54 protein-coding genes, 7 tRNA genes, 1 pseudogene and 1 riboswitch (2 of these 63 cut by a window edge) are annotated in these 56,951 nt (G+C 65.1%); of the genes and pseudogenes, 35 read left to right on the top strand and 27 right to left on the bottom strand.

Annotated features, from left to right (window positions below; genetic code table 11):
* From QE394_RS00800 to QE394_RS00790, 3 genes are all read right to left on the bottom strand, one after another.
* Positions 1-135, bottom strand: the 5' end (the start) of a protein-coding gene (locus tag QE394_RS00800) for a DUF6421 family protein (protein ID WP_349033515.1). 1,230 nt of this gene lie to the left of the window's left edge; 135 of the gene's 1,365 nt are visible here — the first part of the coding sequence; its start codon is at positions 133-135; its stop codon lies off the left edge, out of view.
* Positions 136-370: 235 nt separating this feature from the next.
* Positions 371-907: a peptide-methionine (R)-S-oxide reductase MsrB gene (gene msrB, locus QE394_RS00795; protein ID WP_200937930.1), complete on the bottom strand. Its 537-nt coding sequence runs from the start codon at positions 905-907 to the stop codon at positions 371-373.
* A 14-nt stretch (positions 908-921) separates the two neighbouring features.
* Entirely contained in the window at positions 922-1,413 is a 492-nt protein-coding gene (locus QE394_RS00790; protein ID WP_261620537.1) for a hypothetical protein, read from the bottom strand.
* 137 nt (positions 1,414-1,550) lie between these two features.
* On the opposite strand from QE394_RS00790, the gene QE394_RS00785 reads away from it, so the two are divergent.
* Positions 1,551-2,828 (top strand): alpha/beta fold hydrolase, encoded by a 1,278-nt coding sequence (locus QE394_RS00785; RefSeq protein WP_349033514.1) that lies wholly within the window; start codon positions 1,551-1,553, stop codon positions 2,826-2,828.
* Here the strand turns inward: QE394_RS00785 and ybaK are convergent, their stop codons facing one another.
* From ybaK to QE394_RS00770, 3 genes are read right to left on the bottom strand one after another with little or no spacing between them, the layout of a single operon-like run.
* Entirely contained in the window at positions 2,829-3,353 is a 525-nt protein-coding gene (gene ybaK, locus QE394_RS00780; RefSeq protein WP_268158018.1) for a Cys-tRNA(Pro) deacylase, read from the bottom strand.
* A 12-nt stretch (positions 3,354-3,365) separates the two neighbouring features.
* Positions 3,366-3,830 carry a SufE family protein gene (locus QE394_RS00775; protein ID WP_056084635.1) on the bottom strand — a complete coding sequence of 155 codons (465 nt, stop codon included), beginning with the start codon at positions 3,828-3,830 and terminating at the stop codon, positions 3,366-3,368.
* Positions 3,831-3,857: 27 nt separating this feature from the next.
* Positions 3,858-4,781, bottom strand: coding sequence for a sulfurtransferase (locus QE394_RS00770; protein ID WP_056084633.1), 924 nt, complete (start codon positions 4,779-4,781; stop codon positions 3,858-3,860).
* A gap of 229 nt (positions 4,782-5,010) precedes the next feature.
* Between QE394_RS00770 and zapE the strand changes: the two genes are divergently transcribed.
* Positions 5,011-6,048, top strand: coding sequence for a cell division protein ZapE (zapE, locus tag QE394_RS00765; protein ID WP_261620543.1), 1,038 nt, complete (start codon positions 5,011-5,013; stop codon positions 6,046-6,048).
* Positions 6,049-6,099: 51 nt separating this feature from the next.
* On the opposite strand, the gene QE394_RS00760 is transcribed toward zapE, so the two are convergent.
* From QE394_RS00760 to QE394_RS00730, 7 genes are all read right to left on the bottom strand, one after another.
* Positions 6,100-7,356 (bottom strand): benzoate/H(+) symporter BenE family transporter, encoded by a 1,257-nt coding sequence (locus QE394_RS00760; protein WP_349033513.1) that lies wholly within the window; start codon positions 7,354-7,356, stop codon positions 6,100-6,102.
* 208 nt (positions 7,357-7,564) lie between these two features.
* Positions 7,565-7,828: an antitoxin gene (locus QE394_RS00755; RefSeq protein WP_056084828.1), complete on the bottom strand. Its 264-nt coding sequence runs from the start codon at positions 7,826-7,828 to the stop codon at positions 7,565-7,567.
* 164 nt (positions 7,829-7,992) lie between these two features.
* Positions 7,993-8,064: transfer RNA gene (locus QE394_RS00750), tRNA-Val, on the bottom strand.
* Between the two features lie 36 nt (positions 8,065-8,100).
* Positions 8,101-8,173: transfer RNA gene (locus tag QE394_RS00745), tRNA-Gly, on the bottom strand.
* A gap of 51 nt (positions 8,174-8,224) precedes the next feature.
* A tRNA-Val gene (locus tag QE394_RS00740) sits at positions 8,225-8,296 on the bottom strand.
* A gap of 42 nt (positions 8,297-8,338) precedes the next feature.
* Positions 8,339-8,409, bottom strand: a tRNA-Cys gene (locus tag QE394_RS00735).
* A 45-nt stretch (positions 8,410-8,454) separates the two neighbouring features.
* Positions 8,455-8,527 (bottom strand) — tRNA-Gly (locus tag QE394_RS00730).
* A gap of 325 nt (positions 8,528-8,852) precedes the next feature.
* On the opposite strand from QE394_RS00730, the gene QE394_RS00725 reads away from it, so the two are divergent.
* The 15 genes and pseudogenes from QE394_RS00725 to hisF all read left to right on the top strand — a co-directional run bounded on the left by QE394_RS00725 (position 8,853) and on the right by hisF (position 20,693).
* Positions 8,853-8,924: transfer RNA gene (locus QE394_RS00725), tRNA-Val, on the top strand.
* Between the two features lie 105 nt (positions 8,925-9,029).
* Positions 9,030-9,890, top strand: a complete 861-nt coding sequence (locus QE394_RS00720) for a cytochrome (protein ID WP_349033512.1) — start codon at positions 9,030-9,032, stop codon at positions 9,888-9,890.
* A 51-nt stretch (positions 9,891-9,941) separates the two neighbouring features.
* Positions 9,942-10,544 (top strand): peptide deformylase, encoded by a 603-nt coding sequence (def, locus tag QE394_RS00715; protein WP_349033511.1) that lies wholly within the window; start codon positions 9,942-9,944, stop codon positions 10,542-10,544.
* Positions 10,541-11,462 (top strand): annotated as a pseudogene (gene fmt, locus QE394_RS00710) (methionyl-tRNA formyltransferase). The gene def and the pseudogene fmt overlap by 4 nt, the downstream one beginning before the upstream one ends.
* Positions 11,459-13,042, top strand: coding sequence for a transcription antitermination factor NusB (locus QE394_RS00705; RefSeq protein WP_349033510.1), 1,584 nt, complete (start codon positions 11,459-11,461; stop codon positions 13,040-13,042). The pseudogene fmt and the gene QE394_RS00705 overlap by 4 nt, the downstream one beginning before the upstream one ends.
* A 48-nt stretch (positions 13,043-13,090) precedes the next feature.
* A complete protein-coding gene (gene rpe / locus QE394_RS00700; protein WP_056084612.1) occupies positions 13,091-13,771 on the top strand; it encodes a ribulose-phosphate 3-epimerase in 681 nt (226 codons plus the stop codon).
* A 39-nt stretch (positions 13,772-13,810) separates the two neighbouring features.
* Positions 13,811-13,970: riboswitch (FMN riboswitch) on the top strand.
* A gap of 96 nt (positions 13,971-14,066) precedes the next feature.
* Entirely contained in the window at positions 14,067-14,786 is a 720-nt protein-coding gene (gene pnuC / locus QE394_RS00695) for a nicotinamide riboside transporter PnuC (protein ID WP_349033509.1), read from the top strand.
* Positions 14,786-15,907, top strand: coding sequence for a bifunctional diaminohydroxyphosphoribosylaminopyrimidine deaminase/5-amino-6-(5-phosphoribosylamino)uracil reductase RibD (gene ribD / locus QE394_RS00690; protein WP_349033508.1), 1,122 nt, complete (start codon positions 14,786-14,788; stop codon positions 15,905-15,907). Before pnuC ends, ribD begins: the two co-directional genes overlap by 1 nt.
* Entirely contained in the window at positions 15,907-16,563 is a 657-nt protein-coding gene (locus QE394_RS00685; RefSeq protein WP_349033507.1) for a riboflavin synthase, read from the top strand. The genes ribD and QE394_RS00685 overlap by 1 nt, the downstream gene beginning before the upstream one ends.
* Positions 16,560-17,282, top strand: a complete 723-nt coding sequence (gene ribB, locus QE394_RS00680; protein WP_349033506.1) for a 3,4-dihydroxy-2-butanone-4-phosphate synthase — start codon at positions 16,560-16,562, stop codon at positions 17,280-17,282. The genes QE394_RS00685 and ribB overlap by 4 nt, the downstream gene beginning before the upstream one ends.
* Entirely contained in the window at positions 17,279-18,010 is a 732-nt protein-coding gene (gene ribA, locus QE394_RS00675; RefSeq protein ID WP_056084596.1) for a GTP cyclohydrolase II, read from the top strand. Before ribB ends, ribA begins: the two co-directional genes overlap by 4 nt.
* A gap of 46 nt (positions 18,011-18,056) precedes the next feature.
* On the top strand, positions 18,057-18,542 hold the full coding sequence (gene ribH, locus QE394_RS00670; RefSeq protein WP_349033505.1) for a 6,7-dimethyl-8-ribityllumazine synthase: 486 nt from the start codon (positions 18,057-18,059) through the stop codon (positions 18,540-18,542).
* Positions 18,543-18,664: 122 nt separating this feature from the next.
* Entirely contained in the window at positions 18,665-18,928 is a 264-nt protein-coding gene (locus QE394_RS00665) for a phosphoribosyl-ATP diphosphatase (protein WP_015936881.1), read from the top strand.
* A gap of 89 nt (positions 18,929-19,017) precedes the next feature.
* The gene (gene hisG / locus QE394_RS00660; protein WP_056084590.1) at positions 19,018-19,872 is read left to right on the top strand and encodes an ATP phosphoribosyltransferase; all 855 of its coding nucleotides are present in this window, start codon (positions 19,018-19,020) and stop codon (positions 19,870-19,872) included.
* Positions 19,873-19,916: 44 nt separating this feature from the next.
* Positions 19,917-20,693: an imidazole glycerol phosphate synthase subunit HisF gene (hisF, locus tag QE394_RS00655; RefSeq protein ID WP_056084586.1), complete on the top strand. Its 777-nt coding sequence runs from the start codon at positions 19,917-19,919 to the stop codon at positions 20,691-20,693.
* 82 nt (positions 20,694-20,775) lie between these two features.
* Here the strand turns inward: hisF and QE394_RS00650 are convergent, their stop codons facing one another.
* Positions 20,776-21,420: a TIGR03085 family metal-binding protein gene (locus QE394_RS00650; RefSeq protein WP_056084825.1), complete on the bottom strand. Its 645-nt coding sequence runs from the start codon at positions 21,418-21,420 to the stop codon at positions 20,776-20,778.
* A gap of 111 nt (positions 21,421-21,531) precedes the next feature.
* Here QE394_RS00650 and hisI point away from each other — a divergent pair, with 111 nt between their 5' ends.
* From hisI to pyk, 11 genes are all read left to right on the top strand, one after another.
* A complete protein-coding gene (hisI, locus tag QE394_RS00645) occupies positions 21,532-22,017 on the top strand; it encodes a phosphoribosyl-AMP cyclohydrolase (protein WP_349033504.1) in 486 nt (161 codons plus the stop codon).
* Positions 22,018-22,123: 106 nt separating this feature from the next.
* Entirely contained in the window at positions 22,124-23,683 is a 1,560-nt protein-coding gene (locus QE394_RS00640; protein ID WP_349033503.1) for an anthranilate synthase component I, read from the top strand.
* The gene (locus QE394_RS00635) at positions 23,683-24,312 is read left to right on the top strand and encodes a Trp biosynthesis-associated membrane protein (RefSeq protein WP_349033502.1); all 630 of its coding nucleotides are present in this window, start codon (positions 23,683-23,685) and stop codon (positions 24,310-24,312) included. The genes QE394_RS00640 and QE394_RS00635 overlap by 1 nt, the downstream gene beginning before the upstream one ends.
* 107 nt (positions 24,313-24,419) lie before the next feature.
* Positions 24,420-24,707 carry an HGxxPAAW family protein gene (locus tag QE394_RS00630; protein WP_015936888.1) on the top strand — a complete coding sequence of 96 codons (288 nt, stop codon included), beginning with the start codon at positions 24,420-24,422 and terminating at the stop codon, positions 24,705-24,707.
* On the top strand, positions 24,707-25,528 hold the full coding sequence (trpC, locus tag QE394_RS00625) for an indole-3-glycerol phosphate synthase TrpC (RefSeq protein ID WP_056084576.1): 822 nt from the start codon (positions 24,707-24,709) through the stop codon (positions 25,526-25,528). The genes QE394_RS00630 and trpC overlap by 1 nt, the downstream gene beginning before the upstream one ends.
* A 123-nt stretch (positions 25,529-25,651) precedes the next feature.
* Positions 25,652-26,980 (top strand): tryptophan synthase subunit beta, encoded by a 1,329-nt coding sequence (gene trpB, locus QE394_RS00620; protein WP_261620519.1) that lies wholly within the window; start codon positions 25,652-25,654, stop codon positions 26,978-26,980.
* The gene (gene trpA, locus QE394_RS00615; RefSeq protein ID WP_349033501.1) at positions 26,977-27,822 is read left to right on the top strand and encodes a tryptophan synthase subunit alpha; all 846 of its coding nucleotides are present in this window, start codon (positions 26,977-26,979) and stop codon (positions 27,820-27,822) included. The genes trpB and trpA overlap by 4 nt, the downstream gene beginning before the upstream one ends.
* 3 nt (positions 27,823-27,825) lie before the next feature.
* On the top strand, positions 27,826-29,016 hold the full coding sequence (lgt, locus tag QE394_RS00610) for a prolipoprotein diacylglyceryl transferase (protein WP_349033500.1): 1,191 nt from the start codon (positions 27,826-27,828) through the stop codon (positions 29,014-29,016).
* A gap of 263 nt (positions 29,017-29,279) precedes the next feature.
* Positions 29,280-33,893, top strand: a complete 4,614-nt coding sequence (gene gltB / locus QE394_RS00605; protein WP_261620516.1) for a glutamate synthase large subunit — start codon at positions 29,280-29,282, stop codon at positions 33,891-33,893.
* A complete protein-coding gene (locus QE394_RS00600; protein WP_091719669.1) occupies positions 33,886-35,343 on the top strand; it encodes a glutamate synthase subunit beta in 1,458 nt (485 codons plus the stop codon). Before gltB ends, QE394_RS00600 begins: the two co-directional genes overlap by 8 nt.
* Before the next feature lie 78 nt (positions 35,344-35,421).
* Positions 35,422-36,912, top strand: a complete 1,491-nt coding sequence (pyk, locus tag QE394_RS00595; RefSeq protein WP_349033499.1) for a pyruvate kinase — start codon at positions 35,422-35,424, stop codon at positions 36,910-36,912.
* Positions 36,913-37,005: 93 nt separating this feature from the next.
* On the opposite strand, the gene QE394_RS00590 is transcribed toward pyk, so the two are convergent.
* Positions 37,006-37,611, bottom strand: coding sequence for a response regulator (locus tag QE394_RS00590; RefSeq protein ID WP_013600767.1), 606 nt, complete (start codon positions 37,609-37,611; stop codon positions 37,006-37,008).
* Positions 37,612-37,817: 206 nt separating this feature from the next.
* Here QE394_RS00590 and QE394_RS00585 point away from each other — a divergent pair.
* The 7 genes from QE394_RS00585 to QE394_RS00555 all read left to right on the top strand — a co-directional run bounded on the left by QE394_RS00585 (position 37,818) and on the right by QE394_RS00555 (position 42,585).
* Positions 37,818-37,899, top strand: a tRNA-Leu gene (locus QE394_RS00585).
* A gap of 880 nt (positions 37,900-38,779) precedes the next feature.
* A complete protein-coding gene (locus QE394_RS00580; RefSeq protein WP_349033498.1) occupies positions 38,780-39,118 on the top strand; it encodes a hypothetical protein in 339 nt (112 codons plus the stop codon).
* Positions 39,119-39,452: 334 nt separating this feature from the next.
* Positions 39,453-40,022: an HNH endonuclease family protein gene (locus QE394_RS00575; RefSeq protein ID WP_349033497.1), complete on the top strand. Its 570-nt coding sequence runs from the start codon at positions 39,453-39,455 to the stop codon at positions 40,020-40,022.
* Positions 40,023-40,065: 43 nt separating this feature from the next.
* Positions 40,066-40,638 (top strand): hypothetical protein, encoded by a 573-nt coding sequence (locus tag QE394_RS00570; RefSeq protein WP_349033496.1) that lies wholly within the window; start codon positions 40,066-40,068, stop codon positions 40,636-40,638.
* Positions 40,639-40,856: 218 nt separating this feature from the next.
* Entirely contained in the window at positions 40,857-41,087 is a 231-nt protein-coding gene (locus QE394_RS00565; RefSeq protein ID WP_091719680.1) for a hypothetical protein, read from the top strand.
* A gap of 96 nt (positions 41,088-41,183) precedes the next feature.
* A complete protein-coding gene (locus QE394_RS00560; RefSeq protein ID WP_349033495.1) occupies positions 41,184-41,912 on the top strand; it encodes a PspA/IM30 family protein in 729 nt (242 codons plus the stop codon).
* Positions 41,913-42,030: 118 nt separating this feature from the next.
* Complete coding sequence (locus QE394_RS00555) at positions 42,031-42,585, top strand: hypothetical protein (protein ID WP_349033494.1); 555 nt, start codon at positions 42,031-42,033, stop codon at positions 42,583-42,585.
* A gap of 608 nt (positions 42,586-43,193) precedes the next feature.
* Here QE394_RS00555 and QE394_RS00550 read toward each other — a convergent pair.
* The 12 genes from QE394_RS00550 to QE394_RS00495 form a co-directional block, all read right to left on the bottom strand.
* Complete coding sequence (locus QE394_RS00550; RefSeq protein WP_349033493.1) at positions 43,194-44,195, bottom strand: sugar phosphate isomerase/epimerase; 1,002 nt, start codon at positions 44,193-44,195, stop codon at positions 43,194-43,196.
* Positions 44,196-44,197: 2 nt separating this feature from the next.
* Positions 44,198-45,382, bottom strand: coding sequence for a Gfo/Idh/MocA family oxidoreductase (locus QE394_RS00545; protein WP_261620375.1), 1,185 nt, complete (start codon positions 45,380-45,382; stop codon positions 44,198-44,200).
* Between the two features lie 203 nt (positions 45,383-45,585).
* Positions 45,586-46,719, bottom strand: coding sequence for a DUF5597 domain-containing protein (locus tag QE394_RS00540; protein ID WP_349033492.1), 1,134 nt, complete (start codon positions 46,717-46,719; stop codon positions 45,586-45,588).
* Positions 46,720-46,876: 157 nt separating this feature from the next.
* Positions 46,877-47,224: a beta-galactosidase gene (locus tag QE394_RS00535; RefSeq protein ID WP_349033491.1), complete on the bottom strand. Its 348-nt coding sequence runs from the start codon at positions 47,222-47,224 to the stop codon at positions 46,877-46,879.
* Between the two features lie 65 nt (positions 47,225-47,289).
* Positions 47,290-49,347, bottom strand: a complete 2,058-nt coding sequence (locus tag QE394_RS00530) for a glycoside hydrolase family 3 N-terminal domain-containing protein (RefSeq protein WP_349033490.1) — start codon at positions 49,345-49,347, stop codon at positions 47,290-47,292.
* Between the two features lie 122 nt (positions 49,348-49,469).
* Positions 49,470-50,501 carry a Gfo/Idh/MocA family oxidoreductase gene (locus tag QE394_RS00525; RefSeq protein WP_349033489.1) on the bottom strand — a complete coding sequence of 344 codons (1,032 nt, stop codon included), beginning with the start codon at positions 50,499-50,501 and terminating at the stop codon, positions 49,470-49,472.
* Between the two features lies 1 nt (position 50,502).
* On the bottom strand, positions 50,503-52,068 hold the full coding sequence (locus tag QE394_RS00520) for an MDR family MFS transporter (protein WP_349033488.1): 1,566 nt from the start codon (positions 52,066-52,068) through the stop codon (positions 50,503-50,505).
* A complete protein-coding gene (locus QE394_RS00515) occupies positions 52,065-52,958 on the bottom strand; it encodes a TIM barrel protein (RefSeq protein WP_349033487.1) in 894 nt (297 codons plus the stop codon). The genes QE394_RS00520 and QE394_RS00515 overlap by 4 nt, the downstream gene beginning before the upstream one ends.
* The gene (locus tag QE394_RS00510) at positions 52,955-53,359 is read right to left on the bottom strand and encodes a DUF6379 domain-containing protein (RefSeq protein ID WP_056078670.1); all 405 of its coding nucleotides are present in this window, start codon (positions 53,357-53,359) and stop codon (positions 52,955-52,957) included. The genes QE394_RS00515 and QE394_RS00510 overlap by 4 nt, the downstream gene beginning before the upstream one ends.
* A gap of 7 nt (positions 53,360-53,366) precedes the next feature.
* Positions 53,367-54,920 carry a GMC oxidoreductase gene (locus tag QE394_RS00505; protein ID WP_349033486.1) on the bottom strand — a complete coding sequence of 518 codons (1,554 nt, stop codon included), beginning with the start codon at positions 54,918-54,920 and terminating at the stop codon, positions 53,367-53,369.
* Positions 54,921-54,971: 51 nt separating this feature from the next.
* Complete coding sequence (locus QE394_RS00500) at positions 54,972-55,859, bottom strand: ATP-binding cassette domain-containing protein (protein ID WP_349033485.1); 888 nt, start codon at positions 55,857-55,859, stop codon at positions 54,972-54,974.
* A protein-coding gene (locus tag QE394_RS00495) for a dipeptide/oligopeptide/nickel ABC transporter permease/ATP-binding protein (RefSeq protein ID WP_056078679.1) crosses the window boundary here: on the bottom strand, positions 55,856-56,951 show its 3' portion. It continues 740 nt past the right edge of the window; 1,096 of the gene's 1,836 nt are visible here — the last part of the coding sequence; its start codon lies beyond the right edge, outside the window — the gene reads right to left on this strand; its stop codon occupies positions 55,856-55,858. The genes QE394_RS00500 and QE394_RS00495 overlap by 4 nt, the downstream gene beginning before the upstream one ends.

The raw sequence follows: 56,951 nt of genomic DNA, 5'->3' as shown, positions 1-56,951 counted from the left end.
GGTGTGGCTGGCCGCATCCGGCACGGAGCCGTCCGGGGCCTGCAGGGCCTGGAGGGCCGACGCTGCGGTCCGGAGCCGGAGCCAGTCCTGGTTGTCCGCGGAAATCCGGGGGACGGCGGTGAGGGTTTCAGTCATCGTCGCTGCCTTTCTGGGCGTTGCTTGCTTCTCTCTTCGGAGCGTAGCAAGCAACAAGCAGAACTAATCTGAAAAGCGGTTGAGACTAAGAAATACTATTTCTCAGCGCCATGGTCGTCCCGTTGAGCCTGCACCGCGCTGGGGGATGGTCGCTCTGCGCACGCCCTTAACGGGCCGGCGGGCGGGCCAGGCCTGGCTGACCGCCGCGCCCGGCCCGCCGGCACTGGCAGCTGAATCAGCCTGCCGTTGTGCCGTCCGCCGCCACTGCCCCGTCCTTCGGGACGAGTCGCAGTGAAACGGAGTTGATGCAGTAGCGCTGGTCCGTGGGAGTACCGTAGCCCTCGCCGTCGAACACGTGGCCCAGGTGTGAATCGCAGGCGCCGCAGCGGACCTCCACGCGGTCCATCCCCATGGTCCGGTCGTGAATGTAGCGGACGGTACCCTCGGCCAGAGGGGCCCAGAACGACGGCCAGCCGCAGTGCGAATCGAACTTCTCATTGCTGGTGAACAGTTCGGTCCCGCAGGCCCGGCACTGATACACGCCCGCAGTGTGCGTGTCCCAGTACTCGCCGGTGTAAGGGCGCTCGGTACCCGCCTGCCGGAGGACGCGGTACTCCTCGGGTGTCAGTTCTTCGCGCCACTGCGCATCGGACTTCTGCACGGCGGCCCCGTCCCCGCCGTCCTGCCCTCCGGTGCCGTGGGTATCGGCTGCCGGGTCCGCGACAGCGTGGGTGGCCTTGTTTCCGAAAATGTTGTTTCCGAAGATACTCATGCTGTGGTCAACGCCTAGGAGTCGCCGATAAATCCCGATCCTGCGTACAGGTGCAGGACGGGAATGCCGAGCTGGTCCTGGGCCTTGTTCGCCCAGTCGGTGTGGAAGGTATCGGACACCGCGTGCGGCCGCGTGATCACCACTGCCTGCGCGGCGCCGGTGTCCCGGACCTTGGCCACCAGTCCGTTGACCGCACCGCCGTCCACCACCTCGCCGTCGACTCCGGCCCCCAGTCCTTCCAGGGCGGCAAGTGAGGCAGACAAAGTCTCCGTGGCGTGGGCGCGTTCCTCTGCGGGGTCCGGCGCGCGGGAGGTGAGTTCGCGGAAAGCCGCGGCAATTTCCAGCAGGGAGAGGTGTTCGAGGAAATCCACCAGCAGGTGCCGCTCGGTATTGGCTGGAACAAGGACCAGCAGCCGGGAGTCTGCTCCGTCCACCAGGCGTTCGATGTTCAGGCGGTCGTCCGCCCCCAGTGGCTCTTCGGTCAGGATGACGATGGGTTCACTCATGGCCTTAGCCTAGCCCTGTAGGTGGGGCGCCGCACCAACCCGTACACGGGCCTGCCACGGTGCACAGGAGCCGTTCCACACAGGACCCGCCCGGGCCGGAATGCGGTGATCCTTGAGCTGACGGTAAGAATAGGAGCATGGCTTCTTATCTGCGGACGCGCCCGGAGCACACTGCCCACACCCCGGAAACAGGGGGCATGTCGCTGGGGACCCGATGGGCTATCGCCGGTGCCATCGCGGGAAGTTCCCTGACCGGGCTCCTGGCTGCGGGTTCGTCCGCGCTCGCCGTGTATTTCGCCCGCCGCGTCATTACGCCGGCACGGCAGCGGACGTCGGACCAGGAGGTCCTCGCAGTCATCCGCGACGGGCAAATGCAGCAGGTGATCCTGGCCGCCACGGACGACACCACGGTGGACGGCCGGTACGGCTTCTATTTCGACGGCGGCAGGGGGCACGCCAGGATAGGCCGCATCGTCTCGTACTCGCCGGCGGAGCGGACGGTGCTGCGAGAAGTCGAAGCGGTCTATGCCGGAGACCTCTCCGCCGCCCGCTGGGGCTGGTGGAGCGGCGCACTCTACCCTGACCCTGCCGCCGCCGGCTATTCAGCCGAAGAGGTGGCCATCCCCGTGGAACGCGGCGAGGCGCCGGCCTGGCTGGTCCGCGCCGGCGGGACCGCCCGGACCTGGGCTCTCATGGTCCACGGGCGCGGCGCAACCCGGCAGGAAGCGCTGCGCGCGGTGGGTCCGGCGCTGGAGCTGGGGCTGACCAGCCTGCTGCTCTCCTACCGCAATGACGGCCTGGCACCGTCGGCGGATGACGGCCGGTACGGACTGGGTTCCACGGAATGGCAGGACATTGAGGCGGCCATCGGGTATGCACTGGACAACGGTGCCGAGGAGATTGTGCTCTTTGGCTGGTCCATGGGCGGGGCCATCTGCCTGCAGGCAGCGGACCTGTCCCGGTACCGGCACCTGATCCGGGCCATGGTCCTTGACGCGCCGGTCATCGATTGGGTCAACGTCCTCGCCCACCATGCGCAGCTGAACCGGATTCCCTCGCTGGTGGGCCGGTACGGGCAGCTCATGCTGGGGCATCCGCTGGGGCGCAGGCTGACGGGATTGTCCGCGCCCGTGGACCTCAAGGCCATGGACTGGGTCTCACGCGCCGTCGAACTCCGGACCCCCACCCTGATCCTGCACAGCGTCGATGACGAGTACGTGCCCTATAAGCCGTCCGCGCTGCTGGCCGAGCGGAACCCCGAAATGGTGACCTTCGAAGCCTTCAACCACGCACGGCACACCAAGGAATGGAACGTGGACCCCGAGCGCTGGGAGCGGCTGGTGAAGGCGTGGCTGCGGCAGCAGCTCGCGCCGCGCCTCAACCCGGGTACCCGGCCGGGAGAGCAGCCGAGCTGATCAACCTGGCTGGCAAGCCTGGCCAGGCAGCGACGCGTTGCTGCCGATCGGCGCGGTGACTGCGTCGGTCAGCCGGACAAGGTCCAGCGGTGCGAGTTCGATATCCAGGCCGCGCCGGCCGCCGGACACGAGCATGGTGTCCAGCTCCAGGGCGGAGGAATCGAGCACTGTGGGGGAGGGGAGCCGTTGGCCAAGCGGTGAGATACCGCCCAGCACGTAGCCGGTCCGGCGCTGCGCGGCGGCCGGATCTGCCATGGCGGCCTTCTTTGCCCCCATCGCTGCAGCGAAGGCCTTCAGGTCCAGGGTCCCGCTGACGGGGACGATGCCCACGGCCAGCCTGCCTTCAACCTCCACCATCAGGGTCTTGAACACCCGTGCCGGATCGATCCCCAGGACTGCGGCCGCCTCCGCTCCGTAGCTGTCCGCGGCCGGATCATGGGAATAGGGGTGCAGCACGAAGGGAACCCCGGCGGCGGCAAGTGCCGCCGTGGCCGGGGTTCCCTGTCCAGTGCTTTTGCGTGCCACGTGGTGGTGGCGTCAGGCGCTGGCGCCGGACGCTGCAGCTACCTTGCGCTTGATCCTGCCCAGCATCGCCGTCATGCCCCTCATCCGGAGCGGGGTGATGGCCCGCGTGAGGCCCAGCAGTTCGGGCATATCATCCGGTACCGCAAGGATTTCCGCCGCCGAGAGCCCGTCCAGGCCTTCGTGCAGCACTCCGGCGAAGCCACGCGTGGTGGGCGCTTCGGCGGGGGCTTTGAAAAAGAGCCGGACGGCGGTGCCAGTACCGGCAGTGCCGTCCTTTTCCGTTTCGATGGTCAGGAACAGCGGCGACTGGCACTCCACTACCTGCTCCAGGAGTTCGGGATGGTTGGTGAGCCGTTCGGGAAGTTCCGGAAGCCCCTCCGAGAATTCGAGCAGTAGCTGCAGCCGCTCGGGCTCGGACAGGGCCTGGAAGTCGTCCACAATCGCCGCGAGGGCGGAAGGCAAGGCTTGAGTAGTCATCAGGGCAAGTTTACGCGGGAGCCTTCGTCAGACTCCAACGGCGACCGGGAAGGAGCCGCGCTCGGCGCCCTTGACAATGGGAACGCGGACGGCGTTGCCCCACTCGGTCCAGGAACCGTCATAGTTACGGACGGACTCGAAGCCCAGCAGGAACTTCAGTGCGAACCAGGTGTGGCTGGAACGCTCGCCGATGCGGCAGTAGGCCACCACGTCGTCGCCCGCGGCAAGGCCGGCCTCGCCGAGGTAAATGGCGTCAAGTTCTTCCCGGCTGCGGAACGTGCCGTCTTCGGCCGCTGCGCGGGCCCACGGCACAGAGGCAGCAGTGGGGATATGGCCGCCGCGCAGTGCGCCCTCTTCCGGGTACGCCGGCATGTGCGTGCGCTGGCCGGTGTACTCCTCGGCGGAGCGGACGTCGATCAGGGGCTTGCCCAGGTGGGCCAGCACGTCGTCCTTGAAGGCGCGGATGGGGGCGTCGTCGCGCTCCACCACGGGGTAGTCGCCCGTGGCGGGCGCAGGCTTGTCCCTGGTCAGGTCCCGGCCTTCGGCGATCCACTTGTCCCGGCCGCCGTCGAGCAGGCGCACGTCCTGGTGGCCGAACAGGGTGAAGACCCACAGGGCGTAGGCGGCCCACCAGTTGGACTTGTCGCCGTAGATCACCACGGTGGTGTCGCGGGAGATGCCCTTCGAGGCGGCCAGCTCAGCGAAGGCTGCGCCGTCAACGTAGTCGCGGGTGACGTCGTCGTTCAGATCGGTGTGCCAGTCGATCTTCACTGCGCCGGGGATGTGGCCGGTCTCGTACAGCAGCACGTCCTCGTCCGATTCCACGACCACCAGCTCACCGTTGGCAACGGCGCCGCTCTCCAGGGCGGAGGCAAGCCACTCGGTGGAAACCAGCCGCTCCGGGTGGGCATAGGCGGCGAACTTTTCATTCTGTTCAACGGGGTAGGGCATGGTGTTGGCCTTTCATCGAGGACACGGGAGGGCCGCGCAGTGCGGAAAACGGCTCCTGCATGGGGACCTTTCCCCACACTATCCAGCGGCAGATGCGTTGTCCGTATTCCGTTAACAGGACGAAATGTTGGCTTCATCACCCCTGGTGGTCCCGCCGACGCTGCGCCCGGACGGGGACCGCGAAGCCGGTATCCTTTCTGGGGACCACCTACCAGCAGAACGGACCACCTTGGTACAGATCGAACAGCTTGCGGCGCGCACTCCTGCAGTGTCGGTGAACGAACTCCTTAAGGGTTTCTATCCATCGCCGCGGTTTGGCCAGGTGTCCTTCGCCAGCTACCGTCCGGACCCGAAGCAGCCCAGCCAGGCTGCTGCCGTCCAGGCCCTGGAGGGGTTCGCCGGCAACGTGGCACCGTCTGACGGCGGCGGGCTCTTCAAAAAACTGTTCGGCAAGAAGGACAGTTCGCGTGCCGGTATCTACCTGGACGGCGGATTCGGCGTGGGCAAGACCCACCTCCTTGCTTCGCTCTGGCACGCCGCCCCCGGACCGAAGGCCTTCGGCACCTTCGTTGAGTACACCAACCTTGTGGGCGCCCTGTCTTTCCGCAAAACAGTTGACGCACTCAGCAGCTACAAGCTGGTGTGCATCGACGAATTCGAACTCGACGACCCGGGCGACACAGTCCTGATGTCCCGGCTGATGCGTGAACTGGCCGACGCCGGCGTAAAGCTGGCTGCCACCTCCAACACCCTGCCCGGCTCGCTGGGTGACGGCCGCTTTGCCGCTGTGGATTTCCAGCGCGAGATCCAGGTCCTCGCGGACCAGTTCGACGTCATCCGCATTGACGGCGAAGACTTCCGCCACCGCGGCTTGCCGGCAGCCCCGGCCCCGCTGAAGAACAGTGAACTGTCATCCCACATGAAGGCCGAGTTCGACGGCAAGACGGTGGCCCAGGACGAGTTCAGCACCCTGATCCACCACCTCGCCGGAGTGCACCCCAGCCGGTACCGCCAGCTCATCGACGGGATCGACGGTGTGGTGTGGCGCAACGTGGAGACCATCACCGAGCAGGCCGTGGCGCTGCGGTTCGTGGTCCTTGCGGACCGACTCTACGACAAGGACGTTCCCATCCTTGCCAGCGGCGTGCCGTTCGACAAGCTCTTCACAGAGGAAATGATGGCCGGCGGCTACATGAAGAAGTACTTCCGCGCGGTGTCCAGGCTTACCGCACTGGCCCGCGAAGGCCAGAACCACGAACCGTCCTAGTCAGTTCGGCGGGGCGGCGACGGCCCGCGCAGTGCCCCTCACCGTCAGTTCCTAGGCGCTGTCCTTAGAGCCTGCGTGCCCTTCCTCCAGCAGTTCCCGCTCCCGGCGGGGGACCAGCAGCGTCCTGACCAGCAGGCCGGCAAGGAGCGCCCAAAAAGCCGATCCGATCCCGCCGAACGCGAGCCCTGAAGCGGCCATCAGGAACGTGACGGCCGGGGCGATGCGGTCCTCGGCATCAGCCAGGGCCGAAGAGACCGACGCCGCCAGCGTGCCCAGGAGCGCCAGCCCTGCCACCGCTTCCAGCATGCCCGCCGGTGCCGCGCTGACCAGGGTGACCAGCGCTGCCGAGAATGCGGCCAGGACCAGGTAGGCCAGCCCGGAGGTAAATCCTGCAACCCAGCGCCTGTTCCGGTTGCTGCCGGCCTCCTGGCCGGCAGCAAGTGCCGCGCTCAGTGCGGCAAGGTTGATGGCATGGCCGCCGAACGGCGCGCCCAGGACGGTGCCGGCACCGGTCACCAGCATCGATGCCCGCCATGGTGTCGCAAATCCGAACGACCGCAACACCGCCACACCCGGAACGTTCTGGGAGGCCATGGTGACCACAAACAACGGCAGGGCAATGCCCGCCATGGCCTGCAGGCTGAAGGACGGCGTGGTCCACACGAGTTCCGGCAGCACCCCGCCCGTTCCGAACGCACTGCCGGTGCCAGCCAGGGAGAAGGTGATTACTCCCAGCGCCACCACAAGTGCCGCAGGCACAGCCCAACGCGGGGCGAACTTCATCATGAGCAGCCAGCAGGCAATGACCGGGGCCACAAAGAGCGGAACAGTGCCCAGTGCAGTGAACGGCGCAAGGCATAACTGCAGCAGGACGCCGGCCAGCATTGCCTGGGCGAGCGATGCGGGGATCCGCGCCATCAGCCGGCCGAGGGCAGGGACCAGCCCGGTCAGGGCTATCAGCACGCCGGCGGCAAGGAAGGCTCCGACGGCGGCCGGCCAGCCGCCGTCGGGCGTGCCGGACGTGGCCAGCAGCGCTGCGCCCGGTGTGGACCAGGCAAGCGTGACCGGAACTTTGGACCGCCATGCAAGCAGCAGGACGCCGACGCCGACGGCCAGGGTCAGAGCCAGCAGTCCGGAGGCAGCCTGGGCCGGGTTGGCCCCCACGGCCTTGAGCCCGGCGAGGACGACCGCGAAGGACGACGTAAAGCCCACCAGGGCCGTGACAATACCGGCAACCACGGGCCGGGAATCGAAGGTGGAGGGCCTGGCCGTCCGGCCGGGGCGGATGGGTGCGGAAGACTTCGCCATACCGGCAGGTTATCCGTGGTTGCGGTTCGGGTGGCAATTGCGGACTGTGCTGCCGCCACTGGGCGACCTGTCAGCCGGTCAGGCCATCGCCGGTGAGAGCCCGGCGGCCGGCAGCCACGGGGCATTTAAACGCCAAAGGCGCGGGTGCCGCCTCCCGGCGGGACCCGCGCCCCGTTGACGTGCTGGGGCAATGCCCCGGCCGAGATCCTTACGGAGTCCGGTCAGCCGGCGGTGCCGGGTTGACGGGATTGACCGGGGGGACCTGCTCTGCGGCAGGTGCCTCGCCAGGGGTCCCATTCTTGTCCACGAGCTTGGAAGCGCCATCCTGGATCTTGTCGACGTGGCCGGTGTACTTGCCACCGGTCTTCTGGTCGACGAAATCGCCGGCTTTGGTGATGCCGTCCTTGATGGTCTGCTCGTTTCCGCGGATAAGACCCTGTGCCTTGCCCTTTAGATCGTCAATCAGTCCCACGAGCACCTCCCTTCGGTCGCGGAGCCAGGTCGCTCCTTGCGCAATCGATCCTAGACCTGCGGGAGGGCAGTTCCAAGGACATTGGGAAGATTCGGCGTTCGCCCGCAGCGGATGGGGCCTAAAAGGGCAACAAAAAAGCAGCTCTTTACGAGCTGCTTTGAGGGTGGGCGATACTGGGATCGAACCAGTGACCTCTTCCGTGTCAGGGAAGCGCGCTACCGCTGCGCCAATCGCCCGGAACCGGAGGACCGGCCAATGGGTTTTAAAAAGAGAGCGGACGACGAGATTCGAACTCGCGACATCCACCTTGGCAAGGTGGTGCTCTACCAGCTGAGCTACGTCCGCAATTGCGTTCCGGCCGGGGCCGGACTGCTGTTGGCAAGTTACCTTGCCGAGTGGGCGATACTGGGATCGAACCAGTGACCTCTTCCGTGTCAGGGAAGCGCGCTACCGCTGCGCCAATCGCCCATGCTGATTCGGAACAGATCCGAAAAACCATGGTTTTCACCGAGGTGGGTACGGGATTCGAACCCGTGTATACGGCTTTGCAGGCCGCTGCCTCGCCTCTCGGCCAACCCACCGTGTAAGCCCCGGTTTAGCAACCGTTGCCGTGACAGTGTCCTGCGAGCGGACGACGAGATTCGAACTCGCGACATCCACCTTGGCAAGGTGGTGCTCTACCAGCTGAGCTACGTCCGCAGTTTGGGGTTTGATTCCTTGCCGTTTGGGCATTTCCTCGCTTCCAACGAGTAAAAACAATATAGGAGGTTCCGGGAAAGTCCAAATCGGCTGTTCCGGCCGCTTTACATATGGCCCTGCATCCCAGCAATGGCGCGGAAAGATGCAACTTACAAGCATGTAATTTGTGCATCCCCTGCCGTCCCTGCCGCCGCGGGATGCACAAAACTGGAGTGTATTTCCAGGGGGCGGGCCGCGGGAATGGGGCATTCCGCGGGGCTGCATTCGGCAGCCGGAGGCCGATTTTTGAAATGGCCGCCGGGTGGGCTAGCATTCAAATGCATCGGGGCGATTGGCGCAGTGGTAGCGCGCTTCGTTCACACCGAAGAGGTCACTGGTTCGAACCCAGTATCGCCCACCGCAGAAGGTCCGTTTCCGCTCATCAGCAGCGGAGGCGGACCTTTTTTATGCCCGGGCCTGGCTCCCGGAGATTTTGTCGGCCCCCTGTGAAAGAGTCTTTTCCATGACTGATCCGCTCCTCGCCCATGCCACCGAATACGGCCGGATGTACGCCCGGTCCACCTCGGAACAGTTCTCCGTGCCGTCCATCACCACAGTCATCAGCCAGCAGCCGCACGGCCTGGACGGGTGGTTTGGCTACATGGGGGCAAGCAGCCTGGCCAAGGACCCGCTGCTGTCCGATTGCCTGGGCAGCCCGGCGAAGATCAAGCAGGCCATCAACCGGGCCGCCAGGGCCGCTGAGACTTATCGGGACGATGCCGCGCGCCGTGGGGACCGTGTCCACACGTACTGCGAGCAGGTCGCCCTGCGCGCACTGGGACGCCCGCATGCCATGAAGGAAGCGCGGGAAGCGCTGGCTGCCAACGGAGAGGAAGCCTTCGCCGTGCGGTTCGATGAATGGTGGGAGCTTTTCCGCGTGGAGCCCCTTGCTCCGGAAATCACCGTCTGGAACAAAGCGGTGGGGTACGCCGGCACCCTGGACCTGGTGGCGCGGATCAATGGCCGCATCTGCCTCATCGACTACAAAACCAAAGGCACCACCCGGGACGGCCAGGTCAAGTCCCTCGACGACAAAGTGGTGATGCAGCTGGTGGCCGGCATGAAAGCCGAGGAGAGCCTGGTGGACCCGGTGGCAGGTACCTGGGAACCGTGGAAGTACGGGGAAGACCCGGTCCTGCTGGCGGTAGCCATTGGGGAAACGGAGGTCCGCCCGGTGCGGGCCAACCCCGAGGTCCTCAAGCACCACTGGTGGAAGTTCTGCGCGCTCCGGCGCGTGTGGGAGCTGTCGGCCGACACCATCAGTGCCGGCACGGCCCTGCTTCCTATCGCCCCGCCGCCGCTGACCCAGGCCCGCACCGCCTAGCGCCTAAACTGGATTGGTCCCATTGCCGCCAACCGTGAGGAAAATCCGCGCATGGCTATTCTGAATATCCGCATCATCGGCGATCCCGTGCTCCGCACTGTGGCCGATCCTGTGACGGAATTCGGGCCTGAACTTGCCAAGCTGGTCGCCGACATGACCGAAACCATGGAAGACGTGGATGGCGCCGGCCTCGCCGCGCCCCAGATCGGTGTCAGCAAGCGTGTCTTCACCTACCGGATTGACGGCGTTGAAGGGCACATCATCAACCCCGTGCTGGAAAACAGTGACGACTACCAGCCGGACCATGTGGAGGGCTGCCTGTCCATACCGGGCCTGGGCTTCCCCGTCCGCCGCTTCCGCGCCACCCGCGTTACCGGCGTGGACATGCACGGCAACCCCGTCTCCATCGACGGCGAGGGCATGCTGGCCCGCTGCTTCCAGCACGAGAACGACCACTTGGACGGGGTCCTCTACACAGACCGGCTGGAAGGCGAGGACCGGAAGACCGCCCTGCGCTCCATCCGCAACGCCAATTACGACTCCGTCACGGAGCGCACCACGGCCAAGCGCGCCAAGACAGTGGGATCCAGCTTCGGCGGAGCGAGCTTCGGCGGGTCCGGTACGGCCGGCTCCAGTTTTGGTAACGCCGGGTGAGGGTCCTTTTCGCGGGGACACCCGCCGTCGCGGTTCCCTCGCTGGATGCCCTCGTCGAGGCCGGATTCGACGTGGTTGCCGTCCTGACCCGTCCGGACGCTCCGATCGGGCGCAAACGCGTCCTCACGCCCTCCCCGGTCGCTGCGCGGGCCGCTGAACTCGGGCTGGACATCATCTACGCTGCCAAGGTTGACGACGCCGCCGTCGAACAGATCTCGGCCGCTGCCCCCGATGTCGCAGCCATCGTTGCCTACGGCGGGCTGGTTCCCCCCGCCGCCCTGGCCATTCCACGCCACGGCTGGATCAACCTGCATTTTTCGCTGCTGCCCGCTTGGCGCGGTGCCGCACCCGTGCAACGGTCGGTGATGGCCGGCGACGACGTCACCGGCGCGGTGACCTTCCAGCTGGAGAAGGGACTCGACACGGGACCGGTGTTCGGCACCCTCACCGAGTCCGTTGGCCCGGAAGACACGGCCGGCCAGCTCCTGGAGCGGCTCTCGCACAGCGGCGCCGTCCTCCTGGCACAGACCTTGTCCGCGATCGAAACGGGCAAGGCATCTGCGGTGCCCCAGGCCGGAGACGTATCGCTGGCGCCAAAACTAACCCTGGAAGACGGGCACTTGAACTGGCACCACCCCGCCCTGGCCATCGGCCGCCAGGCCCGTGGCGCCACCCCCGAGCCCGGAGCCTGGACGCTCCTGGACGGCCAGCGTGTAAAGCTCGATCCTGTGCGGTTGCGTCCGGATGTCGAGGACCTCGCTCCGGGTGCCCTGGCCGTTCACGGCAAGAGCGTGCTGGTGGGCACCGGTTCCCACGCTGTGGAGCTGACGCGCATCCAGCCCGCCGGAAAAAAAGATGATGGCCGCGCCCGATTGGGCCCGCGGTATTGGTTCGCTGGAAGGCGTGGTATTCGAATGAGTGGGTCCGGTACAAATTCCGGTGGTGCACAGCAGGGCCGCCCGTCCGGCCGGGGGCGTGGCGCAAGCCAAAGCGGCCGCGGCCAGGGCGGCCCGCGGGACAACAGCCGCCGCGACGCCCAGGGCCGGGAGCGGAACCGTGGCCCGCAGCGGAACTTCACCGAGAACGCGCCCGCCCAACGCACGCGCCGGGCGGACCCTGCACGGCTGGTGGCATTCGAAGTACTCCGCGCCGTTGCGCAGGAGGATGCCTATGCCAACCTCGTCCTGCCGGCCCGGATCCGGCAGCACCGGCTGGACAAGCGCGACGCCGGGTTCGCCACGGAGCTGAGCTACGGCGCGCTGAGGGGACAGGGAACCTATGACGCCGTCCTGGCGCGCTGCGTCGACCGGCCGCTGGACCAGCTGGACCCTGCAGTCCTGGATGCGCTGCGCATCGGTGTCCACCAGCTCCTTGCCATGCGCGTGCCCGCCCATGCGGCACTGAACCAGACAGTTGGTCTCGCCCGCGCCGTCATCGGTGCAGGACCTTCCGCCCTGATTAACGCGGTCCTCCGCAAGGTCAGCGCCCACAGCCTCGATGAATGGCTGGACCTGCTGGTAGCGGACGAAACCGATGAGACCCGCATCGCGTCACTCCGCCATGCCCACCCCGAATGGATCGTCCGGGCCATGCGCCAGGCCCTGGTTGCCCACGGCCGCCCCGTCGGGGAAATCAACGCCCTGCTCGAAGCGGACAACGCAGCCCCGGTGGTCAACCTGGTGGCCCTTCCCGGACTGGGGAACCTCGACGAAGCGCTTGAAGACGGCGCTACCCCGGGTGAACTTGTTGAAGGGTCCGCCCTGTCCAGCGGTGGGGACCTGGGCCGGTTGTCCTCCGTACGCGCGGGCACCACCCGGGTACAGGACGTCGGCTCGCAACTGGTGGCCCGTGCGATGGCTGCGGTGCAGCTGGGACCTGCCGCATCCGATGCCGCAGCGCCTGAAGCCTGGCTCGACCTCTGCGCCGGACCGGGTGGGAAAGCGGCCCTGCTCGGCGCCCTCGCCCGGGAACGCGGCGCCACGCTGCTGGCCAACGAGCCCGCGCCGCACCGCGCCAAATTGGTCAAACAGGCATTATCGGCCGTCCCGGACGACACCTGGCAGGTCCGCACCGGTGACGGCCGCGAGGTCGGCGCAGAGCAGCCCGGGTCCTTCGACCGCGTCCTGGTGGATGTGCCCTGCAGCGGTTTGGGGGCATTGCGCCGCCGGCCTGAATCCCGCTGGCGCCGCTCGCCCAAGGACCTGGCGGACCTGGGACCGCTGCAGCGCGAACTGCTGGCCTCAGCCCTGGCAGCTGTCCGGCCCGGGGGAGTCGTCGCCTACGTGACGTGCTCGCCGCATCCCGCCGAAACCACCGCAGTGGTGGCGGACGCCCTACGGAAACGTGATGACCTGGAACTCCTTGACGCCGGGGCCGCGCTCGACGCCGTCAGCCTCACCGGAAACCTGGGTGCAGGGCATGAATTGACCGCGCAACTGTGGCCCCATGTCCACAGCACCGACGCCATGTTCCTGGCACTCATCCGCAAAAAGGCCTGACGCCACCGTTCGGCACACGCACCCAGCCACCCTTCGAAAGGCATCCCCGTGACGCAATGCTGCATCAACCCGAGCATCCTCTCGGCCGACTTCGTCAACCTTGAGGCCGAGCTGAAGCGCATCAGCAACGCCGACGCCGTGCACGTGGACGTCATGGACAACCACTTCGTCCCCAACCTCACCATCGGACTGCCGGTGGTCCAGCGGATCCAGGCGGTCAGCCCGGTTCCCCTGGACGCCCACCTGATGATCGCCGACGCCGACCGCTGGGCGCCTGGTTTCGCGGACGCGGGCCTGGCCTCCGTCACGTTCCATGCAGAGGCTTCCATCGCGCCCATCAAGTTGGCCCGTGAACTCCGCAGCAGGGGTGCGAAAGCCGGAATGGCATTGCGGCCATCGACACCCGTGGAGCCGTACCTGGACATGCTGTCCGAACTGGACATGCTGCTCATCATGACCGTGGAACCCGGTTTCGGCGGCCAGGCCTTCCTCGACGTCACCCTCCCCAAGATCCGCCGCGCCCGCACCGCCATCGACGGTTCCGGCATCGGCGTGGCCATCCAGGTTGACGGCGGCATCACTGAGGAAACCATCACCCGCGCCGCGGAAGCGGGGGCCAACGTGTTCGTAGCCGGCTCCGCTGTCTACGGCGCCGACGACCCCGCCGCCGCCATCGACCGGCTCCGCGAAGAAGGCAGCCGTTCGTTACGGAAGGCGACGGCGGAATAAGAAGAAGCCACATCCGGTTGTGGCACAATAACAACACACATACGTGCTCCGGGGTCGGTGTAAGTCCGAACCGGCGGTGATAGTCCGCGACCCGCGAACCGATGGTTTTTCCTGGCTGACCAGGCGAAGCCCCGGTGAACGGTTGAACCGGTGAAATTCCGGTACCGACAGTTAAAGTCTGGATGAGAGAAGCACGTACAGCTGTATCTTCGGTGCCCGTGGGCTCCGAAGCGTTCTGCTGTCGTATACCCCCGGAGCCATCGCGGTTCTGACAGGGAAGGAACGACACACAGACATGGACCTCCTGCGATGGCTCTTTGACGCTCAGATCCCCGTGGGGGGATCTGTCCTGATATTGAGAGAAGTGCTGGGCAACATTTTTGGCCTGGCAAGTGCATTCGGCGGCATGCGCCGCAAAGTTTGGGCCTGGCCCGTGGGCATTGCAGGCAACCTGTTGCTGCTGACGGTGTTCCTGGGCAACGTCTTCGGCTCCGCCACACCGGCCACCCTGTGGGGGCAGGCCGGCCGCCAAGTGATGTTCATTGCCGTGGCTGCCTATGGCTGGCAACGCTGGAAGCAGGGCCGGAGCGCCGGTGGCGGGAACACCGCCGTCGTACCCCAATGGGCCAGCAACCGGACCCGGCTCATCCTCGCGGCCGCGCTGGTGGCGGGTACCGTTGCCCTGACGCCGCTGTTCGACTCCCTCGGGTCCTACCCGCCGGTGTGGGCTGACGCCTGGACCTTCGTGGGATCGCTCCTGGCCACCTACGGCATGGCGCGGGGCTGGACCGAGTTCTGGCTGATGTGGGTGGCCGTGGACATCGTGGGCGTCCCGCTCCTGTTCAGCGCCGGCTACTATGCCAGCGCCTTCATGTACCTCTTCTATGGCTTCTTCACCCTCGCCGGGTTCTTCGTCTGGTGGAAGGCTTCCCGCCGGGCTGGCACAGCAACCGGGGGCAAGGAACAGCCGGCCTCGGTGGAAACCGCGTTTCCAGACCCACGGGTGAAGCTCTGATGGCCGCCGAACTCCGGGTGGCCGCACCCTTCACCCCCACGGAAGTCCAAGCCATGGAGCACGCGCTCGAAGCAGCCCTGCAGGGGCCGCGCGGCGCCAACCCCCTGGTGGGCGCCGTCGTCGTGAGCCCTGACGGCCGCGAACTGGCCTCCGGATACCACCGCGGGGCGGGCACCGCCCACGCCGAGGCTGATGCCGTGGCCCGCGCCCTGGAAGCCGGCGTGGACCTTGCCGGCTGCACCATGGTGGTGACCCTCGAACCCTGCAACCATGTGGGCCGGACCGGACCGTGCACGGAAGCAATCATCGCTGCAGGCATCACCGACGTCGTCTACGCCGTGGACGATCCCCACGACCCTGCGGCCGGCGGGGCAGCAACCCTGCGCAACGCCGGTGTCTCGGTCCGCAGCGGCCTGGCTGCGGCGGAATCCCTGGAACTGAACCGCCGGTGGTTCGAGGCGGTAGCAGAAAAGCGGCCCTTCACCACCCTCCATATCGCCCAAACCCTCGACGGACGCATCGCGGCCGAAGACGGCACCAGCCAGTGGATCTCCAGCCCGGAATCCCTGGCGGACAACCACGGGATCCGTAGCCGCATCGACGCCATCCTGGTGGGGACCCAGACCGTTGCGGTGGATAATCCCCGCCTGAATGCCAGGGATTCCTCGGGCAACCCGGCAGCGAGGCAACCGGTCCGCGCCGTCATGGGCCTGCGGGACATTCCCGAAGATGCCGCAATCCTGGGCGACGACGGTCTGGCCGTCCACCTTCCCACCCGGGACCCGCGCGAGGCGTTGACCAGCCTGTACGCCTCCGGAACCCGCCACGTCATGGTGGAAGGCGGTTCACGGATCCTCAGCGCGTTCCTCACGGCAGGACTGGTGGATGAGCTGATCGTCTACCTGGCGCCTACACTCCTCGGTTCGGGGACCTCGTCGCTGGACGGGCTGGGAATCAGCACCCTTCCGGACGCCCAGCAATGGGCATGGGACGCTTCCGACGGCGGTCCCGTGCGGACGCTGGGCCGCGACCTGAGACTTCACCTGAAACCGCAACACCACGTTGCACTTGACCCACAACCGTCCCGCGAAGCTGCGCGACAAGCCCAGGGAGGCTACTGATGTTCACCGGAATAATCGCCGAACGGGGAGAGGTGCTCGCCGTTGAGCGCGACGGCGATACCAGCGCCACCGTCCGGCTCCGCGCCCCCGGCACCACCGAGGGTCTCGCCCTGGGCGGATCCATCGCCGTCAACGGCGTGTGCCTCACCGCAACGGACATCGACGGCAAGGAATTCAGCGTCGACGTCATGGGGGAGACCCTGGTCCGGAGCACCATCGGCGAACTGGCCGCAGGCGACGCCGTCAACCTGGAACGGTGCGTTCCCGCAGGAGGGCGGCTGGACGGCCACGTGGTGCAGGGCCATGTGGACGGCGTCGGCGTCCTCCAGGAACGCGAGCCGCAGGGCAACTGGGAGCGGCTCCGCTTCGGCGTGCCCGCGAACCTGGCCCGCTACGTTGCCGAGAAGGGCTCCATAGCCATCGACGGCGTCTCCCTCACCGTGACGGCCGTCAGCGCCGCAGCGGAGGAACAGCCCTGGTTCGAAGTTGGCCTGATCCCCACCACCCTGGCCGAGACCGGGCTCGGCACCAAGACCACCGGCAGCCGGGTCAACCTCGAAGTGGACGTCCTCGCCAAATACACCGAACGGCTGCTCTCGTTCCGCACCGCCGGTACCGGGGGCGCCGTGGCGGCAGCACCGGGTGGTGCCCGGTGAACGGGACTGCGCGCCTGGATCCCGGAGCCGTACCGGCCGCTGTTCCCACCCGCGGACTGGATTCCATCGGGGACGCCGTCCGCGCCATGGCAGCGGGAAAGCCGGTGCTGGTGGTGGACAATGAGGACCGGGAAAACGAAGGCGACATCATTTTCGCAGCCCAGCACGCAACTCCCGCGCTGATGGGCTGGACCATCCGCTACAGCTCCGGCGTCATCTGCGTGCCGTTGACGGGGGAGCGGGCTGACGCCCTGGATTTGCCGCCCATGACGGCAGTCAACGAGGACGCCAAAGGCACGGCCTACACGGTGTCCTGTGACGCCGCCATCGGTGTCAGCACCGGCATCTCCGCTACGGACCGCGCCCTCACGGCACGCGTCCTGGCGGATCCGCAGGCCGTCCCGGCGTCAGTGACCCGCCCGGGGCATATTTTTCCGCTCCGTGCGGTTGACGGAGGTGTGCGGGAGCGCCAGGGCCACACCGAGGCCGCGGTGGACCTGTGCCGCCTGGCGGGACTCGAACCGGTCGGCGTCATCGCGGAAGTGGTGTACGACGACGGTGAGATGATGCGCCTGAACGGGCTCCGTTCGTTCGCAGCGGAACATGGGTGCCCTTTGGTCTCCATCGAGGACCTGGTGGCGTATCTTGAAGCCGGGACCGGGGGAGGCCTGGATCAGAATGTCCGGACTGTTCCGGGCGGAGAAAAGGAGAAGCGATGACGGCATCGGCAGCCAGCGACGACAGCCAGAACGGTCACCGGAAGCACCACACCGGCAACGGTGAGGCTCCACACCCCGTCAGCGGCGGTCCCATTGTGCAGCTTCCCACCGCCTTCGGTGACTTTGTGGCGCAGGCATGGACGGACCTCGTGACCGGCGTCGAGCACCTGGCCGTCAGTTCGCCCAACCCGCCCAGCGACGGAAAGGCGCCGCTGGTGCGGCTGCATTCGGAGTGCCTCACAGGTGACGTCTTTGGTTCGTACCGGTGCGACTGCGGCGAACAGTTGGCCTACGCCCTGGAACTGATCCATGAACACGGCGGCACCCTGCTGTACCTGCGCGGCCAGGAAGGCCGCGGAATCGGCCTGGCCAACAAGATCAAGGCCTACGCGCTGCAGGAAGCCGGTTTCGACACTGTCGAGGCCAACGAACAGCTGGGCCTGCCCGTGGATGCGCGCTGCTACAAGGCCGCCGCCCAGGTGCTCGCCGAGATGGGCCTGCACGAGGTCCGGCTCCTGAGCAACAACCCGGACAAGCAGAACCGGCTGGCCAAGGCCGGTGTCAAGGTAGTGGAGATGGTTCCCACCGAGGTGCCGTCCCGCGAGCAGAACATCCGGTACCTGCGGACCAAGAAGGACCGCATGGAGCACCGGCTGCTGCTGGACACCGGGGCCGACCCCGTGCCGGTACCGGGCCCTGACGGTCCGTTCCGCCACGAACAAGACTGACCTGACATACCACTGAACCACCAGACTGAACGGACACCTCGCACCCATGAGTGGACACGGCGCCCCCGACATCGACCTCACCACCCTCAACCCGGCGGAAACGTCGCAGCTCCGGCTTGCTATCGTTGCGGCCAGCTGGCACACCCAGATTATGGACGGCCTCCTGGACGGCGCCCTGCGCGCGGCCAAGGACGCGGGCATCAACGAACCCACTGTCATCCGCGTACCCGGCAGCTTTGAGCTGCCGGTAGCGGCAGCACGCCTGGCCCCGCACTACGACGCAGTGGTGGCGCTCGGCGTCGTCATTCGTGGCGGAACCCCGCACTTCGAGTACGTCTGCCAGGCCGCGACGTCGGGACTCACCGACGTCAGTGTCCGCACCGGGGTGCCGGTGGGCTTCGGCGTGCTCACCTGCGACACGGAACAGCAGGGGCTGGACCGCGCCGGACTGCCCGGCTCCAAGGAAGACAAGGGGCATGAGGCAGTTACCGCGGCGCTGGCAACCGCAGTCGTCCTCAAGCAGTACACGTAGCCGCCTGAGAGCAGGCAACGTCGAAGTCCAAGGGCGGGCGCGGTGTGTATTCGCTCACATCGCGTCCGTCATGGAACGGCCCGGGAAGCGCCCGCCGCGCCGCAGCAAGTAGGCTGGAGGGCGTGAAGAATTTCGAGACGCTGTTCGCTGAGCTTAGCGAGAAGGCAGCCACCCGCCCGGAAGGCTCCCGCACCGTCGCTGAATTGGACTCCGGTGTGCACGGCATCGGTAAGAAAGTCGTTGAGGAAGCAGCCGAAGTCTGGATGGCTGCCGAATATGAATCCGATGAAGCCGCGGCCGAGGAAATTTCCCAGCTGCTGTACCACCTGCAGGTTCTGATGCTCGCCAAAGGCCTGACCCTGGAAGACGTCTACAAGCATCTGTAGCCACCGGCCCGGCGCGCACTCTGCCGCTGGTCCAGCCGTGGCCTGCACTGCCTGAACCACCAGACATTCCATCCAGAAAGAACACCCCAATGCTGCGAGTTGCCGTCCCCAACAAGGGATCCCTGTCCGAAGCCGCTTCGGCGATGCTGTCCGAGGCGGGCTACCGTCAGCGCCGCGACAGCCGTGAGCTGGTCATGGTTGACCCGGACAACGACATCGAGTTCTTCTTCCTCCGCCCGCGCGACATCGCCGTGTACGTGGGCCGGGGAACCCTCGACGTCGGCATTACCGGCCGCGATCTCCTGCTGGACGCCGAGGTGGAAGCCGAGGAACTGCTGCCGTTGGGGTTCGCAGCCTCCACTTTCCGGTTCGCCGGACCCGTGGGCGATTTTGCCTCCGCCGAGGAACTTGACGGCAAGCGCCTTGCCACCAGCTATGACGGCCTTCTCCGTGGCTACCTCGCCGAACGCGGCATCAACGCCAAGGTGGTCCGCCTTGACGGTGCTGTTGAGTCCTCAGTCCGCCTGGGTGTCGCCGACGCCATCGCGGACGTCGTGGAAACGGGTAACACCCTCAAGGCCGCCGGCATGGAAATCTTTGGCGACCCCATCCTCAAGTCCGAGGCTGTCCTGATCCGCCGTACCGGTGGAGGCGCCAACGGAACCGCCAAGGAAGTCGACGTCCTCATCCGCCGCCTCCAGGGTGTCCTGGTGGCCCGCCAGTACGTCCTCATGGATTACGACATCCGCAAGGAACTGGTGGAAAAAGCGGCTGCCCTGACCCCCGGCCTGGAATCGCCCACCGTGTCACCGCTGCGCGACTCCGACTGGGTTGCCGTCCGGTCCATGGTGCCGAAGAAGGAAACCAACCGCATCATGGACGAACTGTATGATCTCGGTGCCCGTGCCATCCTGGTCAGCAGCATCCACGCCTGCCGCATTTAGCGCCGGAAACCCCCACAGCACCGCTGATTTCTCCAGGAGTACCCATGGCAGTAGCAGTCCGCGTCATTCCCTGCCTTGATGTTGACGCCGGCCGCGTCGTCAAGGGCGTCAACTTCGAGGGCCTCCGCGACGCCGGCGATCCCGTTGAGCTGGCCCACCGCTACGACAAAGCCGGGGCCGACGAACTGACGTTCCTCGACGTCACGGCATCCTCAGGAAACCGCGAGACCACCTTTGACGTGGTCCGCCGCACCGCCGAGGAAGTCTTCATCCCGCTGTGCGTCGGCGGTGGCGTCCGCGGCGTGGCCGAGGTGGACAAGCTCCTGCGGTTCGGCGCGGACAAGGCAGCCATCAACACCGCCGCCGTCGCCCGCCCGGACGTCATCGACGAGATCACCCGGCACTTCGGTTCCCAGGTCCTCGTCCTGTCCGTGGACGCCCGCCGGACCCGTCCCGGATCCAAGCCCACGGCCTCGGGCTTCGAAGTGACCACCCACGGCGGGCGGACCGGGACCGGGATCGACGCGATCGAATGGGCGAAGGAGGCGGCCGACCGCGGGGTAGGCGAAATCCTCCTGAACTCCATCGACGCGGACGGGACCAAGGACGGCTTTGACCTTGAAATGATCCGCATGGTCCGCGCCGCCGTCAAGGTGCCGCTGATCGCATCGGGCGGCGCAGGGGAGCCCGCCCACTTCCCGCCCGCTGTGGCTGCGGGGGCTGACGCTGTCCTTGCAGCCTCAATCTTCCACTGGGGCCCGAATGACATGATGCACCAGGTCAAAGACGCCATCAGGAACGCCGGCTTCGAGGTCCGCTAAAGCATGTCCCTACTCAACTGAGTAGCACTAAATGCTGTTTTGAGGGCTCAAAACGACATTTAGTGCTACTCAGTTGTGTAGGTTAAAGGCCGACTTCGGCTGACTGGAGGAGCGCGACGGCGTCCGGCTGGCCTTCGAAGGTGACCAGGGCGTGGCGGGTGCGGCCGTGGGCGTGCATCAGCAGTTCGCCCGGCTCGCCAACGATGGCCACCGATACCGGTGCGCGCTTGGCCACGTGGCGGGGCCCGGACGGGCGGACCAGCACGATGCCCAGATCCACGCCGCGGTACAGGATGGCTGCGCGCTTGACGAGTTCATCCCAGAGCGCATCCGAGTAGGCCTCGTCGAGGGCGCGGGGCGCCCATCGGTCGACGGCCCGGCGGACATCCTCGGTGTGCACGAAGTACTCGATCAGGTTGGCACTCTCATCCAGGGCCCTGATACTCATCGGCGAAAGCGCCGGGGGCCCGGCGCGGAAGGTGTTGACCAAGCCGGCGTAGTCCTCGGTGTTGGTCAGCTTCTCAGCCAGTTTCGCGGTGGCCTGGTCCGAGGCCTTGGCCAGCCGCTTGATGATCAGGCCAAGCCCCACCGCAGCCTTCCGCTCGCGCAGGTAAAGGTGCGCGGCGAGGTCCCTGGTGCGCCACCCCTTGCAGAGCGTGGGCGCGTCAGGGCCGGCCGCAAGCAAGGTTTCGGCCAGGACTTCTCGGGACGGTTCGACGAAATGCATCACTTGGAAAACTAGCATGAGAGGCCCGAAGTTGGGCAGCACGGCCCCTGCGGCTGGCGTGCCGTTGTTCACATCGGGTCCGGCAGTGGCCAAGGCACTAGACTTGACCTGATGTCTGAGCAGCCTGCCCCCGCACAAACCACCGCCCAAACCACCGGTGCCGCCCTGCCCGGCGCTGCCTTGCCCGGCGCTGCCTTGCCCGGCGCTGCCGGGGGCGCTCCGGAAAGCTATGCACCGGCCAGCCCCCTTCCCGCGGCGCTTGCCGCCGCGCTGAAGCGTGACAACGCAGGCCTGGTGGCCGCCGTCGTGCAGCAGTACGACACCAACGAGGTCCTCATGCTCGGCTGGATGGATGACGAGGCGCTGCACAGGACCATGACCACCGGCCGGGTCACCTTCTACTCCCGGTCCCGCCAGGAGTACTGGCGCAAGGGCGACACGTCCGGCCACGTCCAGTGGGTCAAGTCCGTAGCCATGGATTGCGACGGCGACGCCCTGTTGGTGCGGGTGGACCAGGTGGGTGCCGCCTGCCACACCGGCACCAGGACCTGCTTCGACGGCAGGGACCTGGACGTGGTGACCGCGGCCGCCGGCTGAGCCCCGCACCGCAGGCCCACCCGGCAGAAGGGGAGTCCGGCTCCCCGCAGAACTTCAGGCGCCCGGCGCAGCCGGCCCTTCTAAGAACAGGCGGAATAGCATAGCCATGCAGGACCTTGGAACCATCAGCCCCAGCCTTGAGGAATTCCGGGAGCTGGCCGGCCACAGCCGGGTCATTCCGGTACGACTGAAGGTGCTCGCGGACGCCGAAACCCCCATCGGCCTGTACCGCAAGCTCGCACAGGGCCAGCCCGGCACGTTCCTCATGGAGTCCGCTGCCGTGGGCGGCACGTGGTCCCGCTACTCCTTCATCGGTGCCAAATCACGTGCCACCCTCACCACCAAGGACGGCCAGGCGCACTGGCTGGGCGAACCGCCGGCGGGCGTACCCGTGGACGGCAGCCCCGTGGACGCCATCCGGGACACCATCGATGCCCTCCGTACGGACCGGTTCGACGGCCTGCCGCCGTTCACTTCCGGGCTGGTGGGCTTCCTCGGCTGGGAAACCGTGCGGCACTGGGAGCGGCTGGTAAGCCCGCCCGAAGACGACCTCCACCTGCCGGAGATGGCGCTCAACCTGGTCACCGACATGGCCGTTCACGACAACGTGGACGGTACGGTGCTGCTGATCGCCAACGCCATCAATTTCGATAACAGCACCGAGCGCGTGGACGAGGCCTGGCACGATGCCGTGGCACGGGTCAAGGCGCTCCTGGCCAGAGTCAGCACCCCCGTGGTGCAGCCGGTCTCCGTCCTTGCCCCCGCCGCCCTGGACTTTGCCTCCAGTGTCCAGGAACGCTGGGATGAAAACGACTACCTGGCCGCTCTTGACCGCGGCAAGGAAGCGATCGTCGACGGCGAAGTGTTCCAGGTGGTCATCTCGCGCCGGTTCGAAATGGAGTGCAAGGCCTCCGCGCTGGATGTGTACCGCGTGCTGCGGAACACCAACCCCAGCCCGTACATGTATATCTTCAGCCTCGAAGACGCCGATGGCCGGGAGTACTCCATCGTGGGCTCCTCACCCGAAGCCCTGGTGACGGTCACCGGTGAAGAGGTCATCACGCACCCCATCGCCGGATCCCGGCCCCGCGGGAAGACGGTGGAGGCTGACAAGGCCCTGGCGGAGGAACTGCTCGCGGACCAGAAGGAACGCGCCGAGCACCTCATGCTGGTTGACCTCTCGCGCAACGACCTCTCCAAGGTCTGCGTTGCCGGAACCGTTGACGTCACCCAGTTCATGGAAGTGGAGCGCTTCAGCCACATCATGCACCTGGTGTCCACCGTGGTGGGACAGCTGTCCCCGGACGCAAAAGCCTACGACGTCCTGAAGGCCACGTTCCCGGCCGGCACGCTTTCCGGCGCCCCCAAGCCGCGGGCGCTGCGCCTGCTCGACGAGCTGGAACCGCACCGCCGCGGCATCTACGGCGGTGTGGTGGGCTACCTGGACTTCGCCGGGGACATGGACATGGCCATCGCCATCCGCTCCGCCCTGGTGAGGGAAGGCCGGGCCTATGTGCAGGCCGGCGGCGGCATCGTGGCTGACTCCGTGAACCCCACCGAAGCACTCGAGACCGTTAACAAGGCGGCCGCGCCGCTGCGGGCAGTGCACACCGCCGGTTCCCTTCACGACATCACCGCAGACTCCCTGCCCGGCGGCGATTCCTGATGCCTGACCCAAGCCCCGCACCGAGCGGCGCAGTGAAAACCCGGACGGCAGCTCCGGCGTGGGCGCGGAAGTCCAGTGTGGTGCTGCTCATCGCTGTCCTGGCCCTGGCCGTCTTCGGCACCACCACCCAGACCTGGATGACCGTCACCCTCGACCCCAGCCAGGCCGGCGCCGGCCAGGAACCGTTGCAGGTCCAAGGCAGCAAGGCTGCCACCGCGGTGACGGCCCTTGCCCTGGTGGCTTTGGCAGGCGGGCTCGCCGCATCCATCGCCGGCAGGATCGCCCGCTGGATTATCGCCGCCATCATCGTCCTGGCCTCGGCCGGCATCGTCGCTGCGGCGGGGACCGTCCTGGCCGACCCGCTGGCGGCGTCCCAGGGATCCATCGGCGCGGCCACGGGCGTCACCGGCACCCAGGCCCAGGTGGCGGTCACCGCTTTCCCTGTGCTCGCCGTCGTGGCCGGTTGCCTGCTTGCCCTGGGCGGACTGCTGATCCTGCCCGCGTCCCGCCACTGGGCCGCACGGACCAAATATGACGCCCGCGCCATGGCCGGAACTGCGGCGGCCAGCGGCCCCGTGGATGAGATCGACAGCTGGGACAGGCTCTCGCGCGGGGACGACCCCACCTGATCCGGCAGATAGCCACCGGTACAGGCCCGCAGGGCAGCGGGCCGGTTCCGGATCACCGGCCAAAAAATGGCAGAATGTAAGCAGTATCCACCCTGAGGAGATTTTCCATGAGCAAAGCACCTGCGTCCGTTTCCAAGTCCGGCACCCGCCAGGTAGCCCCGGGCGCCATTGACCACAGCCAGGAACTGGGCCACGGCAACAGCCCCGCCGCATGGACCTGCGTCATCGTCATGCTCGTCGGTGCACTCATCATGTCCATCGCCTTCGTCATCGCCAACACCCCCATCTTCATCGCAGGTGGCGTCGTCATGGTGGTGGGCCTGCTCCTCGGTTACGTCATGCGCAAGGCAGGTTACGGCGTCGAGGGCAGCAAGCTCAAGAACTCCGGCCACTGATGGCAACTGTTCTCGACGACATCAACGCAGGTGTCCGGGAGGATATGGAGGCCAGGAAGCGGCTCGTTTCCCTGGCTGAACTGAAGGACCTCGCGCAGGCTGCCGCGCCCGCCCGTGACGCCTGGACGGCACTGGGCGGACCCTCACCCTCGCGCGACCAGCTCAAGGTCATCGCCGAAATCAAGCGGCGGAGCCCCTCCAAGGGGGACCTCGCCAGCATCGGCGATCCCGCATCCCTCGCACGGCAGTACGCCGACGGCGGTGCCGCCGTCATCAGTGTCCTCACCGAACAGCGCCGCTTCAACGGCTCCCTCGCCGACCTCGACGCCGTCCGCGCCGCCGTCGACATCCCGCTGCTGCGCAAGGACTTCACCCTGGATGAGTACCAGATCTGGGAAGCCCGGGCGCACGGTGCGGACCTGATCCTGCTGATCGTCGCAGCGCTGTCCGACGCCCAACTGGCCGACTTCAGCGCGCTCAGCCACGAGCTCGGCATGAACGTCCTCGTGGAAACGCACACGGAAGAGGAAATCGACCGCGCCGCCGCGGCGAACGCCCGCATCATCGGCGTCAACGTGCGCAACCTGAAGACGCTCGACGTCGACCGGTCCGTGTTTGCCTCCCTTGCGGGCCGGATTCCGGCCGGCGCAGTGGTGGTGGCCGAGTCCGGAGTCCGCGATGTGGACGATGTCACGCACTATGCCGCCAGCGGCGCCGACGCCATCCTGGTGGGCGAGGCCCTGGTCAGCCACTCCACGCCGTTGGAGCGCATCGCGGAGTTCACCGCCGCAGGTGCCGCCGCCATAGCGGCCCGGGGCTGACCGGCACACGCCTGCCGGCAGGCCGCGAGGCTGCTGATGCCAGTCCATTGGCGCGGTACAACAGTCCGGGCGGCCCCGCCCGGACCCATACTTTGATCGAACTACTGGAACAGGACGGGACTGATGGCCCACGCACCCTCAGGCAACGCTGACAACAATGCCACGGACGCCTTCCTGCAGGGCGGTTCCCTGCGCCACGCCCCGGGGCCGTACTTCGGCAGCTTCGGCGGGCGCTGGATGCCCGAATCCCTCATCGCCGCCCTGGACGAGCTCGAGGAAACCTTCGACAAGGCCAGGAACGATCCCGATTTCCGGGCCCAGATCGCAGACCTGAACAAGAATTACTCCGGCCGGCCGTCACTGCTCACCGAGGCGAAGCGCTTCTCAGAGCACGCCGGGGGAGTCCGCGTCTTCCTCAAGCGCGAGGACCTGAACCACACCGGTTCGCACAAGATCAACAACGTCCTGGGGCAGGCCCTGCTGGCCAAGCGGATGGGCAAGACCCGCATCATCGCCGAGACCGGCGCGGGGCAGCACGGCGTTGCCAGCGCGACGGCCGCCGCGCTGCTGGGACTCGAGTGCGTCGTGTACATGGGCGCCGAGGACTGCCGCCGCCAGGCCCTCAACGTGGCCCGCATGGAGCTGCTCGGCGCAACGGTCATCCCCGTCACCAGCGGCTCGCAGACCCTGAAGGACGCCATCAACGATGCCCTCCGCGACTGGGTGGCCAACGTGGCAAACACCCACTACCTGCTGGGCACCGCCGCGGGCGCCCACCCGTTCCCCGCCATGGTCCGCTACTTCCACGAAGTCATCGGCGAGGAAGCCCGCGCCCAGATCCTTGAGCAGACCGGCCGCCTTCCGGACGCCGTGTGCGCCTGCATCGGCGGCGGTTCCAACGCCATCGGTATTTTCCACGGCTTCCTGGACGACCCGTCCGTCAGGATCTACGGCTTCGAAGCAGGCGGCGACGGCGTCGAAACGGGACGGCACGCCGCCACCATCACGCTCGGCAAGCCGGGCGTTCTGCACGGCGCCCGCTCCTACCTCATGCAGGACGATGACGGCCAGACCATCGAGTCCCACTCCATCTCCGCCGGCCTGGACTACCCCGGCGTCGGACCGGAACACTCCTACCTGTCCGACATTGGCCGGGTCAGCTACGAGCCCATCACCGACAGTGAAGCGATGGAGGCGTTCCGCATCCTGTGCCGCACCGAGGGCATCATCCCCGCCATCGAGTCGGCGCACGCCCTGGCCGGCGGCATCAAGGTCGGCCAGCGGCTCGCCGCCGAAGCGGCTGACGGGGGCGAAACCGCCGCGGACAAGATCATCATCATCAATCTCTCCGGACGCGGTGACAAGGACGTGGCCACCGCGGCTGAATGGTTCGACCTGTTGGACAAGGATTCCGCCGAATCGGAAATCGGCAAAGAAGGGGAACAGCTGTGAGCAGCGCACAGGCGGCCGGTAAGGCACAGACCATCAGTAAGTCCGCAGCAGCCATCGACAAGGCCCGTGCCGAAGGCCGCGCCGCACTGATCGGCTACCTCCCGGCGGGGTACCCCACCGTGGAGCAGACCATTGCCGCCGGCATTGCGCTGGCCGAGAACGGCGCCGACCTGATCGAGATCGGCATCCCGTACTCGGACCCCGTGATGGACGGCCAGGTTATCCAGGCCGCCACCACCGAGGCCCTGGCCAGCGGCTTCCACGTGCGGCAGGTCTTCGACGTCGTGGAAGGCATCACCAGCAAGACCGAAGCCGCCGTCCTGGTCATGACCTACTGGAACCCCGTGGTCCGGATGGGCGTGGACGAATTCTCCCGTCGCCTCGCCGAGGCCGGGGGAGCAGGGCTCATCACCCCGGACCTGATCCCGGACGAGGCCGCCGAATGGTTTGAAGCGTCCGACAAGTACGGCCTGGACCGGGTGTTCCTGGTCGCGCCGTCGTCCACCGCCGAGCGCATGCAGCGCACCGTCGACGCCAGCCGCGGCTTCGTCTACGCCGTATCCATCATGGGCGTCACCGGCGCACGGACCTCCGTGAGCTCCGCCGCCAAGGACGTTGTGTCCGCCGCCCACGCCGCCGGCGCCGAGCGCGTCTGCGTGGGTCTCGGCGTGTCCACCGCCGGCCAGGTCCGCGAGATCGCCGCGTACGCCGAAGGCGTCATCGTGGGAACCGCGCTGGTGGCAGCCGTCCGCGACGGCGGTGTTGACGCCGTCGCGGCACTCACCAAAGACCTGAGCACGGGCCTGGCGCGGGAAACCGGCCACGCCGGGGAAGAAGCCTAGGGGATGCAGACCCTCCTCGCCGCCGCTGAACTGGCGCCCACCCTGGTTCCCGCCAGCATCCCCAGCCCTGGCTGGTCCGGATTCGATATCCCCCTGCCCTGGGGTTCCCTCCGCATCCACGCGTATGCCCTGTGCATCCTGGCCGGCATCATCGCGGGCCTCTGGCTCACATCCGTCCGCTGGGCCAAGCGCGGAGCCCCGGAAGGCAGCGTCTGGGACGTCGTCATCTGGGCCATTCCGTTCGGCATCATCGGCGGCCGGCTCTACCACGTGTTCTCATCGCCGGATGCCTACTTCGGCCCGGGTTTCGACGGCACCGGCGACCTGTCGCTGATTCCGCAGATCCAGCGCGGCGGACTGGGAATCTGGGGTGCCGTGGTGCTCGGAGTCATCGGTGCCTGGATCGGCTGCCGGCGCAGCGGCGTCAAGCTCTCCGCCTTCCTGGACGCCGCAGCACCGGGACTGCTGCTGGCCCAGGCCCTGGGCCGGTGGGGCAACTGGTTCAACCAGGAACTCTTCGGCGGTCCCACCACCCTGCCCTGGGGACTGCAGATCGACGCGGACAACGCGAACTTCCCCGCCGGAGTCCCGGCGGACACCCTGTTCCACCCGACTTTCCTGTACGAATCGCTGTGGAACATTGCCGGCGTCGTGATCCTGCTCGCCCTGGACCGCCGCTTCAACTTCCGCCGCAGCCGGCTCTTCTGGCTCTACGCGATGTACTACACGCTGGGGCGTGTGTGGATTGAGGCCATGCGCATTGACGACGCGGAGCAGGTTTCACTGTTCGGGATCACCACGCGGCTGAACGTCTGGACCAGCATCCTGGTCTTCGTCGTGGCGTTGGCGGCCTTCATCCTGCTGGGCCTGAAGAAGAGCACGGAGCCGGACACGGTGTATCTGCCGGGCCGCAAGCCCGCTGACGGGGCGGTGGAAAAGCCCGCGGACGCGGAGGCGACGGGAGACGTCACACGGACGAATGATCAGGTCCGTGATGCGGACTCTGTTGTCTCAGATAGTGAATCGCGTGATAATCTCCCTGATAACCAAAGCGGTTCCAGGCCTGCTTCCGTCCCCGCGGAAAAGGCCCAGGCAGCACCGGCCGGCGGCAAGCCAGGCACGGACGCAGCGGCTTCCGGACACTCCGGCAGCACAGCCACCGGAACGGCACCGGAAGCCGGCAGCAGCAAGTAGGGCGCCGGCCAAGGCAGGGCAGCAGAGCCACCGCTCGAAGGGCCCGAAACCACAATGTCGTGGCATGGGGCCGAACTTGGACAGCATAGAGCTGCCGTCCGGTGAAGCCCTGGGCAGGGGCCTGCGTAACCGTTAGTTCAGCAGGCCGGGCTGACCTACAATTTCCAGTAAATAACACTTTGTTGTGCCCATCACAGTGGCGCCGACGAGTGGGGCCAACGGTGTCCCTTCCATACGCACGATCAGGAGGAAGGACGTCTCCCATGACCCAAACTCTTCACACTCCCAGCTGGTCCGAACCGGACCAGCCCGAGGCCGCCATGTCGCCGTTTAAGCGCTTCGCGTCCCTGCCGGAGGCCGCCGGGCTGTACAACCCGGAGCAGGAGAAGGATGCCTGCGGTCTTGCGATTATCGCCACCCTCCGCGGCGAGCCCGGATATGACATCGTCGATGCCGCCCTGACGGCGCTGCGCAACCTCGAGCACCGCGGCGCTGTAGGCGCCGACGAGGGCACCGGTGACGGCGCGGGCCTGCTGATGCAGATCCCGGACGAGTTCTTCCGGGCCGTCACCGAATTCGAACTGCCGGCACCCGGCCAGTACGTCGCCGGCACCGCTTTCCTTCCGGCTGAACAGCGCGAGGCCGACGCCGCCAAGGCCGGTATCGAGGGCCTGGCCGCTGACGAAGGCCTCACCGTCCTCGGCTGGCGCGAAGTGCCAGTGGTCGCCGACCTCGTCGGAGCCATGGCCCGTGCCTGCATGCCGTACTTCTCCCAACCGTTCTTCGCCTCCGCCACCGGCGAGGCCCTGGAGCGCAACGAGCTCGATTCCCGTGCCTGGCGGATCCGCAAGCGCGCCCAGAACAAGTTCGGCGTCTACTTCCCGTCGCTGTCTTCCCGGACCATCGTCTACAAGGGCATGCTCACCACAGCGCAGCTGGAGCCGTTTTACCCGGACCTCTCGGACAAGCGCTTCAAGACCAAGCTGGCGATCGTCCACTCGCGGTTCTCCACGAACACGTTCCCGTCATGGCCGCTGGCACAGCCTTTCCGGACCATCGCCCACAACGGCGAGATCAACACCGTCAAGGGCAACCGCAACTGGATGCGCGCCCGGCAGTCACAGCTGGCCAACCCGCTGCTGGGTGACTCGCCGGAAGAGCTGTACCCCATCTGCACCCCCGGCGCCTCCGACTCCGCGTCCTTTGACGAGGTGGCCGAGCTGCTGTGGCTTTCGGGCCGCCCCATCACGCACTCGATCATGATGATGATCCCTGAGGCCTGGGAAAACCACGCCACCATGGATCCGGCCCGCCGTGCGTTCTACGAGTACCACTCCCTGCTGATGGAACCGTGGGACGGCCCGGCTGCAGTGTCGTTCACGGACGGCAACCTGGTGGGTGCCACGCTGGACCGCAACGGCCTGCGCCCCGGCCGTTTCTGGATCACCGAAGACGGCCTGATCGTCTTTGCCTCCGAGGTGGGCGTCATCGACGTCGAGCCTTCCCGCGTGGTCAAGAAGGGCCGTGTATCCCCGGGCAAGATGTTCCTGGTGGATACCGACGCCGGCCGCATCATCGACGACGAAGAGGTCAAGGCCGAGGTCGCCGCCGCCAACCCGTGGGCTGAGTGGGTCAAGGACAACCTGATCGACCTCAACGAACTGCCCGAGCGCGAGCACGTGGTGCACACGGCCGCATCCGTGAACATCCGCCAGCGGACCTTCGGCTACACCACCGAGGAACTGAAGATCCTGCTGGGCCCGATGGCCCGCACCGGTGCCGAGCCGCTCGGCGCCATGGGTTCCGACACCCCGGTGGCCGTGCTGTCCAAGCGCCCGCGCCTGCTGTTCGACTACTTCGTCCAGTCGTTCGCGCAGGTCACCAACCCGCCGCTGGACGCTATCCGCGAAGAACTGGTTACGTCGCTGACCTGCGCGATCGGCCCCAACGGCAACCTGCTGGACACCAAGCAGGTCCGCCAGCCCCAGGTCCAGTTGCCGTTCCCGGTGATCAACAACGACCAGCTCGCCAAGATCGCCAACATCGAAAGCCCCGACGGCGACCGCTTATCCATGAAGGTCCGGGGCCTCTACCGACCCGAAGGCGGCGAGAACGCGCTCCGCGCCCGCCTCACCGAAATCTGCGAGCAGGTTTCCGGTGCGATCAACCGCGGCGTGCAGTACATCGTGCTGTCCGACCGTGACTCCAACGCCCAGTGGGCGCCCATCCCGTCGCTGCTGCTGGTCAGCGCAGTGCACCACCACCTGCTTCGCAGCGCCAACCGCACCAAGACCGCACTGGTGGTCGAGGCCGGCGACGTCCGCGAGACGCACCACGTTGCAGTCCTGATCGGCTACGGCGCCTCCGCCGTGAACCCGTACCTGGCCATGGAATCCGTGGAGCAGCTCATCGCCGCCGGTGACGTCACCGGCGTGACCCCGCAGGACGGCGTCTACAACCTGATCAAGGGCCTCGGCAAGGGCGTCCTCAAGATCATGTCCAAGATGGGCATCTCCACCGTGGCCTCCTACACCGGTGCGCAGACGTTCGAGGCGCTCGGCCTCGGCCAGGACCTGGTGGACGAATTCTTCGCCGGCACCCACTCCCAGCTCGGCGGCGTCGGCCTCGACGTCATCGCAGCCGAAGTTTCCGCGCGGCACCAGATGGCCTACCCCGAGGGCGGCATCGAGCAGCCGCACCGCCCGCTGCTGGGTGGTGGCGAATACCAGTGGCGCCGCGACGGCGAACCGCACCTGTTCAACCCGGAGACGGTTTTCCGGCTGCAGCACGCCACGCGTGAACGCCGCTACGACATCTTCAAGGCCTACACCAAGGGCGTGGACGACCAGTCCACCAACCTGATGACACTGCGCGGACTGCTCAAGTTCAAGGACGGGCGCCCCGCCGTTCCGCTCGAGGAAGTGGAGCCTGTCTCCAGCATCGTCAAGCGGTTCTCCACCGGAGCCATGAGCTACGGCTCCATCTCCAAGGAAGCGCACGAGACCCTGGCCATCGCCATGAACCGGCTGGGCGGCAAGTCCAACACCGGCGAAGGCGGCGAGGACGTGGACCGCCTGCTCGATCCGGAGCGCCGCTCCGCCGTCAAGCAGATCGCCTCCGGACGGTTCGGCGTGACCAGCCTCTACCTGACCAACGCCGACGACATTCAGATCAAGATGGCCCAGGGTGCCAAGCCCGGCGAAGGCGGCCAGCTGATGGCGCAGAAGGTCTACCCCTGGGTAGCCCGGACCCGTCACTCAACCCCCGGCGTGGGACTCATCTCGCCGCCCCCGCACCACGACATCTACTCGATCGAGGACCTCGCGCAGCTCATCTACGATGCCAAGCGTGCCAACCCCTCGGCCCGTGTGCACGTGAAGCTCGTCTCGGAAGTCGGGATCGGCACCGTCGCGTCCGGCGTGACCAAGGCGAAGGCCGACGTCGTACTCGTCTCCGGACACGACGGCGGCACCGGCGCCTCGCCGCTGAACTCGCTGAAGCATGCGGGTGTCCCTTGGGAACTCGGCCTGGCCGAAACCCAGCAGACCCTGATGCTCAACGGCCTGCGCGACCGCGTGGTGGTGCAGGTGGACGGCCAGCTCAAGACCGGCCGCGACGTTGTCATCGCTGCGCTGCTCGGCGGTGAGGAGTTCGGTTTCGCTACTGCTCCGCTGGTGGTGGAAGGCTGCATCATGATGCGCGTCTGCCACCTGGACACCTGCCCGGTGGGCGTTGCCACCCAGAACCCCGAGCTGCGGGCCCGCTTCAGCGGCAAGCCCGAGTTTGTGGTCAACTTCTTCGAGTTCCTGGCCGAGGAAGTCCGCGAGATCCTGGCCGAGCTCGGTTTCCGGAGCCTTGAAGAGGCCATCGGACACGCCGAGGTGTTGGACACCCGCGAAGCCATCGACCACTGGAAGGCCGAGGGCCTGGACCTGGATCCGATCCTGCACGGCCTCGAGTTCGACGACGACGCGCCGCTGCGCAACATGACCGGCCAGAACCACGAGCTGGACAAGCACTTCGACCAGCGCCTGATCACCATGGCCACCGAAGCGCTGACGGACCGCAGCCCGGTAAAGATCACCGTGGACGTCATCAACACCGACCGGTCGGTGGGCACGATGCTGGGCCACACCGTCACCAAGGCGTTCGGCACCGATGTGCTGGCCACGGACACGATCGACATCACCCTGAACGGCACCGCCGGCCAGTCGCTGGGCGCCTTCCTGCCGGCAGGCATCACGCTGCGGCTCTTCGGCGATTCCAACGACTACGTGGGCAAGGGCCTCTCCGGCGGCCGGATCATCGTCCGCCCGGACCGTACCAACGTGTTCAAGGCAGAGACCAACGTCATTGCCGGCAACGTCATCGGCTACGGTGCCACCAGTGGTGAGATGTTCCTGCGCGGCCAGGTGGGCGAACGCTTCCTGGTCCGCAACTCCGGTGCCACCGCCGTCGTCGAAGGCATTGGCGATCACGGCTGCGAGTACATGACCGGCGGCCAGACGCTGATCCTGGGCCGCACGGGACGCAACTTCGGTGCCGGCATGTCCGGCGGAACCGCGTACGTCCTTGACCTGCGGACCACCCGCGTCAACAAGCAGGCCCTTGAGTCCGGCGAGCTGCAGCTGCGCGAGCTGGACGCCGAGGACCGCGACATCGTCCACGGGCTGCTGGTGAAGCACATCGAGGAAACCGACTCGCAGCTGGCCGCGCGCCTGCTGGAGAACTTCGATGACACCGTTGCCCGCATTACCAAGGTGCTGCCGCGCGACTACGCGGCCGTACTGCAAACCCGTCTTGACGCCATCGAAGAGGGCCTTGACCCCGACGGCGAAGAAGTTTGGTCTCGAATCCTGGAGGTGACCGGTGGCTGACCCACGCGGATTTCTGAAAGTACGCCAGCGTGAAACCCAGCCGCGCCGTCCCGTTCCCGTCCGCATCATGGACTGGAAAGAGGTCTACGAGGCCCAGGAGAAGGGCACGCTGAAGGCCCAAGCGGGCCGCTGCATGGACTGCGGCGTTCCGTTCTGCCACCAGGGCTGCCCCCTGGGCAACCTCATTCCTGAATGGAACGACCTCACGTGGCGGGACAAGGGCGAGGAAGCCATCGAGCGCCTGCACGCCACGAACAACTTCCCGGAGTGGACGGGCCGTCTCTGCCCTGCACCCTGCGAGGCGTCCTGCGTGCTGGGCATCAACCAGCCTGCCGTGACTATCAAGCAGGTTGAAGTCTCCATCATCGATGAGGCCTTCGACAACGGCTGGGTCAACCCGCTGCCGCCGCACCGGCTCACCGGCAAGACGGTGGCTGTCGTCGGTTCCGGCCCTGCCGGGCTGGCCGCTGCCCAGCAGCTAACCCGCGTCGGGCACACCGTCGCCGTCTACGAACGGGACGACAAAATCGGCGGCCTGCTGCGCTACGGCATCCCCGACTTCAAGATGGAAAAAGAGCAGGTGGACCGCCGGCTCGAGCAGATGAAGGCCGAAGGCACCCGCTTCCGCACCGGCGTCGCTGTTGGTACCGACGTCACCTGGGAACAGCTGCGCCGCCGGTATGACGCAGTGGTCATCGCCACCGGCGCCACCGTGCCGCGCGACCTGCCCATCCCGGGCCGCGACCTGGACGGCGTGCACTTCGCCATGGATTACCTGGTTCCGGCCAACCGCGCAGTGGCGGGGGAGTCCATCGAGAACCAGATCCATGCGCAGGGCAAGCATGTGGTGATCCTGGGCGGCGGCGACACCGGTGCGGACTGCCTCGGCACCGCGCACCGCCACGGCGCTGCGTCCGTGACCACGCTGGCCATCGGCAAGCAGCCGCCGGCGGAGCGTGCCGGCCACCAGCCGTGGCCCACGTTTCCCACCCTGTTCGAGGTTGCCAGCGCCCACGAAGAGGGCGGCGAGCGTACCTACCTTGCCTCCACCATCGGGTTCGTTGGCGAAAACGGAAAGCTGACCGGCGTCAAGGTTGCCGAAACCGAGTTTGTTGACGGCAAGCGGCTGCCCAAGGCAGGCACCGAGCGGGTTATCCCCGCCGACCTGGTGTTCCTGTCGCTGGGCTTCACCGGTGCCGAGCCTGCAAACATCACCGAACAGGTAAAGGCCGAATTTGACGGCCGCGGCAACGTCTCCCGCGACGGCTACTACATGACCAACACCGAGGGCGTCTTCGTTGCCGGCGACGCCGGCCGTGGCCAGTCCCTGATCGTCTGGGCGATCGCGGAAGGCCGCGCCGCCGCCGCGGCAGTGGACAAGTACCTGATGGGCAGCACCATCCTGCCGGCGCCGGTTGCGCCGACGGACCGCGCCATCGCCGTCCTCTAGCCGCCGTCCTCCAGCGGTGCATGGAGGGTTCACCTCCACGACAACTTAACCAATGCAAGTGACCAATAGGGTAGGTATATGAGACGCGCAAAAATTGTGGCGACATTCGGTCCGGCCATCGCCAGTTACGAGAACACCCTCGCGGTGCTGGAAGCCGGCGTTGACGTTGCCCGCATGAACATGAGCCACGGCGACTACACCGTGCACGACAACACCTACGAGAACGTCCGCAAGGCCGCCGCGGACCTGGGTAAGCCTGTGGCCATCATGGCCGACCTGCAGGGTCCCAAGATCCGGCTGGGCCGCTTCGTTGACGGCCCGCACGCCTTGGCTGTTGGTGACATCTTCACGATCACCACCGAAGACGTCCCCGGTACGCAGGAGATCTGCTCCACGACGCTGAAGACCCTGACCGAAGACGTCAAGGTGGGCGACGCCCTGCTGATCGACGACGGCAAGGTGGCGCTTCGTGCCATCGAGGTCGACAACGTGAAGGTCGTTGCCGAGGTGACCGTGGGCGGCATGGTGTCCAACAACAAGGGCATCAACCTTCCCGGCGTGGCCGTCAACGTTCCCGCACTGAGCGAAAAGGATGAGGACGACCTCCGCTGGGCACTGCGCCGCGGCGTGGACCTCGTTGCGCTCTCGTTCGTCCGGGACGCCTCCGACATCACCCGCGTGCACGAGATCATGGACGAAGAAGGCCGCCGGGCACCGGTGATCGCCAAGATCGAAAAGCCGCAGGCAGTGGACCAGCTGCCCGAGATCGTCGACGCGTTCGACGCGATCATGGTGGCCCGTGGCGACCTCGGCGTGGAACTTCCGCTGGAGGAAGTGCCGATCGTGCAGAAGCGTGCCATCGAACTGGCCCGCCGCTGGGCCAAGCCGGTCATCGTGGCCACACAGGTGCTCGAGTCCATGATCGACAACCCGCGGCCCACCCGCGCCGAAGCCTCCGACTGCGCCAACGCTGTGCTGGATGGTGCCGACGCCGTCATGCTGTCTGGCGAGACCAGCGTGGGCAAGTACCCGATCGAAACGGTCAAGACCATGGCGCGGATCATCGAATCCACTGAGGTCCACGGCCTCGAGCGCGTCCCCCCGCTGGGGACCAAGCCCAAGACCCGTGGCGGCGCCATCACCCGAGCCGCCGTCGAAATCGCCGACCAGTTGGACGCCAAGTACATCTGTGCGTTCACACAGTCCGGTGACTCGGCCCGCCGCCTGTCCCGCCTGCGGCCCATCAAGCCGGTCTTCGCGTTCACGCCGGTGGAGCAGGTCTGGAACCAGCTGGCGCTCACCTGGGGTATCCAGCCGGTACTGGTGCAGATGGTGGACCACACCGACGCCATGACCGCGCAGGTGGACCGCAGCCTCTCGGACATGGGACTCGTTGAGGACGGCGACCTGGTGGTCATCGCAGCCGGTTCCCCTCCCGGAAAGGCGGGTTCAACGAACTCCCTGAAGGTGCACAAGGTGGGCGACCTCGCCGACTCCACACGTGCCGGGGAAGTCGCCAGCAACAAGGAAAAGCTCGGCCCCTGGCCGGAAAAGAAGAAGAAGGCCTAGTTCTTCTGAACGGAAAAGGACCCCTGCCGGCTGGCAGGGGTCCTTTTCGCGTTGGCGCGGCCCGTCGTCGTAATCGCTCCGGGCCAGGCCCGACTAGTTGACCTGGTTGATGATGGTCTCGGCGACCTCGCGCATGCTGAGGCGGCGGTCCATGGAAGTCTTCTGGATCCAGCGGAAAGCCTCGGGCTCGGTGAGGCCCATCTTGGTGGTCAGCAGGCTCTTGGCGCGTTCCACGAGCTTACGGGTGGCGAACTGCTCCTGCAGGTCCGAGACCTCGCTTTCGAGGGCCTTGATCTCCTCGTGGCGGGAGAGCGCGATCTCCAGGGCGGGGATGAGGTCCGCTGGCGTGAAGGGCTTCACGACGTAAGCCATGGCGCCGGCGTCGCGGGCGCGCTCAACCAGTTCCTTCTGGCTGAAGGCGGTCAGCAGCACGACGGGCGCGATGCGTGCCTTGACGATCTTCTCCGCAGCGGAAATTCCGTCCATGACGGGCATCTTCACGTCCATCAGGACCAGGTCCGGCTTGAGTTCCTCGGCCAGCTGCACGGCCTTTTCGCCGTTGTCCGCCTCGCCGATGACGTCGTAGCCTTCGCCGCGCAGGATCTCGATGATGTCGAGGCGGATGAGGGTTTCATCCTCAGCCACAATGACGCGGCGCGCCGGCTGGGATGTGGGCTTGGACTCCGTCTGTTCAGTCACGGGATCTCCTTGGAGGGGTACGGCGGGACATCACTATCTTAGGTGCCACCGCGGTTGTTACTTGGCCTGTATGGGTACAGTTGCGGCAACGGCGGCGCGATTCTGGACTTCAGCCTATCTGCATGTAGAGTAATTCCGCGTACGTGAAGCGATCGCGTTGCTCACAATCAGCTGTGGGCGTACCCGCTGGACTTCACGTATTCCGCGCCCGAGTGGCGGAATTGGCAGACGCGCCGCACTCAAAATGCGGTATCGAAAGGTGTGTGGGTTCGAGTCCCACCTCGGGCACGGCATACCCCCTCGTCATAGGGGGTTTTTGCTTTAACGTGTTGGCATGGCTTGTGGTGGCGTCCCTCTGGCGCTGGGTGCGAGGGCTTCGGCCTGGCCGCCGCGGCGGCCTATTCAGATGTGCGCGGTGGCGGAACCCCAAGAAACCGAACATGTTGAGGACGCCAAACGCGTAGCCGAATATTGGAAATCCCTCGGCATGACTGTACGCACCGTCAATCCAACGACACACCCGACCGTTTTCGCAGAAGGGGGGCTGTCCTTCGCGCAAGCTTCGATACTAACGCAGCTGATAAATCCTACCGAGTGGGCGCTACTGCCGTCTGCTCTACGGGAGACGCTTGGGAGCTCAACGTTGAGGATCAGGCCGAGCGGGATCAGGGCAAAGTACTCCCCGGAGACGAAGGCGTCGTCGTTCGAGAAGACTCCACTCAATAACTCGACGAGGCGACCACACCTGTGGTGTCACAGGTCCTCGAGACGGCGGGCACGGTTCCGGGCAGCCGGGCGTGTCCCAAACAACGACACGAACGTCGTCCCGCAATCCTAAGAGCCCCCGAAAGCTCTTCGGCAGGTCGCGGAAACGGGAGACTTTTACTTAGAGCCTTAGTTCGTTCGAAGCACGAAGGTTGGAATTGCTGATCCCTTTGGTGGCGAGCAGGCCCGGCAAGGAACTTGTGTTCACGACGCCCAAGGGCGGCGCATCATCCACAAGCTCTATTGGCATCACTACTGGGTGCCTGCCGTTCGAACCGCCCAGGCACAGGGCTGACGAAGAATCCAAGGATTCACGACCTGCGCCACACTCATGCGTCGTGGCTGATCGCCAGTGGGTGCTGACGCCACTGAGCGTTCGGTGACAGCTTTCCAAAGGCTTTAGGTGAGCATTCTGTCAATGTCTGCAGAGTTGAACCACCATAGCGTTCGAGAGTCGTCGGTCATGTCGGTGAATCTCGCGGTGGGCATGAACCTGAGAAACCCGCACCATTTCCTGGGAGAAGCCGTGGACATCGAATTCTTTGGGCCCGCCGGAGCCGCGGCGCTGATGCGCGGCACGGAGTCTTGGCTGCGCGATGGCGCGGCCAGCGGACGCTTCCCCCACGCATGCTGGGGCAAAGGAAAAATCATTTTCACATCAGAACACATCCGGGAAATCGCCAAGCTCAGTGAGATCCTTCCCGACTCCGCCGGATTCCATAAATCACTGGACGACCGCTGACGAAGCAGCGGCTCATAGGCACACCGTCAAAGGTACGACTTACCACAGCGAACTGACCTCCGCCTGACAGCCCGGTTCTGGCAAGTACTCCAGCATGTGGCGGGCATGACATGCCCTCTTGCCGTTTGTAGGCGATGCCCGACGATAGCGTGGAAACCTTGCTAAGCAACACAGAAGGGCCGCTCACATCATTCGCTCCACCGCCCCAGTCCTGACAGCTGCAGCCGCCCTTCTTCTGGCCGGTCCTCTTGCTGGCTGCGACGTTGCCGCCCGCGCAATAGACGGCGTCGGTTCTGCTCCCAGCAACTCTGCGACTCAGCCGGGAGGCGGCGACATGGGCCGTGCAGCCGCCCAGGCTCTTGTTCAGTTGGAGAGCATCCCAGTTAAGGGCCGCGCCCCGAAGGCCGGCTACACCCGCGATGAGTTCGGACCTGCCTGGGCCGATACAGACCGCAACGGGTGCGATACCCGCAATGACATTCTCTCCCGCGATCTGACCGGCGAAACGTTCAAGGCAGGCACCCACGACTGCGTCGTCATGACAGGCACGCTCGCGGACAAGTACACCGGCGCCACCATCAACTTCGTCCGCGGCCAGAACACCAGCTCCGACGTTCAGATCGACCACATCGTGCCACTCAGCGACGCCTGGCAAAAAGGTGCACAACAGCTGAGTGCCGATCAGCGCAAACAGCTCGCCAACGACCCACAAAACCTCATGGCGGCCGACGGCCCCACCAACAGCGCCAAAGGCGACAAAGACGCCGCAACGTGGCTACCGCCGAACAAGGCTTTCCGGTGCGAATATGTTGCACGCCAGACAGCGGTCAAGGGCAAATACACTCTCTGGGTAACCCAGGCAGAGCACGATGCCATGGCCGGCATCTTGAAGGGCTGTCAGTAAGCGCGTCGCAATAATTCCCAAATACTGTGTAACACTTCGTGGCATGAACGATCCCCGAAGCCGGATCCTGCCACTCCTTCGCCAAGGCGAAAAGCTCCTGTGGGTGGGTCAACCCGATCCACAGGTCCGTTTTACCGGGGCGGACGCCTTTCTGGTGCCATTCAGCATCCTCTGGGGCGGCTTCGCAATCTTCTGGGCGTTCATCGTCGTCACCACCGTCAAGCAGCAGCCCTTCTTCGCGCTGTGGGGCATACCCTTCGTCCTGGTCGGTCTCTATTTCATCTTTGGCAGATTCATCGTCAAGAAGCGGCGGAAGCTACGCACGGTGTACGGACTCTCTGATCGCCGGGCAATCGTCTGCATCGGAGACCGATCCGTTTCAGATTCGCCTGTCAGCGGGGTAGCGACCAAGGTAGATCGGTCCAGAGATGGGCGCCACGTCAGCGTGGCGTTCGGGTCTCAGGGCATGGGTGGAATTTTCGGAATGGGTTTGGGAATGTACCAAAACACCGGGATGGATGTCGTTAGCTTCGGGCTGGGGCAAACGGTGGCCTTCTACGACGTTGCCGACGCCGAGGGCCTGCTTAGTGCTTTGGACCAGGCCGGAGTCGGCTGATATTAGGCGGTGGACCGGAAGCACCGCATGGGTCCTGCTCGTCCTCGCTTTGATGGTCCTGATCGGCTGCGGCCTGGCGCGGACAACGTTCTCCGGTCGGGCACCCGAACCGGTTATGCTCGAGGACGCCCGGGGCAGGGGACGAGCCGGAAGATGGCTTTCGTCAGGCATGTGGGAAATTCTTCGGCCCCAGGTCGTGTCGGTGGGAGACTTTGACTATGAGCGTCCAGCAGTGGTGGCCAAATCTTGAGCCCACAACGCAACAATGGCTGATCGATAACAACGGTGATGTCCTTCCGCCCGAGGTCATTGCAAAGATTGTCGAGGCAGGTGGGCCGCCACCGGGGGACCCATGGTGGGGCAGAAACGGGGAATCCGAAGGCTTCCTGTTCCCCGATGAGGCTATCGATTGGATTGAGGAGACCGCTAACGGCGAGGATCGAACTTGAAGCGCCAGGTCTTCCAATACGCATACGATGTTGTGGTCATGGCCAGCCTTGCCGGACGCATAGAATGCGAAGGCAACCACCGATAGAAAGACCTCCGTGAAGCAGAGTATTTTCGCCCGCGTTGCCCAGCTGGCCAAGGCCAACCTGAACGCCCTCCTGGACTCCGCGGAAGACCCGCAGAAGATGCTGGACCAGATGGTCCGCGACTACTCGAACAACATCCGTGAAGCCGAGGCCGCGATCGCGCAGACGATCGGCAACCTCCGGATGGCCGAGGACGACCACAACCGGGCTGTCGACGAGTCCACCTCCTGGGGCAACAAGGCGGTCGCAGCGTCCCGGAAGGCCGACGAGTTCCGGACCGCGGGCAATAGCAGTGACGCGGATAAGTTCGATGCCCTCGCCCGGCTGGCTCTTCAGCGGCAGATGACCGCCGAGACCACAGCCAGGGCCCAGGCGCCTGGTCTGGCCGCCCAGAACGAGGTCGTCGATAAGCTCAAGAGCGGCCTGGACCAGATGCGCGGCAAGCTCGGGGAACTGACCGCCAAACGCAACGAGCTGGTCAACCGGGCCCGGGTCGCCGCCACGCAGACCCAGGTGAACGACGCCCTCAGGGCCCTGGACACCGGAGACCCAACGTCGGCCATTGGCCGGTACGAGGAGAACATCCGCCGCCAGGAAGCAACCGTCCGCGGCCAGCAGGAACTCGCCGCCTCCTCCCTGGACGCCCAGTTCGCCTCCCTCGAAGACCTCGGGGAGCAGTCCGAAGTGGAAGCCCGCCTCGCCGCACTGAAATTCATGGACCGGAAAGCCATCGACTACTAGAGGAAAGAACCGGGTTGTTGAAGGGTTGACCAAGGATTGTCGAACCCCTTGCCTGACCTGCATCTCGCCGCTTGGATCGGACTATGAGGATTCAGCCTTACCCGGGGCGCGGCCGGTTATGAACAAGCCGGCAGCTGTCGGGGGGACACCGCGGGGCGGTTGGTCGGCCTGGAGAGAGTGGGCCGGAAGCCACCCTATTCTGCACGCCGTCCTGGTCGGGGTCACCACTGGTTTCCTCTGGCTGGGCGTCAGCCTCATTCTGGGACGCAACGCGGGCTTTGCAGCGGTCAATGGCATCTTCTACGGACTGGCGGTCGCATCAATGACATGGTTCGCGCAGAGGCGGTTCCGGAAGACCGACGCCAGACTCGACGAGCGAGGGCAGGCGCTCATGTTCCTGCGGTATCCCTATGCGAGGCCCGGTTCCCTAAGCACCGTCTGGCAGATGGGCATCGCAGATCCGGGGCCGGGCCGGATCGACTTCCAACCAGCCGTCTACGAAGATCTTGTGCCAACCGGCCGGAGCAAGGCCCTGACCGGGCTTGGCGCCGTTTCAGCTCCGCGGTATGCGGATCCTGACGACAATAAGCATCACGTGCCGCCCGGTTTCCAGGTCGTCAGTGTCGAATCAGACGGCGGAGTCATCGAGATCGCGGCCAGACGAGTTGGGTAGCGAGTCCCTTTCTGGCTTGGACGGCTGCGGCATGTTTGACGTTCATGTGGTCCGGGGTCGTGGCCGCCCTGCCGAGGATCTGCCGGCGTACAGCCTTCCGTTCGTCGTCGCGGAGGGACAGAGTAACGTCGCTGGTGGCCATGTTGCAGCAGTCTCGAGGACTTTGGGTTGGAGACGAGGCCGCCGATCATAAGGCCGACGCCGGTCAGGAGACAGCCAAAGCCAAATATGTTGGTGATGCTGGCTTCGTCCGGGAAGGACAGCATTCCTAGGCTCGCACCGGTGGGGAAGAGTACCACCGCCCCAATGGGCAAATAGAGGGTGAAGTAATTTCGGACAGCACGGCCCAGACAAAGGTCGGCGACTCCCTCGGCCCGGCGTTCCGCCTTCGCCCACCGGTCCGCCGACCCGGCCAGCAGGTCATCGAGCCCGCCCATCGATACCTCCCGGTTGGGAACCGCATACTTCTGAGTCCACGCTACGTCTGGGACGCCAGTTGGCAAACTCGTTCTCAATCACGTACTTGATCACTTTGTCGGTGACGAGTCCCGAGACAAGAATTCCTCATCGAATGCTGCTCTTCAATGGAGTCAGTTCTGGTTCACGCCTCAGTCCTTGCTGCTGAAGGCGGCGTCGAAGCTGGTCTGGGAGGCGGGGAAGTCGTATTTTTTGAGGGCTGCGAGGGCTTCGGGGGCGCCGTGGAGGCGGTCCATGCCGGCGTCTTCCCATTCCACGGAGATGGGCCCGTCGTAGCCGATGGCGGCCAGCGCCCGGAAGGACGCTTCCCAGGGGACGTCGCCGCGGCCGGCGGAGACGAAGTCCCAGCCGCGGCGGGGGTCGCCCCAGGCCAGGTGGGAACCGAGGACGGTGTTCCGGCCGGTCTGGCGGATCTTGGTGTCCTTGCAGTCCACGTGGTAGATCCGGTCCTTGAAGTCCCAGATGAAGGACACGGGGTCGATGCCCTGCCACATCATGTGGGAGGGGTCCCAGTTCAGGCCGAACGCTTCGCGGTGGCCGATCGCTTCGAGGGTGCGGACGGTGGTCCAGTAGTCGTAGGCGATCTCGGAGGGGTGGACTTCGTGGGCGAAGCGGACGCCGTTGTCGTCGAAGACGTCCAGGATGGGGTTCCAGCGGTCGGCGAAGTCCTGGTAGCCGGCGTCGATGACCTTTTCCGGGACGGGCGGGAACATGGCGACGTACTGCCAGATGGAGGAGCCGGTGAACCCGACGACGGTGTCCACGCCCAGTGCGCGGGCGAGCCGGGCGGTGTGCTTGAGTTCCTCGGCGGCGCGCTGGCGGACGCCTTCGGGGTCCCCGTCGCCCCAGACCTTCGAGCCGACGATGGCTTCGTGGCGGAAGTCGATGGGGTCATCGCAGACGGCCTGGCCCTTGAGGTGGTTGGAGATGGCCCAGACTTTGAGGTTGTACTTGTCCAGGAGTTCGAGCTTGGACTCGACGTAGCCGGGTTCGTCCACGCGCCAGGCGTCCAGGTGGTCTCCGGAGACGGCGATTTCGAGGCCGTCGTAGCCCCAACCGGAGGCAAGCCTGGCGACTTCCTCGAGGGGAAGGTCGGCCCACTGGCCGGTGAACAGGGTAAACGGGCGGGGCATGGTCAGGCTCCTTCAGAAACGAGGGACTTGTCTTCGACAGCGGTAATGGTGCTCTTGTTCCTGGCTGAGGCTTCCACAGCATCGAGGACACGTTGGACCTGCAGTCCGTCTTCAAACGACGGCGACGGCGACTCATCGGCCGCAATTGCGGTGAGGAAGTCTCGGATCTGGTGGGTGAAAGTGTGTTCCCAACCGATGATGTGACCCTGCGGCCACCACGCTTCGAGGTAGGGGTGTTCGGGTTCATTGACCAGGATCCGGCGGAAACCCTGCTCACGAACAGGCACGGTGGCGTCCAGGAAATTCAGCTCGTTCAGCGCTTCCAGGTCAAATGTCAGCGACCCTGAGGTGCCGTAGATTTCGAGCTTGAGGGAGTTTTTCTGGCCGGTCGCGACGCGGGATGCTTCGACGGAGGCGCCCATTTCGCCGGTGAGCCAAAACGTTGCCCAGGCGGCGTCGTCTACAGTGACGTCTTCTAAACCGCCCGGACCGGGCCGCTGAGTCACGAACGTTTTCAGCACCCCCGATGCCTCGAGGATGGTCTGTCCGGTCAGGTACTGGATTTGGTCGATGGCGTGCGAGGCGATGTCGCCGAGCGCGCCGGAGCCGGCGGTTTCCTTGCGGAGCCGCCAGGTCATGGGCGATTGGTCGTCGGCGAGCCAGTCCTGGAGGTAGGCGGCGCGGACGTGGCGGATGGTGCCTAACCGTCCTTCGGCGATGAGTTCCTTGGCCAGGGCGAGGGCGGGAACGCGGCGGTAGTTGAAGCCGATCATCGATCGAACCCCGCGGGTACGCGCTTCAACGGCTGCGGCCACCATCAGTTCGGCCTCACCCAGGGTGTTGGCCAGCGGCTTCTCCACCAACACGTGTTTGCCGGCGGCCAGTGCGGCGATGGCGATTTCGGCGTGCATCCAACCGGGCGCGCAGATATCAACGATGTGGATGTCGTCCCGCTCAATCACGGAACGCCAATCTGTGGCCGACTCGGCCCAACCGTACTTGGCTGCGGCCTCCGCTACCTGGGTGGCGTCCCGGCCCACGAGCACTTTCTGCTCGAAGGCCGGGACATCGAAGAAACTGGCCACGTTCCGCCACGCATTCGAATGGGACTTCCCCATGAAGGCGTAGCCGATGGCAGCAACCCCCAATGGGCTTGCGTGTTGATTTCCTGGTGGTTCTGTCTTCATGAATTTCCTTCCTTTGCAGGCATTCGGCTGGCAACGTCGTTCCGTCCCGTACGACCAGCACCGCAGACGGCACCTTCGATCGGCTGCCGACCAACTGTGGCTGGATTCAGACGACAAGGAGGACCGGACAAATCGCCCTAAGAGGGGCCCTGCCGGGATGGCTCCAAGGCATTCCGGGGGTCTTTGCTGAGAGCTGGTTGTTGTTAGCTCGTGGTTGTGAGGATGCGGACCCTCACGGCTGTGATGTGCTTGTCAGAAAGGATCTCAAGGCGTTCGTCCCCGTTGAGGAATCGCCCTTCCTGAAACCCGGCATTGGTCACCACCAGCTCCCTGACTGAATCCAGTTCAACGTCACAGCCGGGCTTGTGGAAGTCCACTTGTGCTCCTTGGCCCACCACGATGAACTCGGTGGGACTGATGGCCAGAACCATTCCAAAGGGACGGGCGTCTCCTGGGGTAGGGCCGTGGGTAGCGGCAACCGTTTCTTCCAGGAGTTCGGGCGCCGGGGGAACACGAACGCCTGCATCCAGAAGCATTCCTTCGAGGAGCTTCCTGGAATTTCGAACCGTTATTGAAGTACCCGCCAGTTCTGTGCTGATGGATTCCTCCTCCGGGTCAAGGGCGAAGCCAAAAATACGGCCGTCGCGCTGGGCATCCACTATCTCTGGAGTAAGGGAAGTGATGATGGAGCAGGCGGCGCTGAACTGGTTGCCTTCCCGGCCTTCTTCCACCCCGAAGACGTTGTAGCCCAGACCACCAAATCCCCCAATGGCCAAGAACGCATCTCCGGCCCGGTAACGTGCTTCGGGGATGAAAAGGGGATTGGAATCGGAGGCGTATTGACGCATGACCTCCTCTGCATTGGGCACGTAGATATCCGGTGCCAGGAAGTCGATGGCCGGCGCCGCGGCACGCCATACCGGGATCATCCGGGCCGTCGGTCCGCCGCTTGGGTACTGGCCGGGCAGGTCCTGTCCCCGTTGAGGGCCGATCCAGGCGTTTGCGTAAGTGGGCAGGGGCAGGACTTCCTTTCCGGCTGCCGCCAAACCTCCCACAAAGGATGCAAATCCCCAGGCCATAAAGGTCTCTTCGGCAACGGGGTTGTCATCTCCGAAGTGGTCCGCCCAGCTTTTGCTGCTGTCCGGGCGCGCGCCAAGGGCCTGCACAAACTCCTGGTCAAAGGATTCCGGAGCTTGAGAAACCGCAGCAATCAAATGCCCAGGGAGCGGTGCCTTCCAAACGGCGTCGGCCAGTGCGCTGTGGTCTCTTCCTGCACCCAGCAGTCCAACCTCGTTTTCCACCTGAACCATGATGACTGTATGGTCCGGATCGACCATGGACAGATGCGCTAACAGGGCAGTGTAGGCGGTTCGGTCCGCTTCAAAGAGATTGTCAGAGAAGACGGACAAGCTTGGCCGCGGCATGGATCCGGGATACGAAAAGGGGGTCTTGAACGGTTTGACGCCCCTGTCCGCGCGCGGGAAACGTTCACGGTCAGCGCGAACCCAGCCGCGGGGCATAGGTGGAGAAAGCGTTCTTGAACGCCCCGAACCAGATCAGTACCAGACGGACGCCGGTGGACCGTGCGTCTTCCACCAGCCCGTCGACGATCGAAAAATCGAGTTGTCCTTCAACCGGTTCTGTTTGTTCCCAGGACACAGGAGCGATCACCGTGTTGACCCCCGCCTTTGCCAGTTTCTCCCAGATGGGCGACATATAGCTCCTGTCAGATGCACTGGAATTATGCAGTTCGCCTCCGATGCAGAGAAACGGCTTCTCCTCAACAATCAGCCTGACGTGGCTGCCCGTCCGCTCGAGTCGGGGAAGGTTCTGGTGTGGCATGGGGATCGGTCCTTACTACTTGGTGGGCGGAATACTTGGTGGCTGGGCTACTTGGCTTATTGGTTTCAGGGGGAACTGGGAGTGACCCACAGGCTGAATTCCCGGGAGGTCAGGCCGCTGCCAATCCCCACCCGGAACTCGCCTGGCTCCACGATGTATCCGGCACGGTGATCGTTGGTCCAGAATCCCAGATCATCCCAGCCGATGGTCAGCGATACCCGCCGTTCCTCTCCGGCAGGTACGAATACTCGCCTGAAGCCCCGCAACTGCCTGACGGGCCGGGTCACTGTGGCCAGCAGATCGGAAATATACAACTGGACCACTTCGTCGCCATCCTTTGTTCCGGTATTGCGAACGATCGTGGTGAAAGAGATCCTGGATCCAGCTCTCAGCTCGTCCAAGGTGACCGAAAGTGCTTGGTCCGGCGATGATTCCAACTCAAAGGACGTGTAGCTAAGCCCGTATCCGAAACCGAATTGCGGACCCAGCTCCAAGTCCAGGTACTTCGACTTGTAATAGTCATCAGTGTTGTTGGGTCCGGTCAGCCCAACGTCCGGCCGTTTGTCAGCAAGAGAGCCTCCTGTGCGGGCAGGCCTCCCCGTTGACTCATGGTTGTAGTAGATGGGGACTTGACCCACAGCGCGCGGGAAAGACATGGGAAGCTTGCCGCCCGGGTTGACCGCGCCGGTGAGGACATCCGAAATTGCTTTTCCTGCCTCGGTGCCCAGATGCCATGCCACCAGAAGGGCAGGACATTGATCAATCCAATCGCTGACCACCAGTGGGCGGCCGGTCATCAGGACCACGGCAAAGGGGGTGCCCGAGCCGGCAATGGCATGGATCAATTTCTCCTGGTCTCCGGGCAGGTCCAATGAACTCCGCGAGCTCGCCTCCCCGGAAAGGTCACTGGGTTCCCCGACGGCGACGATCACCAGGTCCGCCTCAGCGGCGGCAGCAGCTGCTTCAGCCTGAAGGCCGGGATCGGAGCCAAAGAAGGTGGCGCCGGGCAAGGTGGTCACTACGGACTCCGGCAGGGCTTCTGCCAGCGATTCGGCAATGGATGTGGTGGTGGGGGAGGCGAAGTACTGTACCCAGGCTCCAAGGTGGTCCTTGCTGTCAGCGTAAGGACCCACCACAAGGACTCGTTGCCGCCAGGGCTTCACCGGCAACACGCCGTCGTCGTTCTTCAGCAGGACCGCGCAGCGCGCGGCAGTATCCCTCGCCGCTGAGAGCGAGGCATCATCTGGGTCTGTTGCTGCTGTGGATTCGTCCACATACGGGTTCTCGAACAGGCCCAGCGCTTGCTTCAGCCGGAGTACCCGGAGTACGGCGTCGTCCAAGCGCTCAGAGTCCAGTAGCTCCTCGCGGACAATGGGCTCACCGTCGCTCAGCAAAGAGCCGCCCATTTCAACATCGAGACCTGCTGAAAGTGCCAGGCGCCCGGCGTCGGAAGTGTCGGCCGCGATGCCATGGTCCACAAGCTCGCCCACGCCATCGGCGTCTGCCACCACGATCCCGTCATGTCCCCACTCGTTCTTCAGGACATCGGTGAGCAGCTCCCGGTTGGCGTGCATGGGTACGCCTGAGACTGCGTTGAAGCTTGCCATGACACTGGCGACTCGTGCTGCGACCGCCGCCCTGAAGGGTTCCAGATACACATTGTGGAGCCGCTGGACCGAGATGTCCGTGGTGTTGTAGTCGCGTCCTCCTTCGGCGGCACTGTAGCCAACAAAGTGCTTTGCGCAGGCGGCAATGGATGCGTTGGAGGAAAGATTATCGCCCTGGTAGCCGCGGATCTTGGCCTCCCCGAAGACGGCGTTGAGGTAGGGGTCCTCGCCAAATCCTTCCACTACGCGCCCCCATCGGGGGTCCCGTGACACATCGATCATGGGCGAAAAGGTCCAGTTCACTCCATTGGACCGGGCTTCCTTGGCAGAGAGCCGGGCGTCGGCCCTTGCCACCTCCGGATCGAAGCTGGCCGCTTGTGCCAGAGGAGTGGGAAAGATCGTGAACTGGCCGTGGACCACGTCAAGGCCGATCAGGAGGGGGACGCCGTGCGGGCTTTCTTCGACGGCGATCCGCTGAAGCGCGTTGGTGGCCTGGGCTGAGGCGGGCCAGAACAATGCTCCCGCACCGTTTCGGGCCAGGCTTCCCGCTTCCGCAGAGTCCGGGCCTCCAGACGATCTGAAGCTGTGCCAGTTTCTGCGCATAGGTCATGGAGGCCACTATCTGCTCCGGCTGTACTTTAGCTTTCACGGTGAAGATCCTCCTGGGAAGGTTTGTGGACCTGGTGCCTTATGAGGTCCAGTGTGCGCATGATGGCCAGAGAGTCGCCCAAGGGCATCACGGAACTCTGCGGGCTACCGGATTCGAGCAGCGCGTGGAACTCGAGAATTTCGTACCTGAGTCCGCCGCCAACAATGGGCGCCTGAATGATGTGGGACTGCTGAAATCCCGGCCCCGAGGGGTTGTAGCGTGAAACAGTCAGCTCGTTGGGGCAATGGTGCGGGGCCGGCAGTTCAATGAGGCCTTCGGTTCCCAGTATCCGTGCGTTGTTGGGAAGCACTGTGGACATTGATGAGCTGATGTATCCGGTTGCGCCGTCACCAAAGGAAAGAAGCGCCGTGGTGTCCAGGTCCACCCCGCTGGTGCTGCTGCGGCCGAACGCGGCGACGGCCGGTTCATCGCCCAGAAGCCAGTGCGACAGTTGTACAGGGTAAACGCCCATCTCCAGGAGGCTTCCGCCGCCCAAGGCGGGATCGTACAACTGCGGCCGCGCCCTCGGCCCAGCCTCCGGAATCGGGAAACCGAAGGACGCTTCAACCTTCCGCACCTCTCCAATTGCACCATCGTCCACCAGCCGCTTCAGCTCAACGTAGGCAGGCAGGAACCGGGACCACATGGCCTCCATCAGCACTGTCCCGGCTCGCTTGGCGGTTCGGGCCAGATCAAGGGCCTCGGCGTGGGTGGCGGTAAAGGGCTTCTCCACCAGGACGTGTTTACCCGCCTCCAGGAATTGCCTGGCATGCTCATGATGCAATCCGGCAGGGGTGGAAACGTACACCGCGTCAATGGTGGGGTCATGGGCAAGATCCTGAAAGGACGAGTGCTGGGTTGGGATGCCGAAATCGGAACAGAACTTGCCTGAGGCCGCCACGGTCCGGGACGCTGCAGCAGCGAGGAAGGCAGAGGGGACTTCAGCAATGGTCTGCGCGAATTCACGGGCAATGGTTCCCGTACCGGCGAGCCCCCATCTCACAATGGTTTTGCCGCGCACGTTAATCCTTTCCCTGCAGAGCCAGGTCGGCAGAGCCGTCCAGGGCGGCAGAGTCGGCAGAGTCATCTGCAGGGACCGCGGCATCATCGGAAAGGCGGCCATCGGGCAGCAGCAACGCTGCAATGAAACCCAGGGTGTAGACGCCGGCCAGGGCAAGAAAAACGGGAGAAAAGACGTCGTGGTAGATCGCTGCGATCTCGGCTTGCATCGCGGGGTCGGCGGCGTGGACCAAGGCAGGCGTCAGAGTTTGGGAATCGAGCCCGGTTGGCAAGAGCGATGCGACGCCGAACCCCACCACGCCGCCTACTACCGCTGATCCTACGGTGGATCCGATCTGCCCGCTGAGTCCCGCGGTTGCGGTTGCGGCGCCGAGTTCACTGCGTGGTGCAGCACCTTGCACGATCGCAATGGCGAGGCTCATGAACGCTCCCGTGCCGAGGCCCACGAACGCCATGATCAGCGCCGGGACCCACAGCGGCGCGCCCCGCGGGAGCAGGAACATGGCTCCGAGTCCGAGTGCTCCCATCACTGTTCCGACTATGGGAAACGCGCGGTAGCGGCCCGTTCGCGACGCGAGCCAGCCCGTCACGAGATTGCCCACCAACATTCCCAGCACAGTGGCGATGGGAACCAGTCCTGAGATGGTGGCGCTGACTCCATAGGCCATCTGGAAATACGTTGGCAGGTACGCCGTGGCTGAGATAAGCCCCGCACCCATGACTGCTGAGAGTCCCACGCCTGCACTGAACGTGCGGTTGCGGAACAAGTGAACCGGGATGATGGGGTTCTGTTGACCGCGCTCGACGACGACGAGCCCGCCTAGCGCTGCTACGCCTGCTCCAAGGGCGATCCACGCTGCGGAGTTTCCGGAGCTGAACCACGCAACTGCCAGCACCACCGCCACAAGGACAGCGGTGAGCAGCACCGCTCCAACGACGTCGAACCGTTTCTTGCCCGCCGGTTCGATGTGTGGAACGGCCACGACGGCCAGGAGAAGTGCGGCAAGCCCCACCGGGACGTTGATCCAAAACACCCAGGGCCATCCCCAATGATCCGTGATCAGGCCCCCGAGGAGCGGCCCGATCAGAATTGCCACCGGGAAGGCTGCGCCGATCAGTGAGAGGTACGCAGGACGTTGCCTCGGCGTGGTGACCTCGGCAACGATCGTCTGCGACATCAGCTGAAGACCCGCGGCGCTCATGCCCTGGAGGACCCGGGCGACGACGAGCTGGGTCATGTCATGCGCGAGGCCACACACGAAGGACGCTGCAACAAAGCCGATCAGCGCAATGAGGAAGACCATCCGCGGACCGACCCGATCGCCCAGCCCTCCGAGTACCGGGAGCAGGACAGTACTGGCGAGCGTGTATCCCACTACCACCCAGCTCATGTGCTGGAGGGCTCCGAGTTCGCCGGCGACAGTGGCCAAGGACGTCGAAACGATGGTGTGATCGAGGGCTCCAAGAAATGACACCGCCAGGAGCGCTGCCATGAGGAGCCGGAGCCGGGTGGGAGAGATCCGGCCTGTGTTGCTGTTGCTGCGGCTGTGGTTGCGTACTTCGGTCACTGCGTCCCGGCGATCTCGGCCTCCAGGCTGTGCAGAAGCGCATGCTGCCGGCGGACCTGCTCAATGGATCGGTAAGGCAGCCGATCGCCTTCGTATTCACTGGACAGGTAACCGGACCATCCGTTCTCCTTCAGGGTCTGAAGGATCTCGCGCCAAGGAATCTGGCCGTCAACCAGGTCATCGTCGATGTCGAAGAATTTCGCCTGAATAAACGACACGTAGGGGAGAACATCCGCCAGGTCCGACATGGGAACGGCAAGGGGTTTACGCCATCCTTCTTCCTGGGCTTCTTCGCTGAGGCCGTCATGCTTGGCGGTGGTGATCGCCCTTTGGAAGATACCGGTGTCGATGAGCAGGCGGAAGTTCTTCGATCCGGTTCGCTCGATGAACGCGATGAACTCGTCCACCACCGGGTGCTTGATGGGAGTGGGCGCATGGATTTCCGGGCAAATAATGAGGTTCAGTTCGGCCGCGAGATCGAGGTTGCGCTCAATCACTTCCTCCCAGATCGGGTGGGGGCGCAGGTCCATGGACACTACACCGATCTTGGGGCGGATTGAGGTGAATCCAAGACGATGGGCCAGCCGAAGATCGCGGGCCAGCATTACAGCGCCCTCATCTGCGGTGAGGTCGCGGTCACGCCACATGCTCGAGTCGATCCACGACCCGTAATTGGTAGGCTCCAGCTGGTATTTTTCGAGCAGCCCGAACCATTGGTCAATCCACGCGGCGGACGGTTCCGGGTAGTTGGGCACGTGACCTTCGCCCAGGATCTCAATCCCGGTGGCGCCGATGTCAGCTATGTGTGCCATGGCGTCTTCGAGGGTGAGGACGGTGTTGATATCACCGGTGTAGCTGTAGAGGGAGACGCCGTACTTGAGGTTGCTCATGCGAGGACCGTGACCTTTCGCTGGGACGTGAAAATTGACGGTTGGAATTCAGCCGGAATGTAGGGTGCGTGCAGCGCAATATCAACGCGGACGTCGTGGACACCTACCGCCAGGCCGCCTGGGAGCGGCACCATGACGGTGGCCACTTCATCGAGCTGCCAGCGGACATCGGTGGACTGGCGCAGCTCCTGGATGCTGAAAGTGCGTCCCTGGAGCGTCCAGCGCGGTACTTCCCGGCTCCATGCCTGACCATCTACGGTGACAGCGACCCCGTCGATGAGGCTTGCCCAGACACCTCGGTAGTTCGGCATGCGCAGGGCTATCTCGAAGCCGACAGTTTCGGTTCCCTCGTGGACGTTGCGAAAGCCCCGGCTTTGGATCAGTTCTCGTTCGAGGACCATGTTTTCCTCACTTCTCTGTGGACGTGGAGTTGATTGATTCGGCGATCTGGCGGGCCCCGGCGACGGCCAGGGCCACCCCGGTCAACGTGGGGTTGCAGGCTGTAGGGGTGGGGATGACACCGTTGCCGGCAACGAACAACCCCCTGACGTCCCACACCTGTCCGGCGGGATCACATACAGCGGTTCCGTCATTGGATGTCCCCATCCGAAGGGTGCCTTGGTAGTGGAGTGAGGCGCCGGCAGGGAAAGTGAGCGGTTGATCGCCCAGTGGCTCGCCCAAGGACCGGGCGGCGGCAACCACCGATTGGCGTGCTGCGGACAGTGTCTGCTCGTCGCGTTCGGTGAAGGTGTAGTGGATATTCATGGCTGGCAACCCGTAGGCGTCCGTGGTGTTTTCGGAGAAGACAACGCGGTCTGAGGCTTGGAGGTCCTTGGCGCAGAACCACCCCAGGCCCACGATCGAACCAGGGATGACATCCCCTGAGATGGGCACCGGTGATGCGTCCAGTTGCATGACCTGCCCATGAAAAGGCTGCTCATCGGTGAAGGGCACCCAGCTGACCCCGCTTTGGGCGGTGATGGTGGTGTCGCTTGATGAGGCAGCGGGAACATCATCCACGACACCGGTCAACCGGACAGCGTGGACAATCTGAGGCTGGTCGTTTAGGTACCGGCCGAGTGCTTCGGGGCGGATACCGGATGCGAACAGCAGCTGCGGACCGCGGAGGGCATCGGCGGCAACTACGACGTACCTGGCCGCAATTTCATGCTCGTCTCCTGACTTGTCGTCGCGCACCCGCACACCGCTGACCTCGTCTCCGTCGGTCAGTACCCGCACAACCACGCTTTCGTCGAACAGGCGGGCCCGGGGGTTGTTCCGCGTCTCGTCACCGAACACCACGTCAGCTCCAGACCAGATGAAGCGACCGTCGTCAGTGCGGCGGACCGCCAGCGGCATGGGCTGAACACGCCGGTCAGGTGCGCGTCCGTCGTCGAGCGCCGCCGACAAACGCGAGCGGACGAGGTCGGCCAGGGGAGCACCAGCCAAGGCCTCTGAGCTGACCGAGAGGAGGCGTTCGGCCTCGCTCAGAAGCTCGTCCATGTTCGGAAGGAACGCAATACGTTCGCTTCCGCCAGGACGCGGGCACGCGCCGGTCCAGTGCGCAGCCATACCGCCAACATTGCTGGAGAATGCAAGGCCCGGCAGTCCGGTCTCGCCGGGCTGCTGCCAACCGTCGTCGAGGAGGAAGGTCCCGGGCCGCACCGGGCGTGCGACGTCGCGTGCATACTCTGCGAGGTTCCCGCCGCTTGGCACGGCGCTTACTTTTCCCTCGGAACGGCGCTGGGCAACTTCGCGGTCCTGCACGCTTGCGATGTTCTTCACGTGGGATCCGGGGGGATCGCTGATGGTCGGTCCGGCCTCGAAGATGGCAATGCTGGCCTGGGGGCTGAGCTCTGAAAGTATCCGGGCATAGGCGGCTCCGGCAGGGCCGCTGCCGATGATTGCGACGTCAACGACAGCTGGATAAGGGCGCGCTGAAGGTACTGCTGTGGTGATCATGCTGTTCTCCGGGAGTCTGTAGAAGGAGGGCTTCACGCCCTGGTGGTTTGCTCAGCGGGCAGCTGTGGACAGTGCGGCTTGAGCGTCAAGGAAAAGTCGTCGTTCCCGGCGCCTGTTGGCCTGCCGGGCCGGGTTGGCGATAGGTGAGGCCAGGAGGAGGGCCTTCGTGTATGCATGTTGCGGCTCGGCAATAACCCGCTCCGTGGTGCCCGTCTCCACGATTTCTCCCCGCCGCATCACTGCGACGCGCTCGCTGATGTGCCGCACCACATCCAGATCGTGAGTGACAAAAAGGAGCGAAACCCCGGTCTGCTCTTGAATGTCGGAGAAAAGTTGAAGAACCCGTGCCTGGGTGGACAAGTCCAATGCACTGACGGGCTCATCACACACTATGAGCTTGGGATTCCGGCACAACGAACGGGCGATTGCGATGCGTTGCCGTTGGCCACCGGAGAACTCGCGAGGATAGCGGGTGCTGGCGTTGGAGGGCAGGTTCACAACATCCAGAAGCTCCCGGACCCGTCGTTGTGCATCAACCTTGGACGTCCCGGAAACCTGCATCGGCTCGGACAAAATGTCGCTGATGGTCATTGAAGGATTCAGGGAGGTGTAGGGATCTTGAAAAACCACCTGAACGTCGCTGCTGAGTGCCCGGCGTTCCTTCTTGCTGAGCCTGGTGATTGACCTGCCGTCGAAACGGATGTCGCCGCCGGTCACCGGGGCAAGACCCAGCACGGCTCGGCCAATGGTTGACTTACCGGAACCGGACTCACCCACAAGCCCCAGGGTTTCCCCGGGTTTGATATCCAGGCTCACGCCTTGCAACGCCCGGAATGTCCGTTTTCTGCCGAATCCGCCAATCCTGTAATCAACGGTCAGGTCGGTGATCCGCAGGAGGGGTTCTGCTTCCGGCAAGGCGGTCTGGTTGACGGAAGTCATCGTGCACCTTCTGTCTCGGTGGTCATGTCGGCCTCGACAGGGTGGTCGGCCGGCGTTTTCGAGGTCGAATCGAGGGCAGAGTCCAAGAGGAGCCGTGTGTACTCTTCCCGGGGGTTGGTGAACAACTCAGTGACCTCAGCTACTTCCACAATTTCTCCGTTGCGCATCACGGCCACTTGATCGCACAGATCCGCGACGACGCCGAAGTTGTGGGTCACCAGGACCACACCCATGCCGCGTTCCGCCTGAAGGCTGCGAATGAGATCCAGCACGTCGGCCTGAACCGTGACGTCCAGAGCGGTGGTGGGTTCGTCGGCAATGAGCAGTTCCGGATTGCAGGAAACGGCTCCGGCAATGAGTACGCGCTGCGCCATTCCGCCTGAGACCTGATGCGGGTAGGACTTGAAGACCCGCTCCGGATCAGGAATGCCTACGCGGGCGAGGAGTTTGAGGGCTTCCTCTTTTGCGGTCTTTGCCGAGATTCCCAAGTGGTGTCGCATTGGCTCCGTGAGTTGGGACCCGATGCGGAAGGCGGGATCGAGGTTACTCATGGGCTCCTGGGGGATATAACCGATCCGGGCGCCTCGTAGTCCATTTCGCTCTTTGGGAGTCATCCCGAGCAGATCCACTCCGGCGAAACTCAAGGTTCCCGCAGTCATGTGGGCTTGCCCGGGCAAGAGTCCCAAGACCGAGAAGGCGGTCTGCGACTTACCCGAGCCTGATTCTCCCACCAGGCCAACGATCTGGCCGCGCTCCACCCTCAAGGAAATGCCTTTGACGACGTCGGACTTCTCACCGTTGGGGCGGGGGTAGGAAACCCGGAGATCGTCGATGACCAGAAGTGCGTCTCCTGGATCCACAGGCGCCTTCTTCATAGGCCGTGCAGGTTCAGGAGTTGAACTGGCGTGCTCGGCAGCTTTTACTTTCCTGGCGGGGCCGGCAGATGATCCGTAGTTCGCCAGGGCGTCGCGGAAGCCGTTTCCCACCAAGGTGCAGGCCATGACCGTCAACACCAGTGCAGCGCTTGGCCAGATGAGCAGCCCGGGCGCGTTGAAGATGTTTTGCGATGCGTCATTGAGCATCAGGCCCCAG

Source organism: Pseudarthrobacter sp. SORGH_AS 212 (assembly GCF_030818145.1).
In the GTDB taxonomy this organism is placed as follows: domain Bacteria; phylum Actinomycetota; class Actinomycetes; order Actinomycetales; family Micrococcaceae; genus Arthrobacter.
This window is presented reverse-complemented; position numbering and strand designations above follow the sequence as displayed.

Excerpts from the sequence above, each read along its gene's own strand:
- msrB (WP_200937930.1), bottom strand. The coding sequence starts at position 907 with ATGAGTATCTTCGGAAACAACATTTTCGGAAACAAGGCCACCCACGCT.
- QE394_RS00790 (WP_261620537.1), bottom strand. The coding sequence starts at position 1,413 with ATGAGTGAACCCATCGTCATCCTGACCGAAGAGCCACTGGGGGCGGAC.
- QE394_RS00785 (WP_349033514.1), top strand. The coding sequence starts at position 1,551 with ATGGCTTCTTATCTGCGGACGCGCCCGGAGCACACTGCCCACACCCCG.
- QE394_RS00775 (WP_056084635.1), bottom strand. The coding sequence starts at position 3,830 with ATGACTACTCAAGCCTTGCCTTCCGCCCTCGCGGCGATTGTGGACGAC.
- QE394_RS00770 (WP_056084633.1), bottom strand. The coding sequence starts at position 4,781 with ATGCCCTACCCCGTTGAACAGAATGAAAAGTTCGCCGCCTATGCCCAC.
- QE394_RS00760 (WP_349033513.1), bottom strand. The coding sequence starts at position 7,356 with ATGGCGAAGTCTTCCGCACCCATCCGCCCCGGCCGGACGGCCAGGCCC.
- QE394_RS00720 (WP_349033512.1), top strand. The coding sequence starts at position 9,030 with ATGACTGATCCGCTCCTCGCCCATGCCACCGAATACGGCCGGATGTAC.
- def (WP_349033511.1), top strand. The coding sequence starts at position 9,942 with ATGGCTATTCTGAATATCCGCATCATCGGCGATCCCGTGCTCCGCACT.
- QE394_RS00705 (WP_349033510.1), top strand. The coding sequence starts at position 11,459 with ATGAGTGGGTCCGGTACAAATTCCGGTGGTGCACAGCAGGGCCGCCCG.
- pnuC (WP_349033509.1), top strand. The coding sequence starts at position 14,067 with ATGGACCTCCTGCGATGGCTCTTTGACGCTCAGATCCCCGTGGGGGGA.
- ribD (WP_349033508.1), top strand. The coding sequence starts at position 14,786 with ATGGCCGCCGAACTCCGGGTGGCCGCACCCTTCACCCCCACGGAAGTC.
- QE394_RS00685 (WP_349033507.1), top strand. The coding sequence starts at position 15,907 with ATGTTCACCGGAATAATCGCCGAACGGGGAGAGGTGCTCGCCGTTGAG.
- ribA (WP_056084596.1), top strand. The coding sequence starts at position 17,279 with ATGACGGCATCGGCAGCCAGCGACGACAGCCAGAACGGTCACCGGAAG.
- ribH (WP_349033505.1), top strand. The coding sequence starts at position 18,057 with ATGAGTGGACACGGCGCCCCCGACATCGACCTCACCACCCTCAACCCG.
- hisG (WP_056084590.1), top strand. The coding sequence starts at position 19,018 with ATGCTGCGAGTTGCCGTCCCCAACAAGGGATCCCTGTCCGAAGCCGCT.
- hisF (WP_056084586.1), top strand. The coding sequence starts at position 19,917 with ATGGCAGTAGCAGTCCGCGTCATTCCCTGCCTTGATGTTGACGCCGGC.
- QE394_RS00650 (WP_056084825.1), bottom strand. The coding sequence starts at position 21,420 with ATGCATTTCGTCGAACCGTCCCGAGAAGTCCTGGCCGAAACCTTGCTT.
- hisI (WP_349033504.1), top strand. The coding sequence starts at position 21,532 with ATGTCTGAGCAGCCTGCCCCCGCACAAACCACCGCCCAAACCACCGGT.
- QE394_RS00640 (WP_349033503.1), top strand. The coding sequence starts at position 22,124 with ATGCAGGACCTTGGAACCATCAGCCCCAGCCTTGAGGAATTCCGGGAG.
- QE394_RS00635 (WP_349033502.1), top strand. The coding sequence starts at position 23,683 with ATGCCTGACCCAAGCCCCGCACCGAGCGGCGCAGTGAAAACCCGGACG.
- QE394_RS00630 (WP_015936888.1), top strand. The coding sequence starts at position 24,420 with ATGAGCAAAGCACCTGCGTCCGTTTCCAAGTCCGGCACCCGCCAGGTA.
- trpC (WP_056084576.1), top strand. The coding sequence starts at position 24,707 with ATGGCAACTGTTCTCGACGACATCAACGCAGGTGTCCGGGAGGATATG.
- trpB (WP_261620519.1), top strand. The coding sequence starts at position 25,652 with ATGGCCCACGCACCCTCAGGCAACGCTGACAACAATGCCACGGACGCC.
- lgt (WP_349033500.1), top strand. The coding sequence starts at position 27,826 with ATGCAGACCCTCCTCGCCGCCGCTGAACTGGCGCCCACCCTGGTTCCC.
- gltB (WP_261620516.1), top strand. The coding sequence starts at position 29,280 with ATGACCCAAACTCTTCACACTCCCAGCTGGTCCGAACCGGACCAGCCC.
- pyk (WP_349033499.1), top strand. The coding sequence starts at position 35,422 with ATGAGACGCGCAAAAATTGTGGCGACATTCGGTCCGGCCATCGCCAGT.
- QE394_RS00575 (WP_349033497.1), top strand. The coding sequence starts at position 39,453 with ATGGGCCGTGCAGCCGCCCAGGCTCTTGTTCAGTTGGAGAGCATCCCA.
- QE394_RS00570 (WP_349033496.1), top strand. The coding sequence starts at position 40,066 with ATGAACGATCCCCGAAGCCGGATCCTGCCACTCCTTCGCCAAGGCGAA.
- QE394_RS00565 (WP_091719680.1), top strand. The coding sequence starts at position 40,857 with ATGAGCGTCCAGCAGTGGTGGCCAAATCTTGAGCCCACAACGCAACAA.
- QE394_RS00555 (WP_349033494.1), top strand. The coding sequence starts at position 42,031 with ATGAACAAGCCGGCAGCTGTCGGGGGGACACCGCGGGGCGGTTGGTCG.
- QE394_RS00550 (WP_349033493.1), bottom strand. The coding sequence starts at position 44,195 with ATGCCCCGCCCGTTTACCCTGTTCACCGGCCAGTGGGCCGACCTTCCC.
- QE394_RS00545 (WP_261620375.1), bottom strand. The coding sequence starts at position 45,382 with ATGAAGACAGAACCACCAGGAAATCAACACGCAAGCCCATTGGGGGTT.
- QE394_RS00540 (WP_349033492.1), bottom strand. The coding sequence starts at position 46,719 with ATGGTCGATCCGGACCATACAGTCATCATGGTTCAGGTGGAAAACGAG.
- QE394_RS00535 (WP_349033491.1), bottom strand. The coding sequence starts at position 47,224 with ATGCCACACCAGAACCTTCCCCGACTCGAGCGGACGGGCAGCCACGTC.
- QE394_RS00515 (WP_349033487.1), bottom strand. The coding sequence starts at position 52,958 with ATGAGCAACCTCAAGTACGGCGTCTCCCTCTACAGCTACACCGGTGAT.
- QE394_RS00510 (WP_056078670.1), bottom strand. The coding sequence starts at position 53,359 with ATGGTCCTCGAACGAGAACTGATCCAAAGCCGGGGCTTTCGCAACGTC.
- QE394_RS00505 (WP_349033486.1), bottom strand. The coding sequence starts at position 54,920 with ATGATCACCACAGCAGTACCTTCAGCGCGCCCTTATCCAGCTGTCGTT.
- QE394_RS00500 (WP_349033485.1), bottom strand. The coding sequence starts at position 55,859 with ATGACTTCCGTCAACCAGACCGCCTTGCCGGAAGCAGAACCCCTCCTG.